Origin of the sequence: Anaerobutyricum soehngenii (assembly GCF_009697165.1) — a bacterium.
Taxonomy (GTDB): domain Bacteria; phylum Bacillota; class Clostridia; order Lachnospirales; family Lachnospiraceae; genus Anaerobutyricum; species Anaerobutyricum soehngenii.
In genome coordinates this window covers 1-45691 of the sequence record NZ_VULP01000024.1, presented here as the reverse complement: position 1 = coordinate 45691, position 45691 = coordinate 1, and the positions used below count along the sequence as shown (strand labels likewise).

The following is a 45691-nucleotide window of genomic DNA, read 5'->3' as shown; positions in this document are numbered from 1 at the left end:
GTACACGACTTTCCAGGGAAGGTGCTCTGAGACTTTTTTCTTTCTGTAAACTAATGACAGTATACAGAACAATCCAGAGACACGCAAGCTAATCATTATTACGCTATTTTAAGAGGTCAATAACAATTAATGCGAAAAGACTATATGACCTTATACGAAAAAAAGGTAAAAAAGGTACAGGAGAAGAAAAAGATCTGAGAACGATTTCTACAAAGTTTCGTCCTAAAGGCACAGATGATTCTATTGAAGTCCGTATCACTGCCTACCCGGAAAAAGGAAAGCTCCTTTTTAGCTATGATTACGTTCTAGATTCTCCATGGGATAGTTATCATACAGAATTAACCATGAATCTTCTGAAAAAGAAAAATGGTACGATTTCCAGCTCTTATAGAGACCTGTATGTCGATCCTGTATATACTCATTCTGTAAATGGTACGATCTCTACTTTATATGATGGGAAGTCACAGGGACTTTTCCTGACGGAATGTTATGATGGAAATGATCCAGATGAGCCTTATGATGGTGATGAAGAAATTTCTGTTCCTTATAAAGGCAAACCGCGGCCAGACGACATTCGCAAAGGAATCTACCGAATAAATGATGCTTTTTCCAATTATAACATTTTACTTAAAAAATATGGATACAGCATGAAAAAGATTGGTTTTACCAAATGGAAAAATACAAATAACTAATACAATACCGAAGCCTCTTTTCGATATTCCGTCATATATCATTATAATACAATAAATGAATAATTAATTCTTCATAAATGCAAAAATGAGAGCAGCCACGATCGCTGCTCTCTTTGGAGAAGGTATTCTTGTTACACTAAATGCAACAAAACTTATAATGTATTGGGGGGGGTTACGAGTATTATAATAGCATTTCCTACCACGAAAGTGTGCATAAACATGAAGAAATTTCAAAATATTTTTTATGCATTTTTCGCAATGAAATACCCCTATTTGCCAATATTAAACTCAATCTTTTGTTCATATATAACAACTTCCTACAGTATTCAACGAAAAACACCAATTTTGTACTTGTAAAAATACTTTTTATGAAAAGAAAAACACAAAAAAGATGACCAACGAACGGTCATCTTTTTGGAGAAGGTATTTTTGTTACTTATTGGGTGTAGCAAAACTATATAATGTATTGGGGGGGTTACGAGTATTATAATAGCATTGGGTCACCCGAAAGTGTGCATAAAGTTTTATTTAATTGAAAAAAATTTTTGTGCAGATTCATTCGAATTCTGACACCTTTTGTCAATTTGTCGAAAAGACTATAAATTCTCTTCGTCTGCTTCGTTATTTTTAAACAATGCCTCAAATTCTTCTCTGCTTATACGTTCTTTTTCAAGAAGAAGACTTGCACAGGAATGAAGAACGCCCATATTTTCTGTGAGGATTCTCTTTGCATCTGTATAACAGTCATCCACAATCTTCTTTACTTCTTTATCAATAATACTTGCAACTTCCTCGCTAAAGCTTCTGGAATGTCCAAGATCACGTCCAAGAAATACTTCGTCTGTATTCTCTTCATAGTTGATAAAGCCCAGCTTTTCGGACATACCAAACTTCGTGATCATACTTCGTGCGGTATCGGTTACCTGCTTGATATCCTGAGAAGCTCCTGTAGTTACATCATCAAAAATTAATTCTTCGGCAATACGTCCACCCATACCTACTTTGATTTCCTGGATCATACGGCCTCTTGTTTCAAATACGTTATCATTCTCCGGTACCGGCATCGTATAGCCTGCGGCTCCCATACCAGTAGGGATGATCGATACCGTATAAACAGGTCCTACGTCTGGAAGAAGGTGGAAAAGAATCGCATGACCTGCCTCATGATAGGCTGTGATCTTACGCTCTAATTCCGGTACAAGGCGGCTCTTCTTCTCTGTTCCGATTCCTACTTTAATGAAAGACTTTCTAATATCCTCCATACGGATAAAGCGTGCATTATTTCTTGCTGCATGAATCGCTGCTTCATTCATAAGGTTCTCAAGGTCTGCTCCAGAAAATCCCGGTGTTGTGCGGGCAATCTGATGTAAATCTACATCTTCTGCAAGCGGTTTGCCCTTCACGTGAACTTTAAGGATTTCTTCTCTTCCTTTTACATCTGGTCTGCCAACTGCTACTTTACGGTCAAAACGACCCGGTCTTAAAATAGCAGGGTCAAGAATATCTACGCGGTTTGTTGCTGCCATCACGATGATTCCTTCATTCACACCAAAACCATCCATCTCTACGAGAAGCTGGTTCAATGTCTGCTCTCTTTCATCATGACCACCGCCAAGACCAGTTCCTCTTCTTCTTGCGACTGCATCAATCTCATCAATAAAAACAATACATGGTGCGTTCTTCTTCGCATCTTCAAATAAATCTCTTACTCTAGAAGCTCCGACACCGACAAACATTTCTACAAAGTCAGAACCGGAAATACTGAAAAATGGTACTCCTGCCTCGCCGGAAACCGCTTTGGCAAGTAATGTTTTACCGGTTCCTGGAGGGCCTACTAAGATAACTCCTTTTGGAATTCTGGCTCCCACTTCAATATACTTTTGCGGACTCTTTAAGAAATCTACGATTTCTTTTAATTCTTCCTTTTCTTCCTGTAATCCGGCAACCTGATCAAAGCGGATATTCTGTGTTCCCGGATCCTGCATCTTTGCGCGGCTCTTTCCAAAATTCATCATCTTGTTTCCACCGCCACCTCCTCCGGATGCACGACTCATCATAGCAAACATAAACATAAGAATCACACCGATAACGATCCAGGGAAGTATCATAGAAAGCCAGCCTGCATCAGATGACTTTACATCATCTACATGGCAGGTTACTTTATACTGCTGTGCCAGTTCAATGACTTTATTCACATCTGTCACATGCACTACCTTTTTCTCTCCGTCACTTAGCTTTACAATTGCTGAACCGGTCGGTACCTGTGCATTCTGCACTACCTCCACTGATCTTACTTTATTCTTTGCAATATCGGACTCGAATCTCTCATAAGAATACGAGCTGCTTCTGCCTCCTGACATGAGGTTCTTCTCGGCAAAATAATTGCCAAACATATATACCGCTAAGAATACCACCAGTAAAATGGCGGTATTTCTCATATTTTTATTCAACGTTTTCTCCTTTCTCTTCCCCGGTAACATTCTCTGCTCCCTCTGCTTCTTCCGGAGCATCTTCTGCTGCATCCGGCTCTACAACTCCGATAAATGGAAGATTTCTATATTTCTGCGCATAATCAAGTCCGTATCCTACAACGAACTCATCTGGGATATCAAATCCAAGATAATCAATCTGAACTTCTACTTCACGACGGTCCGGCTTATTTAAAAGAGCACATAGACGAATACTTGCCGGATTTCTCTGTTTTAATACAGGAATAAGGTAATGAAGTGTTCTTCCAGAATCAATGATATCCTCCACGATAATTACTTCTTTATTCTCCATCGTATCATCAAGGTCCTTCTTAATACGTACGATTCCTGAACTTTCTGTTGCATTACCATAACTAGATACCTGCATAAAGTCAAGAGAAACTGGTACAGTGATTCTCTTTGCCAGTTCGCATGCAAAAAATACACCGCCCTTTAAAATACAAATCAAATGCACTTCTTTACCTGCATAATCTTTACTGATCTGTTCTCCGATTTGTTTAATCTTCGCATCCACTGTCTCTTCTGGAATTAAAACATTAATTTTATCTGCCATCTTTGTGTCCTCCATTTTAAAATTCTTTACTTTCTTATCTTTTTTGCACCGATACTTTAAGCACTCGCTTTGTATCGCTGCTTACCTTGTAAAACTCACTGATCCGTCCTCCCAAGATCCACATGATATGGGATCCATCTGCCAGCAAAACCTGCTTTTCTCTATCGGCAGAAGGAACTTTCGCATCAATAAAATAACGTGCCAGAGATTTATGGTGGCCTTCTTTATCCATAATAAAATAATCGCCGCTCTCTCTGGTTCTTAAACAGGGTTTATATTTCATTTTATCATAATCGAAGTATTTCACACAATCCCTTTTTGCAACTTTACCGCCATTCCATGGTAAAATAGAAAATTCTACTTCTAAGGAAGCTTCGAGCGGATTTTCTAAGGAATTTTCTAAGGGTTGCTCTGCGGATTTCACAGATTTCGATTTCTTTGTCAGAACCAATCCTTCTCCTGTCTTTCTTGCGAGAACATTATAAGGACAATCCTGCTGTTTTCCTTCCTGATTCCCCATGAGCGTAAGAAGCTGCTCAATATGTACAAGTGAAATATCTTTTTGATGTCCACATGTTTCAAAAAGCATTCGCCGCAAGATTTCCTTTTGTTCAAATAGATCCATCTCATAAAATACCTGTTCTTCCAGAAACAATTCTCCATTTTCCCTGTGAACTACCTTTTCCTTATATAATGCATCCATTTTGGGTGCAATATACGCCAATAATTCCTGCATCTGCATTCCAAGTTCACTGACATGTACCGTTGCTTTCTTATTGATATGTTCCATTTCCGGTAAAATGCGGTGCCTGATGTAATTCCGGCTATATTCCTCACATTTATTTGTACTGTCATCCACATAATCCTGCTTTAATTCTTTTAAAACATCTATGATTTCTTCTCTGGACAGACATAAAAACGGTCGAATAATCTCTCCGTTTACAGGTAAAATCCCCGCCATTCCCTGCACGCCTGTCCCACGTATCATCCGGAAAAGAATCGTTTCCGCCACATCATTTTGGTGATGGGCTACTGCTATCTTACTACACTGATGCTGCCTGGCATAGTTTGTAAAACACTCATATCGGGCAAGTCTCCCTGCCTCTTCCTCTGAACACTTTTTCTCACAACTTTCTTTTTTTATGTCACGATATTCTACATGCAGAGGAATGTTCCACTGCCGGCAAAATTCCCGGACAAACTCTTCATCTCTTTTTGCCTCATCGCCCCGAAGCATGTGATTTACATGTACTGCGTACAAATTTAGAGCCAGAGATTCCCTTTTTGCAAGGAAATATCTCGCCAGACAGACAGAATCTGCCCCACCGGAAATACCAAGCAAAATATGGTCTCCTCTTTCTATCAGCTTCCATTTTTTCAAAAAGCGGTCCACGCGCTCCCATTGTTTATTCCACATTTCTGTGTCCTTTCTCCCAGATTGATGCGACCAGTACTGTGCGGTCATCATCATAACCATCCTCAAGCACTGGAACAGCCTCTATCAGTTGATCTGCAAAGACCTGTGCGTTATCTGTCTTTATTTTTTCAATCAGGCTTTCCATGCGAAATGGAATTTCAGGCATACTTTCAAACTCCAACATTCCATCTGACACCATGATGACCATATCCCCATCATATAGCTTTTTATATTTCAAGTCAAACTGCTGGTTGATTCGGCAGCCCGGGGGAAGTGCCGCCGGCACGATACGTTCTACTGAATTTCGATGCCGGATAAATGTAGCCATCCCTCCCGCTTTTAAAAGTTTCAATATTCCTGTTTTTAACGAAATTACAGCCGCATCAATGGTAGAAAATGCTTTCCTGTCCTGAAAAAGCAAGGCGTCCTGTATCATTTCCAGCGCAAATTCTTCGGAAAGACCAGCCTCTAACAAGTCCTCTAATGTCTCGATCAGTCTCCGGCTATCCTCATATGCCTTTTTCCCTGTTCCCATTCCATCTGAAAGAAGCATCACTGCCCTCTTTCGTCCAAAATTCGTAAACGAAAACGTATCTCCGCATACATTCTCACCCTTTTTATTACAACACTTCTGTCCAAAAAGAATATGGAAACCATTTTCTTCTATAAAAGAAAGACGATTTTCTCCCGGATGAAGCCAGCTTCCTTCCATCCCTTTATAAAAGGCCTTTTCATAATATTTCTCAAGACATTCTTTTACAAGTACACTCTTCTTCGTTCCCAAAATCGGGCATACGAATACCGTAAGCTGTAACAGCCCACTTCCATCCACATATTCCCGTCCTCTTATAAAGCGAAGTCCATTCCTGAAAAAAAGATTCTTTAGAGCAATCTTCTTTCTCCCCTGTATTTCTTCTCCCTTTTTCATATGGCCTCTGCATTCTTTTATAAACAGACGCTGCTCATCTAATTGCCTGCACATCACCTGCTTCAACTCATCATATCGCTGTTCCCAGTAAATATTTTGATAAATGAGGCGGTACAGCCAGGAGATTTCCTCCATAAATGGCTGAAAAAAAACACAGGCTCTGCGAAACTTTGCTGAAGCCATACGTCCATCTACACCGGAACACTGGTAAGCCTGTTCTAATATAGATGCGATCTCTCCGATCGTCTCCTTTTGCTTTACTCCATAACATTCTCTATATTTGGGACATTTTCTGCATACATCCTGTGTAAGGGACTGACATAAAAAGTCCATATCATCTTTCGAAACATCCTTTTTTTCTTCTTTCATCAGACCAATAATTCCAGAAAGTCCTTCTTCAAAAAGGAGCAGGCGCTGTATGGCATCCTGCTCGGTATAATTTCTATTATGCATAATGCTCCCCTCCACATACAACCTAGGAAACATTATAATAAATCCCACCAGATAATAATGTCGAAAACAGCATTCTGCTTTATTAAAAAACAAAGAATGTGCCTTGGCACATTCTCGCGGAGCGTTTTTTACTTTACAGGAAAGCAATTTCCTGTAAAGTAAAAAAAGACCCATCCGGGTCTTAATCGTAGTAGCGGGAACTGGATTTGAACCAGCGACACCGCGGGTATGAACCGCGTGCTCTAGCCAACTGAGCTATCCCGCCGCACTCAACAGGCAATATCATACCATGTTTTTGCAAATGTGTCAAGCAATTCTTATGAATTATTTTAAATATTATTTTAAATATTTTCTATGGAGTATCCATTTCAGAATCTGCAGATTCTGTTGTCTGTGTCTCTTCTTTGCTGCTCTCCCCACTGCTTTCTTTACTACTCTCTTCACTGGTATCTTCTGATGAAGTACCGGTACTGGCTTCTTCACCTTCTTTTGCTTCCTGCAAAGAAATCTCACCTTCTTTGATCATTCCAAGACGTTCTCTGGCAATCCGCTCTTTAAACTCGTCCGTATCGATCCCCTTATTCTCCTTCTCAAGTGTTTTATTCGTCTGTTCTATATTCTTGACATCCGTTTTTAATTCATCTATCGTTTTCTGATATTTGGCTGCTTTCTTCTCAACCTTCTGATATCCTATACCAAATGCTCCGAGAATAACAACTGTGCAGATTATAATGATCGCAGACTTCTTCGTAAAAAACTTCTTTTTAAATTGTCTGTTAAACTGTTTACTATTCTTTTGTTTTTTCCGTTTTTTTATTTTTTTCATTTTCTCTGCTTTTCCTTTATTATTTATGGTTTCTTATTATTTTAATAGTTTTACGCATATTTTTCAATGTTTTACCCGTATTTTTCACAATTACTTTTCCGGGAAAACCAAAAATCCCTCTTGCAATTTTTATAATCCTGCAAAAAAATCCAACAAGATAAGAAAGAACTTTTCCAACCCATCTGCTCAATACAAAAAAATAAAGAAGCACACCACCTTCTACTCCAAAAAGGCAATAAAAACGTATCATTCCCTGGTTATATACCTGAAATAAAATAAACAGTCCGATTGCCGCCGTAAGGCAGAAAATGATGTCTTCCAAATGGACGATTCTATTTTTATGTACAAAAGTTTTTCGCAATATACGGAAGAATTCATACCAGATTCCAAGAAGAACACCATATACCCCGCTAAGAGAAAAAAGCTGCAGTTGTCTTATGATTTCCTCTGCTATTTTCCTGTTTTCCATCTAATGGAATAACCTCCTTAGCAAGCCCCCTTTTTCCCCTGTCATTCCTCCTTCATCCGAATAAACCATGCTGTATACAAGTCCCTCTATTTCTACTTCTCCTTTTTCCACCGTAAGTTTTGTTACATGTAGTTCCTCTCCCTGAATCATAAGCATCCCCTGTTCTGTATCTAAAATAATTTCATTGGGGTCAAACGAAATCACTTCTTTTACTCCGCTTATAATTCCGCTGCTCCGGTTAAAAATCGAAATCTTATGACTCTTCAAAATTCTTTCTTCCATAAGTTTTATCCTCATTTTTATTTCTTTTATTATATGTACTACAAATAAAATATATAACCCTGGAAAAATTACAGGAAACACCTTGACAAACATCGCTAAAACCGTTATAACTATTGAAGTACATGCGCTTTTGCGCGATATTTCAACGAGTCAATTGTAAGAATATCAGGAGGAATTTATCATGAATAAAACAGAATTAGTAGCAGCAATTGCAGAGAGAACAGAGTTAACAAAAAAAGATGCTGATCAGGCTTTAAAGGCATTCATTGATGTTGTTGGTGATGAACTCAGCAAAGGCGAGAAGATTCAGTTAGCTGGATTCGGTACTTTCGAAGTAACTGAAAGAGCAGCTCGTGACGGAATCAACCCTAGAACAAAAGAGACAATTCATATCCCAGCTTCCAAAGCTCCTAAGTTCAAAGCTATGAAGTCTTTAAAAGAGAAAGTAAACAACTAATCTCTAGTTTGCTGACACATTCATAGAAGGCATTAAAGGTCAGCGTCCGGGAGGACATTTATGAGACTGGATAAATTTTTAAAAGTTTCACGCTTGATCAAGCGCCGCACCGTAGCGAATGAAGCCTGCGATGCCGGTCGTGTTCTTGTGAATGGCAAGACTGCCAAGGCAAGCCTTAACGTAAAGAATGGCGATGTTCTTGAAATCCAATTTGGAAACAAGACCGTAAAAGCCGAGATCCTTGACGTAAAAGACACCGCTAAGAAGGACGAAGCAAAGGAACTTTTCCGTTATTTATAAAAAGATAAAAAAGTCATTATGTAATAACTGCGCCTTAGAGCAATGACGGATGTGGCTAAGCATTCATCCAACAGTGATACGAAGCAGTTTTACATAATGACTTTTTTAAGTTTTATCTATGACTAACTTACTGTTTTCATCGACATTCAAGTCGAGCAGTCACTCACCACCTAAAAGAGGTGGGAGTCTTCTTGACTGAGATAATTTAAATCGTAATTTGTTTGCCCAAAAACTCAGCAGCTACCATCGCAACCTTTTTCTCAAACTCTCCAACTTTATACTTTGGGTCTTTGGACTGTATAATAATAGAACCGATAATCTGTCCGTTACTGCGGATCATCTGACGGACCTGTTCTACTTTTTTCACTTCATCTGCACCATCCATGCCCTCTACAACTGGAATAAAGCGACTTCGTTCAGCTAATGGCAACGATTCGTCTCGGTCATCTAAAATACGTTCTAAGCTATGGCTGATTTCCTTACCAACAATACCTTTTAAGCCATCTCCGGCAGCAGCAATTACCTTTTCCCTGTCTGTAATAAACACGATCTTATCTGTCTGATGTGCCACACATTGAGCAAATTCTTCTGAAAGAACAGACATCTCCGAAAAGGGCATAAACTTTCGCAATACGATTCCGCCCTCTTTATCCGTATAAATTTCAAGCGGCATCCCTTCTTTTACCTTAAGAGTCTTTCTTATCTCTTTAGGGATAACAACTCTTCCAAGATCATCAATTCTTCTTACAATTCCTGTTGCCTTCATAATATATTTCCTCCTGCATACTCCTTCATAACTATTATGTACTCACAAAATCAAGCACAGGAAAGACTCCGGGAGTACATCAAATAAATCGCATAAATCACAACTTTATACTTTCATATCGAGTGTCTTATCGGTAGTATGTAGAAATTGGATAAAAATATACATTAGTATGATGGTTCTTCTTTCACTTAGCAGTTCAGAAATTCTTCGATTTCTTTCCATGCATTTCTGGATTCTTTCATCATTTTCATTCCAAGCTGAAAGACATGGAACATTTCATCGTAAACTGTAAGGTGAACTTCACATCCGGCAGCTTTTGCCTTTTTCGCTGCTCTTACACTATCGCTTAAAAGCATTTCCGCTCCTCCTACCTGAAAAAGCATTGGAGGAAGCCCTTCATAATCACCGTAAAGCGGGGAAATGTATGGCAATTTCGAATCGTTATCCCCATAATATGCATTATTGTAGATCATACTGTCCGTCGTGTTGCCAAACAGTGGATCTTTTTCAAAGTTTGTTTCATAGGAATCTCCGGTCGCTGCCAAATCTGTCCATGGAGACATTAAAACCAACTTCTTTGGTAATGGTTTCTTTTTATCTTTTAAATAAAGACAAAGCGCTAAGGCAAGTCCACCTCCGGCAGAATCTCCGGCAACAACAATCTTGTCACTCGCACATCCCATCTCAAGAAGCCATTCATATGCTGCACAGGCATCTTCTAATGCGGCCGGATACGGATTTTCCGGTGCAACACGATAATCCACAGAAAGAACTGCCCTCTTTCCAGGCATTTTCGCATATAATACTGCAAAGTCCCGATAAGCATTTCGAATCTTTCCAATATATCCACCACCATGAAGCTGTAAAACAACTTCTCGGTTCTCCATCAATAATCTCTCGGCCGTATCTACCTGTTCAGAATCCCCCGCATTGTCTCCTATCTGATGCAACAATAATTCCATTGAAAAATTCGACATCTCAATCGGCACCAGCGAAAACCCTCTTGGCGGATGCCATGCCGGTTCCATATCTGCCACTCTCTTTCGTAATGTTCCGTCCTGAATCAACGGACCGATTCCATGAAGAGAAGTCGCAAGCGCGATTACATTCTTTGACACTGCCGCCGCCAGACTAATTGACTTTTGCTTCCTGCGTTTCTTACGCATCGCCCGTTCCCGCCGAAGCATCTGTTCCATTGCCGACTTGTCCACAGTCTTTCCTCTTCTTCTGATACTTGTCCCCAAATCTCTTCTGCTCATTCACATCTCCTGTTCATTTACTATTTTATAATAAACTATAAATTCAAATTTCAAACATGCTATATATGCAGCTTTCTTTTTAATTCATTCTTTGCCTTACGGTCTCCGATGAGCATCGTTCCACTCCATAAAAGTACAGACAGCCCCAGTGCGATCCAGGCAAGTACAATATGATGAAAATACCCTTTAAAATGTAATACAACATCCACGATACTTAAAGCAATTGCCGCCAGCTGCATCAAAAGATAATTCTGCCAGCTTGAGGAATTAACACTCATACATATGATAATCGCAAGAACCAGACCGTAAATAATACATGGTAAGCCAAATTCAAGTGACCACCCTTTCCAGTCAAGGGAATAGTCAATCAGCACCAGCAATCCCAGTATAACAAAAATCTGTGTATAAATCTTTCGGATATGCCCCTGTCTTCTGCTGAAAATATCCCAAAGGGTCAGAATCAGATACGCAATGATTCCCCCTGTTACAACCGACCAGTACTTCGGAGCAGCATCAAAAGTCAGATAATTGATAAATGCAAGAAGCATCTCCACCGCCAGCGAAATAAATAAAAGAATTCTTCCTGCTTTTCGAAAGCGTCTTGTATTCTTCTTCACATCCGGATAACCCGGTCTCTGCACTCCCTGCATTTTATTTGCGTTATGATCCAAACTTTGTTCCATCGGTTTATTTTCTGTCAGAATCGTGTGGCAGAGCGGGCACACCATCGTATCATCTGCAACCCATACATTACATCTTTTACATTTATTCATGGGAAAACGCACCTCCCATCAAAAAATAGTTTTTATTAATCATAATACACCCCATTCGTTTCAATCTCCACTTCAATACCATCCTCCACAAGACTGCGGAAAAATACTTTCTGTACAGATGTATCTTTTAAGAGAGAACTAAATGTAAATGTCAGCTCATCCCCATAAGAACAGACCGTTGCTTTTGTATTCTGCCCGACAGAAGGCGATAATATGATCTGAAAACGCTTAATATATGGTTCATATGCTTTATCTACTACCATTCTTCCCATATTTGTAATCGTTGTTGTTGTTGCCTTTGCACTCGTTAAATATACAAACTTTATTGCCGGTTTTTTCAAAAAAAGAGGTACGACCCGCAATGCATAATTCTTCTGATTTGACACATTATAGGCAATCATCCTTTCCAGATTTTCCTGCGTTATCTGCTTTTTCAACTCTTTCTGCACAAGCTTCATGACTTCCTGCCGCTCATATTTTTCCTTTTCCGGTAAAAAGGCAGCACTCGCCATCGCAAAAAAGTTTCTCGTTGTCATCGACTCAAAAAACGGCCGCAAATTCACTGGAACACAAAGTACAATCGGCTTTTTTGAAGTATTTTCATGCAAATATCCCTTATAAATACTGTATACAAAAATGCCAGATAAATATTCATTAATACTCATTCCAAGCTCTTTTGCCTTCTCTTTAAGCTGCTTCACTGACATATACCCATGAATAGTCCCTAGTTCACCTCGAACAAGATGTTCTCCCTTCATATGCACTGCCGGAACAGACTTATAAGTCTTCTTCCCTGCCTTTTTATAATTCTTTAAATAACTGTCCTCCGTATCAAGCGACGTATCATCACAGAGCCGGTCACCCATCTCACCCGAAAGCTGCGGATAACAAATCCTCAAATACTGATATGTCAGCTCCCTTAAAAAATTCACTGCACCCATTCCATCTGCAAGCGCATGAAATACTTCCAAATTAATTCTATTTTTATAATAAGTAACACGAAAAAGATAATTTCTATTCTCATGACGTTCCACATAACGACAAGGGAAATCCTGTTCTTCCCGCACAACAGGCTTCCCTTTTGTATTTGTTTCAAAATAATACCAGAACATTCCTGTTCGCATCCGGACGTTCATCGTATTAAACCAGGGCAAAACCTGCTCTAACGCTTCCTGCAAACACTCCGGACGGATATCTTCAGAAAGAATCACCGCAATTCGATATACATTTGTCATCGTCTCATTCGCGATAACCGGAAAAAGATTCGCCGTATTATCAAGCTTCTCCCAACGCATTTCTTTTTTCTGAACCCTGCTTTTCATCTCTATCTTATACTCCTGTCTGTATGATACTCTTCACGCAGTTTTTTCAAGAATGCCCCGGCATTCTTGCTGCGAGATGCGCGTCATGCAATGCATGACATACTTCTTCTGCGCATCTCTGCAAGTCTACACTCCGTTTCGGTCGGCGCAAAACCATTGTCCACCGGACAATGTGCGCCCTGCCGGAGGCTATATCAGATGGGAGATTGACTCCCCCACTGATACTGATTTGTTGCTCGCCACCTACAGAGGTGGGAGTCATCTCACATCTGATATATATATTAACACAAAATGTTGCATTCTTCCCCAAATCTTTGAATTAATTTTGTCGGATTGGAATAAACAGAACACCGGCAATGTAAATAGATATAAATTGTGACTTGGAGCAAGCTCTTAATGCAGTTGAGCATTAAGAGTGCAGTGATACGGAACAATTTATATCTATTTACATTGCCGGTGTTCGTCTATTTTACGACCTTACAAAATTAATCTATAATCTCTTTCACCCTCTCCACACTGATTTCTGCTATCGCTGCTATCTGCTCTAAAGGGAACTCTGCCTCATGCATTTTAGTAACTACTCTAACTAATTTTTGTTTTTCTCCTTTTTCCTGTCCTTCTTCAAATGCTTCTTCCCTAATCCCCTGACTTAAATTACACATTTCCTTCACATCCTTTCTTATATCATTCTCCAATGAAAGATAATATCAAAACGTATCAGCTTTATGCAAGAGGAAGTTTAATTTGTAAGTCTATGAAAACGGCGAAATCAGTGATTATGAAGATGGAGCAGATAACATATTCCAGAGTTCTAATTTTTCCTGTCACCATCCCCAAATCTTTGAATTAATTTTGTCGGATTGGAATAAACAGAACACCGGCAATGTAAATAGATATAAATTGTGACTTGGAGCAAGCTCTTAATGCGGTTGAGCATTAAGAGTGCAGTGATACGGAACAATTTATATCTATTTACATTGCCGGTGTTCGTCTACTTTACAACCTTACAAAATTAACCTCTCTTATGTGCTTTTCCATAAAAGAGTTCGGCTAATTTCCCGGTTGTCATTTCTTCTCGTTCTTTTCCGGTCAAATCCATAACTATTTTTCCGGAATCAAGCATGATCGTCCTGCTGCCATATTCCAGAGCATATTCCATATCATGCGTAATCATCAACGTAGTAATTTTATTTTCCTCAACGATTTTTTTCGTTAATGCCATAACTTTTTCGGCTGCACCAGGGTCAAGCGCAGCGGTATGTTCATCAAGTAATAAAAGTTCCGGCTCCGCAATCGTTGCCATTAAAAGAGAGGCCGCCTGGCGCTGTCCTCCGGAAAGAAGTCCAATTTTCGTTTTCATCCTGTCTTCAAGCCCCATTCCAAGGGTGGAAAGAACTTCTCTGAAATAGGAGCTGTCTTTTTTATTTAAGGCAAAGAAAGATGGGGAAGCCTTTCTTGTGTAAGCAAGGGCAAGGTTTTCCTCAATGGTGAGGTTCGGAGCTGTTCCACGAAGTGGATTCTGGTAAAGGCATCCGATGTTTAAGGCACGTTTGTAGTCTTTTAATTTCGTAATGTCTTTATCCCCTAAATATACTTTTCCTTCGTCTGGAAAAAGGCTTCCGAGAATAACATTAAACATCGTTGATTTTCCGGAACCGTTTGAGCCTAAAACTGTGACAAACTGCCCCGGCTCTACTGTAAGATTCAAATGATCAAGGGCAACCTTTTCATTGACAGTATTCGCCTCAAACTTTTTTGTAATATCCACAAGTTTTAACTGACTACTCATTTGCGGCTGCCCCCTTTCTTTTTATAATTCTTCTGCAGCCATGGGATAACTAATGCGATCACAACGATAACTGCTGATAATAATTTGACTGCATAGCTTGGCATATCAACTTTGTAAGCAAGCTGAATGATAATGCGGTATAGCAATGATCCAAGAACAACACCAACTGCCTGCACTGTCACTGAATGGGTTCCAAAGAATGTAAGACCGATGATTACTGAGGCAAGCCCCATAACAAGCATACCATTTCCACAGTTTAAGTCTGCGTATTTCTGATACTGGCAAAGCAATGCTCCGGAAAATGCAACTAACGCATTGGATATCATTACGCCGCCAATCCTTGACACGTCTGCATTGATCGAGGAGGAACGAACCATCTCTTCATTATCTCCTGTCGCAATAATCGCCATACCATTTCTTGTACGAAAAAATGTAACAAGTACCGCACAGGTTATAACCACAATAATCATAGTAAGTAAAAATGCAACCATACTAGAAGACATATTTTGCCCAAATGCTCTCTGAAACATCTTGTATACAGTATCTGCCGGTTTATTTACTGTAACCCCAAGGCTGTTCTTTGTCTCATACTGTAAATAACGATTAGACTGTCCGCCTAAAATAGCATAATTTACTGTATACAAGCCGGTCATTGTAAGGATACCGGATAAGATCGGTTCTATTTTTAACTTTGTCTGTAAAAGTCCTGTGCAAAGCCCTGCCGCCGCACCGGCAAGTGTACCGGCAATAAGTCCTAAAATCGGATGACCTGCGATTGAAATGATAACACAAGAGGTCATTCCAAATACGAAACTCCCTTCCACAGTAAGGTCGGGAGTTTTTAAAATACTAAATGTCAGAAAAACGCCCAGGGCCATAGGGGCATAAATAAACCCCTGGCCGAGAGCGGAAACTAACATACCTGCTATTTCACTCATGTTTCTATCCTCAATTCTAATTATGTTTCATAATTTATCATCATATGCATTTAATTATTTATTAAAATGACTTGTTCCGTCCTCTTCTACAAGTACATCAAATCCTTCAAATGCCTTTTTATCAAAGTTTCCGCCAAACTGTTTTACAGCCTGCATATTTACGTATTTGGCGTAATCAGAAATTGTCTCATAAGGAATATCGAAAGGCTTCTCCCCATTTGCAATTTTTTCTACCATGTCAGCAACCTGTTTTCCAAGCTGTACATAATTTACACCAACTGTTGCAAATCCACCATCTGCAACCATGGAATCTGCACCACAGTAAATAGGAATCTTCTTTGCATAAGCAGCATCTGTATATGTTGCCATTGCGGAAGCGATTGTATTATCATTACCGGTATAAAGAGCATCTACTCCTTTGGAAATCAGAGATTCTACAGCTGTCTGAAGTTCAGAAACGTTAGCAATAGAGGACTCTTCATAAGCAATCTTGTTATCATCACAGTATTTCTTTGCTGCTGTAATCGTTGATACGGAGTTTGTTTCGCTGGATGTATACAGGAAGCCAATCTTCTTATAATCCGGCTGGAAGTTCGCGATCAGCTTAACGATTTCATCTGCTGGAATATTGTTAGAAACACCTGTGATGTTCGCACAATCTTCTCCTGTAAGACCTGCTGCTTCCGGATCAGAAACTGCTGCAAATACGATCGGGGTATCTTCTCCATCATAAACACTCTTTGCTGTCTGCGCGGTAGAAGTTGCGATAGGCACAACAATATCAACGCCATCTGATTTATAGTTTTCAATGATAGAGCTTAATGCAGTAGTATCCCCATTTGCATTATCCGTTACTACTTTAATATTCTCATCTTTTCCAAGTTCAGAAGTAATCGTATCACGAATCTGATCAAGGGAAGTGTGTGACATCGGCTGTACAACTGCCACCGTAACCTGCTTTCCTGACTTATTTCCTGTACTTCCTTCTGCACTCTTATCAGAGCCACATCCTGTTAAACAAAGCGTACCAACCATTGCTGCCATAATCACTGCACTTACAAATCTTTTCATCTTTCTCATTTTCTTTTCCTTTCTATATCTGTTGTCCGAAGTTCTAATCTTGACTTGCCGTTTCAATATGTTGCTTTATAATCTCGCAAGATCTATTAAGCATTTCCTGCTCTTCTTCTGTCAGTGGAAGTTCTATAATCTTCTCAATTCCATTCTTTCCGATGAGGCAAGGAACACCGCAGTGTACATCATATTGTCCGTATTCACCCTGAAGAAGAACGGAAGCAGGCATGATTTTTTTCTCATCGCGTAGGATACAGGCTGCCATTTCAGTTAAAGCTCTGCCGATACCGAATTCCGTTGACTTTTTGCCCTCGATGATCGTCATTCCAATCTGTCTTGTTGCTTCTAAAACTTTCTCCTTTGAAATGTTATACTCATCAAATGGAATTCCTCCGATTGTTACTGTTGAAAATGGAATCATAGAAGAATCTCCATGCTCTCCAAGTGAAAAAGCCTGGATGGAATGCCTTGACACACCAGATTCTTCACTGAGTGTCCGAATCAGTCTTGCTGTATCAAGTAAAGTTCCTGTGCCAAATACTTTGTTTCTCTCTAATCCAAGCCCCTTTCTTACAAAATCCGCTACAATATCCGCCGGATTTGTAATCGTCACAACAATTCCTGAAATCTTGTAAGGACTCAGCTGTGCAAGCAGCTCTTTTAGCATTTCCACCGAACGACCTAACATATCAAGTCTTGTCTGTCCCGGCTTTCTCGCCTCTCCGATTGCTATAACAACAATCGCTGCATCTTCACAATCCTTATAATCTCCGCTTCTGACCACTGTCTCTCTCTCACAGAAACTAACACTGTCTGCAATATCAAGCGCCTGTGCATATGCCTTATCTTTATCCACATCTACAAGAACAATCTCATCTGTTATCCCCGAATGTGCCAATGTATATCCACAGTGGGAACCGACATGACCAGCTCCGATAATCACAACTTTTCGCATTTTCATCCTCCTTATCCACAATTATCAAAACATACTCATACAGCCTTTTCATTCCTCACCATTATAGAAATAGGAATCTTTTTACAGAAACGTAATCTCCTGAAAGAGATGGGAGTCTTCTCGACTGAGATAAAAAAACGTCCCTGACAAATATTCTCTATCTGTCAAGGACGGGTAAAATTCTAAAACTTCTCCCGCGGTACCACCTTGCTTCATGAAACTCTTCATGCACTCACAGGATACGCATCATATCCCTGACAACTAACGTATGTCTTCACGTCGCTGCTAATAAGCAGGTATCCTGCCGTTCACACTGCCCTCCATGGCCCACTTGACAATCTGCGTTCTGTCCGGTTCTCAGCATCCCGGTCTCTCTGTAAGTGCATCAATCGCCCTAACTTCCACATCATCGGTTTAATTAAATGTCCGCTGTATTCATTTTTTAAGATGAGTTGATTATATACCCATATACTAGGGAAAGTCAACTATTGATTTGCTAATACTTTTAATCGTGCATCAATGTTTCTCTTGATATCTCTAAGAGATTCCGGATCGTCAATTTCCTTTAATAACTTTTTATAAATATTCATTTTCTCTTCCGGCTTCATATGTCCAAGAACCTTACGGGTCAGATACTGTTCTCTTGTCATTGTCGGTTTAAATGTGCGGGCATAATTCTTAGTTGTTTTCTTAAAGCCCACCACTTCAATAAACTTCTTCTCAAGTAATGCATTTACCAATAAATGTACCGAACTGTTCTTCCACTCCTTATCCCCGGATACTTTAATAATTTCTGTTGCGGTAAGAGCGTCCTCCTGATCCCACATTACTTCCATAATGGCTAATTCACTTTTTGTCAGATGTTCTACCATAATAAATATCTCTCCTTAAAATTTTTATATATGCACGTTATTACGTTTCATATAGTTTTCCTATCTGCCATTTTATTGATTCCCTTTTTGCTTCTTTTTCTTTGAAGCGACTGCTAATAGAATCCATATGATAATTCCTGCTGCAGATGCCATCATTCCAAGATGTAAGCCCGGTGAATTATAACGAAGTACCACTTTATGAGAACCTTTCGTTAAATTAATTCCCATATACATCGTATTCGCTCTGAAAACAGAAGTTTCTTTTCCATCCACGTATGCTTTCCAGCCAGAAGAATACGGAATAGAAAATACCATAACCTTATCAGAAGAAAGGGTTACATTTCCACTGACCTCATTATTCTTATCTGTCAAGACATTCTGAAGCGACTCTTCATTCCTCTCCTCAATCTGTGAAACATAATCATCCATTGGAACATAGCATACTTTTACATCGCTATAGTTAATCTTTGCCTTGATTGGAATCGTAAATGTCACATCTTCTGATTCTGAAGTATCGCTATACCCCAGATTAATAAGATAGCTGTCTCTTCCAAGCGCATAGGTCAGATTATTATTACGAATCACTATATTTTTTGCCATATCATCTGTGCTGATTTTCGCCTTAATACGCGCTTTCTTCGTTGTCATTCCATCAATCATCAGATAAGCTTCATATCCCTTTTTCTTTTCATAAGAAAGAGTCAGTGTACTTTCTTCTTTTTTGGAGCGAATCCGGTCTTCTTTCACAATAACACCATCTGTATCCTTTACCGTAACCGTTCCGTACTTAATCTTATCCGAAACGGATCTGGTATCCCCCTTCGCAAGACTCTTTACATTCTTTGTATCAAGAACTGCCGCCTCAAGCATCACCTGTTGTTTTTCGATAGCAGACAGCTTCTCATACTCTTCACTATCAATATATTTATCATACGTATATCCGATAGATAACGGATAATCATTCTTGTAAATTGTATATTCATGAGCTTTTGTACTATAATCTTTATACTTAGAAAATCCATATGGGAGATTCTGCGTAAATTCCTTTCGGATCATATAATATCGTACATTAGCAAGTGCTTCTAACGCCGTACGATTATCAAATGAATAAATACGGTGCACCGCACTGATTCCTATACTGTCCAAATCTTTATGATACTTTACCATTCCTTTATTGATAACACTATTATACATGGATACGCCGTTATAATCCAGTACCAGACCTGTATTTTCAAATTCATCATCTGCAGAAGAAGTATCTACACGATAAAAATTATCATCTGAAATATCTGTAAAGAACAGATACGGGGAACGCTCAAACTTTACGGAAATAGAACCATTATACATAAAGGTATCTACTACACCACCAAGGTCATAGAGCATTCTTCCATGTACTGCTAAAGATACTACTATAAATACCATCATCGCTGTATAATACTGCATCTTTGTTATCTTCTTCATACAGTTAATAAGTAAAATAAGCAGAACTGCCCCAACCAGCATTCGGAATGTTGTCTCTGATTCCATTACATTATCTTCAATCATATATTTACAGATCGGATAATATGCCACTGTTACAACACAAAGTATAATTACCTGTATTTTAGAAAGACTTCGCAGATCATCAAACACAAGAACCATCATATAAGATAACGTAAATGTCACAATATAAACCCAGCGATTACTGATCGTACTAAATCCAGACATGGCAAATGCACAAAATGGAACTAGTAATGCAATGTATTCTAATATAATAATTCCCTTCAATCCTCTTTCTTCCTTCTTCTTATTAAGGAAAAAGACAACCAGCGCCGGTACCATAAGCGCTACAAAACCAAGGCAGCTGTCATACTCCGGCACATACGAATTCGATATCAATCCTGCCAATATCTTTCCCGGTCTTTGGATATAATAAAACACCAGATTATCTGTAGCAATTTTAGCATTGCTCAAACCAACTCTGTCAGAATTTAACGTTCTTACAATCGTAGGCAGGAAAGAGACTGCTCCCATACAGCATCCCAGCAAATATGATAAAATAATTCGGACCATCATGGCAAAGAATTCTTTAACTTTGTCTTTTTTATAAGTCTGTGCAAAACGGATAAGCGCATATACTCCCATTGCTACGGTATTGATATATAAAAAGTAGTAGTTCGTAAACATGGAGATACCTACAAACAAACTGTACATCAATACTTTTCTATCTGTAATCAGTCGGTCTAATGCGATCAAAAGCATTGGCAGATAAATCAGCGGCGCTGTAAAAATAGGATGTCTGATTCCAAGACACATAATGTATCCACTAAATATGTATACATAAGAAACAATACAGGTAGGAATCCATGGTTTCTTTCTGTAACGGCAGTATGCGGTAAATGCAAGTCCTGCCAGATAATAACGTAATACCATAAGGAAATTATAAAAAACTTCCATATAACGGTCTGGTACGAATACCCCAAGGAAATTCGTTGGATATGTTCTTACAACAGAACGAAGGTCTTCTCCCATTCCTATCGTAAAATCATACATTTTCAAGTTAAAGTCCCCATGCAGCATACTTACTACAGATTCTCTCAAGAACTTTGCCATATATTTTAAATATGGGAAATACTGTGGCATCGCATCAATCTTCCACACCAATGCTTTATTCGATAAGATCATTGTAGAAAAAACGATGACAACTAAAACAAGAAAACCTCCGGTGTAACAGATCATATAACAAAGAAGTGGGTGTTTTTTCGCAAATGCTCCCACCTTCTGTTTCCATAAAGACTCCTCTTTCTTTAAGGAAACCGGCTGAACCTTTGCACGTTCCTGTGTTCTTTTATACACAAGATAAAAACCGGCATAATAAAAAATGCCAAACACCAAAATACCAAGAATCGTAAAATTCTTTCCGCCTATAACAAGTTCTGTAAGTGCTGCTCTTTTCCAGACAAATAAGATTACTGCACTGACCACAGATACTCCGGCACTAATCAGCATACTCTTCTGCTTTTCCATACCCTTTTTCAAAAGACCCGCCGCTGGAATCTCCAGTGCAAATATAACGGCTGCACATAAAAACAGACCTGCAATCGGCGCAATCTTCTGCATGGTAATCGTTTCTACCAGCGACAACGAAAACCCTTTATGACCGGTAATCATCTGTATGCAAAAACCACTTGCGAAATACATCATAAGAAATGTAAGAAAAATCCACATAAGCTTTTCTTCCCGCTGTTCCCTGTCTGGAAACTTTACAAAGAGTTTACCGGAAAAAGCACCTACACCAAAAAACGTAATTACAATTAGTAAACTGTACATTGCTAACTTAACCATTCTCTTCTCCCTCAAAGTTATTTTTATTTTCTTATAACAAAAAGATTTCTCCACTTTTTTCTTAAAAAAGCTACCTGTAACTATCAAAAAACAAAAAAATTATTTTTTGTGAACAGATACAACTGTTTTATTATATAATTAAATATATTTGCCGTCAAGAAATGGCAGAAATTCATTACTCCTTCTCTATACAATTATTGTTATTTTTGCTATAATGATGAGAAGGTATGCCGTTTTACTTCATACCGTAACTGCTAACCACTTATTTTAATTTAAAGAAGGAATTTTTATGATTAATTTTAATATTCCCCCATTTACGGGAAAGGAAACAGAATACATGGCAAAAGCAATCCAGAACCACAAGATCAGTGGAGATGGAGAATTCACTAAGAAGTGTAACAAGTGGATCGAAGACCATACCGGAACAGCAAAGGCTCTTCTGACAACTTCCTGTACACACGCTACAGAGATGGCTGCTCTCCTTGCAGATATCAAACCTGGGGATGAAGTCATCATGCCATCCTACACCTTTGTATCTACCGCAGATGCTTTTGTTCTTCGTGGTGCTACTGCCGTCTTTGTAGATATCCGTCCGGATACAATGAACATCGATGAGAAGTTAATCGAGGATGCTATCACAGAGAAGACTAGAGCAATCGTTCCTGTTCACTATGCCGGCGTTGCCTGCGAGATGGACACAATCATGGATATCGCAAAACGCCATAATCTTCTCGTAATCGAAGACGCTGCACAGGGGGTTATGTCCTCCTATAAAGGACAGGCTTTAGGCGCCATCGGTGATTACGGCTGTTTCAGTTTCCACGAAACAAAGAACTACAGCATGGGAGAGGGTGGCTGCCTTTTAATCCGCGATAAAGAGAATATTGACAATGCGGAAATCATTCGTGAAAAGGGTACAAACCGAAGTAAGTTCTTCCGCGGCCAGATTGATAAATATACATGGGTAGAAGCGGGTTCCTCCTACCTGCCAAGTGATATGAATGCCGCTTATCTCTACGCGCAGTTAGAAATGGCCGATGAGATTTACGATAACCGTATGCATACATGGAATACTTACTATGAGAACCTTACTTCTTTAAAAGAAGCCGGACACATTGAACTTCCATTTATTCCAGAAGGCTGTGTCCACAATGCGCATATGTTCTACATCAAGGCGAAAACTCTTGAAGAACGTACCGCTTTGATCCAGTACTTAAAAGAGAACGACATCTCTTCCGTATTCCACTACATTCCTCTTCACGGAGCACCTGCCGGACAGAAATACGGTCGTTTCCATGGAGAAGATAAGTACACAACAAAAGAAAGCGAACGTCTCCTTCGTCTTCCTCTTTATTATGGATTAGAAGAAGAAAAAGTTCTTACTGTATGTGAAAAGATTAAAGAATTTTATTCAAAATAAATGTACTTCAGGAATCTTTTGAGTACATAATAAATGTACTCCGGCAATCTTTTTGTGCTTGATTTTGTGAGAAGATTTTTTGTCAGTTGTGCCCAAATTTTTGAGGCGTACGCGGTGCGTACGTTGATGAAATTCGGGTGCGGCTGGCGGAAAATCAGCCACAAAAGCAAGTGCAAGAAAGACTCCGAGAGTACATAATAAACTACCAGGAGGCAAAACTCGTGTTACACTCGATTATCATACCCTGCTATAAATCTTCACAAACCATTCGTGAAGTAGTCGAACTGACCAGTGCGGAGCTAGATCGTTTGGGTCGTCCGGACTATGAATTTATTCTCGTAGACGACTATTCTCCAGACGATGGCGCAACACTGAAAGAACTTCGTTCTCTTGCTGCCGACTATCCTTTTGTAAAAGCAATTTCTTTAGCAAAGAATTCCGGACAGCATAATGCCGTTATGGCAGGGCTTAACTATGCACAGGGAGATCTGCTGATCGCGATGGATGATGATATGCAGACGCACCCTTCCCAGCTTCATTTTCTGCTGGAAGAGATTGAAAAAGGCTACGATATTGTTTATGGCTACTATCCCGATAAAAAGCATTCCACATTCCGCAACTTTGGAAGTTTTTTAAATTACATCACGGTTCGAATCCTTATCGGAAAACCCAAAGACATGAAGACATCCAGCTATTGGGTTATCCGTAAGTTCGTAAGAGACTACGTTATCCAGTACCAGAGTCCATACACACATTTACAGGGACTCTTCTTACGTACTACCCGAAACATAAGCTGCGTTCCAATCAAACATTTTGAGCGTGAAGTCGGTCAGTCCGGTTACACATTAAAGAAGCTCATCCAGCTATATTCTAACATTATGGGCTACTCTGTTGTTCCTTTACGACTGTCCACCTACTGCGGATACTTCTTTTCTATTTTAAGTATCCTTGGCGCACTTATTATCGTAATCCGTAAACTCGTCAATCCTATGATGGCTCTTGGATGGCCTTCCATGATGTGTGCCATCTGCTTCTTCTCCGGTCTTATCATGTTATTCATGGGAACAATCGGAGAATACCTTGGACGCATGTTCCTTGGAATGAACAAACAGCCACAGTTCGTTGTACGGGAAGTAATTTCACAAAACAGCACTGCTGCAGCAATCCAGGACACAGCGAATACTCCGGATACAGCAACATCTGTGGAACCTGTACTTCCAACAGAAACTATTTCTGCAAAGAATAGCTGCGAACCATCAGATAACGAATAGATAATGAATAAATAATGAATAGATAACGAAGAAATAACGAAAACTATATCATCATAAATGTACTCTCGGAATCTTTTTGTGCTTGATTTTGTGAGAAAGACTCCGAGAGTACATCATAATCAATCAGGAGGTCATCATGAAGAAAATTATGATTCTCGGAGCCGGTATCTATCAGGTTCCTTTAATTAAAACAGCAAAAAGAATGGGATTATATACGATTGTTGTCAGCATTCCCGGAAACTATCCAGGATTTGCTTTAGCTGATAAAGTATATTATGAAAATACCGTAGATGATGAAAAGATTCTTGAGATTGCAAGAGCAGAACAGATTGACGGAATCGTTACAACCGGTACCGATGTATGCGTTATCACTATTGGAAAAGTATGCGATGCCATGGGACTTGCCGGACTTTCCTATGAAGCAGCACAGATCGCCGTAGATAAGATGCTTATGAAAACCAAATACGAAGAATACGGTGTACGTACTGCCCGCTTCCGCCAGGTTCTCTTCACAGATCCAGATATTAAAAAGACAATCGAGGGACTGGAATTCCCACTGATCTTCAAGTCTGTAGACTCCTCAGGCAGCCGCGGAATCACTCGTGTAGATTCCTATGAAGAATTTGACTCTGCTATGCAGTATGTAAAAGAAAACACAAGAAAAGACTACTTCTTGATCGAAGAATTTGTAGAAGGCGAAGAATTCGGAGCACAGGCATTCGTATACAACGGAGAAGTACAGTTTATCCTCCCTCATGGAGATTACGTTTTCCACGGAGACACCGGCGTACCAATCGGACACTTTGCACCATATAACTTAAGCGAAGATGTCATCGAAGATGCCAAAGCACAGCTTCGCGGCGCAGTAAAAGCAATGCAGCTTGACAACTGTGCTATCAATGCCGATTTCATCTTAAAAGACAACAAAACCTACGTATTAGAACTCGGCGGACGCTGCGGCGCTACCTGCCTTGCTGAGCTAACATCTATTTACTACGGATTTGACTACTACGAAAAGATTTTAAAAACTGCTCTTGGCGAAGACCCTGCCTTTACATTTGACAAACCATTTGTACCAAATGCCAGCCATCTTCTCATGAGTGATAAAGACGGAATCATCAAGTCCCAAACAGACCATAATGAACCAAATGATAATATTTATGAAGTTGAATTCGATTATCAACCGGGCGATGAAGTACATAAGTTCCACGTAGGACCACATCGTATCGGACATATCATCACCAAAGGAGAAACCTTAGAAGATGCCCAGAAACTGCTCTTCGAAGCTATGGATAAAGTAGAGATCGTAGTAGAGTAGAAGATGATAAGCAAAAAAGAAGGAATGATTTTGTGTTTTCATTTTGTTCCGTTGCGCTAAACGCTTCTTTTTTGCTCTATCCGTAATACCTACCTCGATTTATCAAAGGTACATGGTAAAAATACCGGTAAAAATCATCCCTCCAATTTATCAAAGTCAGAAAATAAATACGAAAGTAAAAAACAATAGCATAGATCTGTAATGTCGGAGCAAGAGCAAATGCCAGACAGGCATTTGGCTCGCAGCGACTATCTTTACAGATCTATGCCATTGTTTTTTACTTTCGTATTTATTTTCGTCTTTACTTTCGTTTTTTAAACATTTTCAATACTGCTGCCATCTGTTTTCTTAACGCGATTGCAGCTGCTGCTACCACAAGAATCAATACAGCATATCGGAAATACCATGCTACTTTGTAAAGATTCATGGACAACAGGTTGATCGCACCGTATACCACTGCGATAAGAAGCGTTTTACGAAGTGGAACAATAACCATTCCTGTGATTTTATGCTCAAGAATTCCCTGCACGAGCAGAAGTATGATATAACTGAACGCTGTCGTATAGGCAGCCGCCATATAACCAAAATTCAGGATACATACATAATTTAAAATAACATTTAATACCATCGTTCCAATTGTTCCGGCTGCTACATACTGGGTTCTCTTGTAATAATTCTGGAGAGCAGAATAGCTGTAACTATAGAAACGGAACAAGGTTCCGGATACCATTGGAGCAATGAGCCATACTGCCGGCCTGTACTTTGCCGGGCCAAGAATAGCGATTGCTTCCGGTGCGAGCATAACAATCACCCAGGAAAGAATTCCAAACATATGCATAACCGATGTCCATGGTTTCGCAACTTCTTTTTCTTCCCCCTGTGATATTTTGGCATAAAGCCATGGAATCCATGCATTCCATACCGAATCCTCAAGAATCCATATGATAAAAGAAATCGTTGTCGCAAGTGCAAAGATTCCTGCCGCTTCATTGCTGATCATTTTCTGAATCATAATCTTGTCTGACTGATTCATAATCTGAATCGACAATGCTTCTGGTATAAGTGGAAGGCTGAATGCCAGTCCGTATTTCCAATATTTTAAATTAATAAACTTCTTACCCTGTGTCCAGATAACAATAGCAACGATCGCCCCTCCGATAATCTGTGGAACATAGTAGCCGATCACACGACGGTCAACAAGCTGATCAACGAGTCCCTGCACCCGACCTCGGTAAATAAGCCAGATTGAAAGGAAGGTTCCCGGCACGATCGTAAGCAAGGTTGCCATCGTACTAAACTTATATTTAAGAACCTGTTTATCTCTTCGCTGTACATAGAGCATACTTGTATAAGTAAATACATAGAGGAAACAGGAATAAAACATCAAATCATCCATCTGGCAGAAGTCCTGTACCTGCGTCTTAAAGATCATGCAGATTCCAAAGAAAAATGCGATCGCGATGTAAGATAATGTATGTACGCTTGATACATACCCATTATAATCCTCTTCAAAATCATTCTTTGCTACATCCACACTTCTCCAAAGACATAATGACATGACCGTATATGCAATCAGTAGCCAGGATTCGTACGTACGGACTATACCATATTGCGCCTGTGTCAATAACCTAGAATAGATCGGGGTTACAGCAAAGGTCAGTCCTCTTGCAAAAAGCTGTGCCAGGATAAAGAAAAATCCTGAGGTAAAGGCTCTTTTATTCAAAGAGGCATCTTTATTCTTTCCTGCCATAATCCGTCCTCCATCTAATAATTATCCTGTTAGTTTCTCTGTCAGATACCTGTTGTAATCCATTATCGCTATTAAATACTTCCATTAATCCTGTACCTTACATACGATCATACGAAGCTTACCATTCTTATCCGGTGGAATAGAATCCATCCAATCATACACAATCTCAAACGGATGCTTGAACTTCGCATTTAACTTTGCGGTCATATCTTTCTCGACTTCTTCCTTACTCAGCTTAGACTCCGCCTTATTATGTACACACTGAATATGAATCTTATGATACGTTTCCTGAATAAAACGCATCTGAAGTATATCTTCACAGTGGGCAATGATCGGGGCAATTTCAAAGAAAGTAGTCACTTCTCCTGTCTCATAACGGAAAAAGTCATTCATTCTTCCCTGTACACTTGTGATATAGCGGACACCATCCCGAACCTCGCAGGTTCCCCTGTCTCCAATCGCATAATTAATAAGTGGTAAATCTGTTTTATAAAGTGGTGTAACTACAATATTACCCTCTTTCGCCGGACGATTCTTTTCATCGTAAATATTTACCACAAAAGAATCATTATGGACCGTATATTCTTTATTATCAAAAAGCCGTACCATCGCCGCACCAGTCTCTGCAGTTCCATAAGAATCAATAATTCCCGGTCCAAGAATCTCCGCAAAGAGCTTTCTTGCTGTATCGTCTATCTTCTCTCCGGTAGGACAGTAAAACTTCGGCTTCTCAAGCTCCACATGATTCTGTTTACAGTACAGACAAATACGCATAAATTCACTCTTATTCATATATAAAAAGTCTGGCTTATAAGCATTAATCTGCTTCACAATCTCCGGCTCCGGCGCATACTGATCGACAAAGCCACGACGAAGAATCCCAAAATGCTGTAAAAATGTATCACTGCCTCCGGAAATACTATGGGCACTCTTACGACTCATTGTCTTGCCTTTAAATGGATTATAACCGGCACACATCATAACTCGGAACCAGTTCGCCATATTATATGCCTTCTCTTTCGGAGAAACAAGTAACATCAGAGGAATTCCTGAAGAACCACTCGTTGTATCATGAAACCAGCAATCATACTTCGGATCCTTCGCCTCCTCATTCATCCATGCACGAAGCTCATCCTTCGTAAGTAACGGAAGCTTAGACAGATCATCCCCTGTACGAATATCCTCCGGCTTCACTCCAGCCTCATCAAATCTCTTCCTGTAAAATGGAATCTCATATGCCCGTTTTACAAGCTTTCTTACACGCTTATCCTGTGTGCGCATAACCCCGTTAAAATCCTCTGGAATCTTTGTCTTCATCTTAAACAGATCAAAAAAAAGCAACACATTAACCAGCTTTCTCTCTAACTTTTCAAACATAACTTCTTCCTTTCCGGCTTCCCCTGACCAATACCAATTCTCACAGGCTACCTTCATAACTCTACTTTATCTTTAAGAATTGCTCCATAGCTCCATCAAAAAAGCCTTCACAATCCTGTAAATATCTTAAATATTGTATATAAGAAAAATTATTTTGTCAATCTTTGTTCTATAAAAAAGAAAGACATCCTTCGTGGCCAGGATGCCTTAAAACTAACTATTTTAATTTAATTATTTGATAACGATTTTAACTACTTTTTTACCAGCTTCAGTATTCTTAGTAGCTTTAACTTTGATTACAATTTTGTAAGTACCTTTCTTGATACCTTTTTTAACTGTAACTTTACCTTTTTTGCTTACTTTGATATACTTTTTAGCTTTTTTACCTTTTACTGTGTAAGTAGCACCAGCAACTTTTACGCTGAATTTCTTAGCTTTTTTCTTTAAAGAAGAAGCTTTGTAAGCTTTCTTAGCTGCAACTTTAGTTGTCTTTGTTGCAGCAGCAGCTTTGTTTACTGTGTATGTTACTGTAGCAGTTCCTTCGAAAGCTCCAATACCTTTGATTGATACTGTGTATGTTCCAGCATCAGTCTTTGCTGCAGCGTTTACATAAACGAAATCCTGACCAGCGATTAATGTCTTTCCATTAATTGTAACTGTAGCTGGTAACTGAGCTTTTCCTGTATATACTGTAGATACAGCTGCTTTCTGTCCTGCGATAGTTGCCTTAGTTGCTGATGGTGCTGCAGCGTTTACTGCTGCAGGTGCCATAAGCATAACTGCAAGAAGAACTGCTGCTACTTTTTTCATAGTTTTCATAATTTATTTGCCTCCTTTTGACAAAAACCTTTTTTTGCCACGACAGGTTTATGTCCTAAATTATAATAAATACTTATTAAATATACAATATATTTAATTAAGTATTATTAGCTTATCTAATTTTTTTCTCATCTGGTCCATAATAAGATCCATACTTCGTATACTTACCATAACGACCATAATACTTCTGGAATGCTCCACCTTTTACCTCTGCACGGTTCAATACCACACCAAGGAGAGGACATCCTACTCGGTCTATCTGCTGCAGGGACTGTTTAACAATATTTTTAGGAGTCTCTGCGCAACGCACTACTAAGACCGCTCCATCACTCATACTTGCAATTAACGCACCATCTGAAATATTATCCAGCGGTGGTGTATCAATAATCACATATCTATAATCTTCTGATAAACGATTCAAAAGTTCTTCTAACCTTGGATCTTCTAATAAAGCGGATGGATTCTCTAACAGTTCCGCAATCGGAACCCAATGTCCATTCGGAATATTTGTTTCATAAACAACATCCTCATATTCCGCCATTCCGGAGAGATAATGATTAATTCCCTCTTCAACACCTTGCATCTTCAAAATGGTATTATGCTCTGACTTACGTAAATCTACATCTACCAATACTGTAGGAAAACCAGCTTCTGCCAAAAGCTTCCACAAATGAACAGACACTGTACTTTTCCCTTCATTAGGAACACTACTTGTAATCAATATCTTTTTTGTATTCTTTCCACAAAACTTTATATTTACTCTTAAACGATTTAACGCTTCTTCTGCCGCATACGGCATATCCTCTATTGTTAAATTTAACTTCTTCATTATTTACTTTTCCTTTCCTGCTGCCTTTTTATATTCCTTTAATTCTTGTAATGCTTCAATATCAGGAATAACTGCTAAAGGTACGATATCAAAATATTTTTCCATATCTTCTGCTGTGTGAATCGTATCATCCATCAAATATTTGATAACGATATATAAACAGTAAAGGAATGCTCCAAGGAATGCTCCAATTAAAGTAAACTTCATATAACTTGGACCATCCTGTGTGTCAGGAAGCTTTGCCTTCTGCGCCATATTCGGTGCATTCGTACTCATTGTCTTCGGCAAATAATCTACCGATATTTCCATTAATGTATTGGCAATATCTCTTGCCTCTTTCGGATCTGTACTTATGACATCAATATTCAAAATTCGAGTATCCTGTGGATTATCCAGAGTAATCATCTTAGCCAACTCATCAGAATCCATATCTAAATTCAGTTTATTAATTACCTGTTCAAGAACCGGATAACTTAACATCAACTGCTCATAATCCGCTGTAAGAGATGTACCAATATTTAAAGCGTCTAAATCTACCACTGAATTCTTAGACGCAGATACAACATACATCTTCGCTGTAGACTTATATGTAGGCTCGATACAAAAATAAGAAATCGCATTAAACAATACCGCCCCGATAAGAAAGCTCAATACGATATAATGTAACTTATCTAATAAGGTCCAGCCAATCTCTACTAAATCAATTTCTGCTTCATCATCCATTCCTTCCGAAAAATTCATCGGTGAAATAGTTCTTCCGCCTTTAATCACTTCAAATTCCGGACTGTTTTCTTCTTGTTTATTAATCAGACTCATTTTTCCCCTCGTTCCTCTTATTTATTCTGCTTTTTTAAAAAATAACTTCATTGCAACATCACCCAGACTAGTTTTATCCACAGTAAATGCATTAAACCCAAGCCTGTCTAGCGCATTGGTTCCATCTATAGATAACTCACCTTTATCTTCACTCATAATAATGGTATTCGCAAGATTACCCATCTCTCCAACACTCATATCTGTTACCATATAGTCACTTAGATCATTATAAAAAGTATTGATAAACCCACTATCACTTTTCAACTTATTCTTAAAAATCGGATAAAGTGCGTCGATATATTCCTTCTGTCTTCGCATACGACAAACATTCGTCCCATCACCTACATTCATACGATCATGAACATAATGTAATGCCTGGTCATCCGTAAGAGTAACCGTCTCTCCCATCTTCAGTGAAGAATCAGATTGAGAAAAATCATCCTCTATTGTAACAGGCACTCCGCCCGCAAGATGATTAATAACCTTAATCGCATCAATATTCATCGCAATATATCCATCTATCTTAATTCCATAAAGCATATTAGATACTGCATCAACTGTATTCTCACAACTAGATTCCATTCCATCCCCATTTGCATGAGCAAAAGCGATCTGTACCTTTGTCGTTGCCAAATAAGAGCCATCTTCATCAAGAGACTTCACATCGGTTATCGAATCACGATTAATCGGAAGCTTATAATAGGTATTCTCCTTTGTATTTAAAACAATCAACTCCAAAACATCACTCTGTCCAGTTCCGTTTGTCTCGGAATTCCTTTTCTTAATACCTCTGCTGTCTTCTCCAATATAAAGATACGTCTTTACATCCCAATTCGGCTTACACTTCACACCGTTAATTGTCACAATATCTTTATCCAACTCTGCTGTACTCTGTTCTTGATCCACTTTTTTCTTACTATTATTATGTTCAGGCAAAACCGTTGCAACACCAACTATCGCAATACAGATTACCGCAAATACCAGCACTACTAAAGAAAACTTTTTGTAAAGCTTTACTTTTTCTCCCTTTGCGTAATGCTTTCTTTTCATTTAAAACACCCCTATCATTAAAAAATGCTATGAATTAATGCGGTCCCAGCCTCCGGATTCATCTTCTCACACACAATAAGTACCATGAGTATTATAAACAAAATAACACTTATAACAATCGAAATCTTCTTTGACATTTACCTTTCCTCCCTATTTAGTAAATAAAGGGCCTGTGCATCCATCTCATCCATAAAAGCCTTTCCCATCTTCTTTTCCAAAGCATTACGACCTTTTATGAGATTCGGTGCCCTATGATGAACACCGTGACAATCACTTCCTAAAAAAATCATACCCTTCTTCTTAAGCATTTTAAAAATCTGTCTTCGTTCCCCCCACTGTTCAAAACTCTCTGCATTAATCTGAACATAAACAGGAAGTTCCAACAATTCATATATCTTCTTTTTATTCCCCGGGATTGTTAAAAATCTCTCTAAATGAGCCAGCAAAACTTTCATTCTGCGTCGTTCTAATATATATTTAATCTCATCTATATCCGCCTTCGTCCATGGAGAAAACGGCATCTCTAAAAGAAGCAAATCAGTACCCTGATATGTTAAATCTTCTAGACGCTCTGCTCGACTTATGCCCGAAAAAAAAGCCACTTCCGCCCCTACCACAATCTCAGGATATTCGTCTTTTTCTGTCAAACACTGCTTTAATTGTTCAAAAGCATTCTGCCTTCTGTCCAGAAATGAAGAAATTCTATCCTCTGTGGCATAAAAATGAGACGTAGCCGCTATAATATCTACACCTTGTGAAGCCGAGATTTGCAGCATCCCCAATGATTTTTCAACATTACGACTCCCATCATCTATCCCCGGCAAAATATGAGAGTGAAAATCTATTACTGGCATTCTCTTTTCCCTCCTATGTAATTTATCTGTAACCTATCTGTAATTTATCCTTAATCACAAAACTAAGAGGTATTCTCTCCATATAATTACAAGAAGAAAATAACCCCTCTCTTTCTTTTTACTATTCTATACTAAGATATAAAAAATTGCAATGTATTATATCACAATAATATTCAAAAAAATAAGATTTTCTTTACAAAATATACAATTTTTGATTTACATATTTGATATAGACGAAAAAAAGAAAGCAATCTATCCGAGAAATTAAATCTCAAGTGACTGACATTCAAATTGCTATATATACTTGAAATTTAGTTACATCAGATACACCAGATGTGGAATGATTACTGCAGGATTACAGAGATGCACAATAGAATTTTATGCTGAATTGTAAGAAGACTGAGTACAATTCAGCATAAAGATACTCACTTCTGGACAATCCCCATTCTTATCAATTGTAGGTTTCAGATAGTCAGAAAAAAGAATGGTTATAAGTATTGCATTTTGTGACTTTGTGCTATGGAATTCTGACCATAGGAACTTGGGACTCGTTTTTTCCAAGTTCCTGTTTTTCTGAGCAGAATGGAATGCTTAGCACAACGGAACAAAATCAAACTTATAACCATTCTTTTTTCGTCTACACCAAATCTACAATCAAACTTTCATTAATATCAGGCTCCATATTGGAGTTGTGATCAGTGAAGCTGCTGTGGAAAACACAACGAGTTTTACGGAAAATTCTTCTTCACAGTCATATTTAGAAGCAAGGATCGTTGTAGTTGCTCCAGCCGGCATTGCTGCAAGAAGTACACTGACACCTTTAACAAGACTGTCCATCTGCAGCATCCAGCATGGAAGGAATACACAAAACGGAATAAAGATCAAACGAACCACACTGTAGAAAAGCACATCTTTATCCACCAGAGTTCTTGGATCCGCATCGGCAAGTATCATTCCAATTACAAGCATGGACATTGCCGTATTACAGTTACTTATCGAAGTAATCGTTTCCTGTAAGAAATGTGGCGGCCGCCATCCGGTCAACATTAAAACTACTCCGATCTCGCAGGCAATGATACATGGATGACTAAATATCTTTTTTAACATTTCCTTTTTCGTCGGTGCTTCCGTAAATACAGAAACACCTTCTGACCACATCATGATTCTTTGTGGAATCAGATAGATAGAAGCCAGTGTAAGACCCATCATTCCATATACACCCTGTGCGATTGGGTTGCCAAGAAAACCTGCATTCGAGCAAATGGTTGCATAACGCAGACATTTCTTTCTTTTTACAGAACATTTATTATATAATACACTGCCTAAGATAACACAAAACACCTGAATTAATATAGAAATGATCAGAATTACCATAAAGTCCTGCGCAATTTTCGATGAAAACTTTATCATAAAAGAAAAGATAATATTACATGGCAAAATAAGGTCAATAACAAGATTCGTCATGCTTTTCTGTCCTTCCTTGCCAATCACTTTGGTCTTTTTCAAAATCAACCCAATAATAATCAGGGCAAACATCATCAACTGTAAATTTACTAATTCTTTCACTCTTGTGTATCTCCGTTTCTCTGTTTAGAAAAAATACTTTCTACGCTAATAGCGCTTTATCACTGCTAAATTCTTCTCCGGCAACTACTTCAAATTTACGAAGTAAATCTTCTACGGTAAGTTTTTTCTTTTCCTCGCCAGCAATATTTAAAACAATTTTTCCTTCATGCATCATGATCAGGCGGTTACCATGTGCGATCGCATCCTTCATGTTATGGGTAACCATCATCGCTGTTAGATTATTTTCTTTAATAATACGGTCAGAAATCTCTAATACCTTCTGCGCTGTCTTGGGGTCAAGGGCAGCTGTATGCTCATCAAGAAGTAATAGCTTCGGCTTTTGTAATGTCGCCATCAACAGTGTTAACGCCTGTCTCTGTCCGCCTGAGAGAAGTCCTACCTTTGCTTCCATACGATCTTCTAATCCCAGATCAAGCATCTTTAAAAGTTCTCTGTACTTCTCTTTTTCTGCCTTAGTAATACCCCAGCAAAGTCCACGACCCTTTCCACGACGCGCCGCAAGTGCAAGATTCTCCTGAATCTCCATTGTTGCCGCTGTACCTGTCATCGGATCCTGAAAGACACGCCCAAGATACTTTGCTCTCTTAAATTCTGGAATACCTGTAACGTTAATCCCATCAATTGTAATACTTCCGTTATCTACTGGCCACACACCGGCAATCGCATTCAATGTTGTGGACTTTCCTGCACCATTTCCACCAATAATTGTAACAAAATCACCATCATCAAGATGAAGATTAACTCCATTTAACGCCTTCTTTTCATGAATTGTTCCCGGATTAAATGTCTTTTTAATATTTACAAGGTCTAACATACTATTCGGCTCCTTTCTTTGCGGCTTTAGCAAAAGAATTCCTTGATTTTGCTCGAAGATATGGCACAGCAAGGAAAATAGCTACGATAATCGCAGTAAATAACTTCAGATCATTTGTCGGCATCTTAAGCCAAAGTACAATACCAACAACAATGTAATAGATGATTCCACCGATTACTACAAAAATAAGTCTTCCCATAAAGTTCAGGTGCTTAGCCAATAATGCTTCTCCAAGAACTTCTCCGATTATTACAGCCGCAAGACCAATAACGATGGCGCCACGACCCATGTTGATATCCGCAAATCCCTGGTATTGTGCAATAAGCCCACCTGCAAGAGCAACCAGTCCATTAGAAAGAGCAAGGGCAAGAATCTTCATAAAATCTACATTAATTCCCTGTGCCTTTGCCATATTCGGATTACATCCTGTCGCACGAAGTGCACAACCCTGCTCTGTTCCAAAATACCAATATAAAATACAGATAATAACAAATGCAAATATTACGCTGACAAGAATGGATTTCTGTACCTCCCGTAAAGAAACAAGAAGATTATACTTATCTACACTCAATGCCTGATTTGCCATACCCATAATATTTAAGTTAATAGAATACAGGGCAATCTGACTTAAAATGCCTGCCAAAATATCTGGAATTCCAAGTACCGTATGTAAAAATCCTGTTACAAAACCAGCCACAAGCCCTGCTGCAAAAGCTATAAGAAGTGCAGTTGGCACTGACCAGCCGTTAATGACGAGCATAACCGTAACCGCTCCACCAGTAGCAAAAGAGCCATCCACTGTCAGATCTGCAAAATTCAGTACACGAAATGTCAAATACACTCCTAAAGCCATAATTCCCCAAATAACACCCTGCGCGATATTTCCCGGCAAAGCACCGATCAGTGTCGGTACACTCAAAGAAGCAAAATACGCTGTCATATTCCTAATTCCTCCTAACTTCTAACAGCAACTTAGGGTGTCGCAAAATATCACGACACCCTTCTGTTACTATTGATTAAAATACTTTATAAAGTAAAATACATTAGACCCTACTGTGCAATTGCTGTATATCCATCTGGAACCTTGATTCCCAGCTCGTTACAGATGTCTTTGTTGTATTCCTTTGTTACCTTTGGTGCAGATTGTACTTCCATAGTAGAAACATCCGTACCCTTTGTAAGAATCTCTGCAGCCATCTTACCTGTTTCATATCCAAGATCATAGTAGCTGATAGATAAAGTAGCTACACCACAACCAGAACAAATTCCCTCTTCACCTGCAATAATAGGTTTCTTTGCTGGCACCGCAATATTTTTAATAATCTCTGTACAAGATGCCGCTGTATTATCTGTAGGAACATAAAGAACATCACTTCCAGAACATGCAGAAGTTGTTACAGAAGCAACATCATTAGAATCTGCAAAACTGTACTCTGTACATTTATATCCGTATTTATTAAGGGACTCTTCAATCTTTTTAGCCTGATATACTGAGTTAGGCTCCGCAGAACAGTAGAGAATACCAACATTCTTCGCATCCGGGAACATCTCATGAAGTAAATCCGCCTGCTGATCTAATGGTGCAAGATCAGAAGTACCAGAAATATTTCTTCCTGTTGTTCCAGACCAGTCACTAAGATCCAACGCTGTCGCATAATCTGTTACAGCAGTTCCGAGAATCGGAATCGTATCTGTAGCTGCTGCCGCTGCCTGAAGAGAAGCTGTCGCATTCGCAAGAATTAAATCATCTCCATCAGATACAAACTGATTCGTAATAGTTGTACACATTGCAGAATCACCCGCTGCATTCTGCTCATCAAATTTAACTTTATCCTTACCAAGTTCATCAATCAAGGCTTCCTTAAATCCCTTTGTTGCAGCATCAAGCGCTTTATGCTGCACTAACTGGCAAATACCAATCTTATATACCTTATCTCCAGAAGCCTGAGACTGTGTAGCCTGTGCCTCACTTCCCGCTTCACTTCCACTATTGCTGCTTCCGCAGCCACATAATCCGAGTGCCATAACACCTGCAAGCATAACTGCAAGTATCTTATTCATATGTTTTCTCATCTTTCATTCCTCCCGAAAATTCAAATTAGAACTGTGTATTCAAGCCCGATCTGCCAAATCTTCTATACTTATACTGTATCTTATACTGCTTATACAAACCACATCCAGTACAAACTACATCCAGGAATACCTCAATATTCTTATTACAAGATGCGCATCATACAACACATAACCTAACATAACAAGGCACTTTCTCATTCACAGTTCTGCACTTTTAACATTAAAAGTGTTAAATTTATTATCTATTCTATTCCTTTTCCTTCCAAAATGCAAGTAAAAAATGAATTTTTTTTATTTTTTCTTGCATTTTAAGTGACCTACAAGCAAACTTATGTTATGATAGTTTTTGGGATTATTACTATAAATTTTTCAGTTATTTTACATGTATTCTCAGAATCTTTTTATGCTTGATTTTGTGAGAAAGACTCCGAGAGTACATTTACATCGAATGGAGGTTATTTTTTTGGATAATGTACATTGGAGGAACATTATGACAGAAAAACTGGAGAAACTGAAGCAGGGTTACACAAACTTAAGCGAATGGTTAGAACACATCATGGCCGTGATCGTTCTCATCGCCATCGTAATCGCTATTGCTTCCTTATGGGAACCATTTAAAGAATTCCTACATACCCGTACGGAATCCGGTTCCTTCCTTGAATACATGGCAAGCGTATTCGATATCGTTATCGGCATCGAATTTTTCAAACTCTTATGCAAACCACGAAAAGATACAATGTTAGAAGTTCTCATGTTCGTAATCGCACGACATATGATCATCGAACATACTACTGCAGTTGAGAACCTTCTCTCCATCATTGCCATCTCTATTCTGATCATCGTAGACCGCTACTTTCTAAAATCAAAAATATTGAATTAAATACTAATTTGATGGACTAAAGAGACGAAAAGCAGAAATTTCATATATAATACAATGTGAAGATAGTCGCGGCGTAGAAAATGCCTGTTCGGCATTTTTACTGGCTCCGACATCACATTGTATTATATATGAAATTTCTGCTTTTCTGCTGTTTGGATCCAGAAGGAAATTAGCATTTAGATTTGAGGAAGAATAAGGGGATTGTCCAGAAGTCTATGGTTTTCATTGGGATGAAAATCTCCAGATGGAAATATCTTCTCACTGAATAATTATGAATAATTGTAGGCGGTCTTTTTTCTTTATCGTAGTCTTCTTACAATCCAGCATAAAATTTTGTTTCAGCGGCTGTCTGGTTTTGATAACAAATAACAAATTAGTAATTTATGTTGGAAATATAACAATTTGAGTGTCAATCCTTTAGAATTTAATTTTCCGGAAGACCATAGCCTTCGGGCACATTCCATGTTGTTAAACCATAGATTTAGATAGTCAGAAAAAAGAAATAATACCATATCCCAGATGCGGCTTCGGAGCGTGTTTAAGATGCGAACGAGCATTTTAAACACAGCGACTACAGAGCAGATGGGATATGGTATTATTTCTTTTTTCGTCTACACGAAATCTACAAATTAGTATTTATTTATAGCCTTGAGGATTATTCTTCTGCCAGTTCCATGTATCACGACACATATCCTCTAATGTTCTCTTTGTCTTCCATCCAAGAACCTTCTCTGCCTTCTCTGAATTCGCCCAGAATTCCGGAAGGTCACCTGCTCTTCTCTCACCGATTTCATACTTAATCTTAATATCGTTAGCAGATTCAAACGCATGGATAATCTCCAATACACTATAAGGTGTACCTGTTCCTAAGTTAAATACTTCTACACCTTTATGATCTGCAGCATATTCTACTGCCTTTAAATGACCATTCGCCAAATCCATTACATGAATATAATCACGACGGCATGTTCCATCTTTTGTAGGATAATCTCCTCCGTAAACAGTAAGATGATCTCTTCTTCCTACTGCTACCTGTGCGATATATGGCATCAGGTTGTTAGGAATACCCTGTGGATCTTCACCCATTCTTCCGGACTCATGTGCTCCAATTGGGTTAAAGTAACGAAGTAGAACAACTGTCAGATCTTCATCTGCTTTTGCCGCATCTTCGAGAATCTCTTCCATCATAACCTTTGTCCAGCCATATGGATTAGAACAGCTTCCTCTCTTCATCGTCTCAATGTAAGGAATATCATTCTCCTCACCATAAACTGTAGCAGAAGAAGAGAATACAAACTTCTTCACTCCAGCTTCTCTCATACACTCTAATAATGTAAGAGTGGTATCGATATTATTTCTATAATATTCAATTGGTTTCTGAACAGACTCACCAACTGCCTTAAGACCTGCAAAATGAATGACACAATCAATCTTATTCTCTTTAAAAATCGTAGTCATAGCTGCTTTATCTTTAACATCTGCCTCATAAGAAACTACCTTTTTGCCGGAAACTTCCTCTACACGATTCACTGCTTCCGCACAGCTATTACAATAATCATCTACAATAACTACATCATGGCCTGCTGCCAATAATTCCACTGCCGTATGGGAACCAATATAACCAGCTCCCCCTGCTAATAAAATATTCATCCCAAAAACTCCTCTTAAAAACTTTGTAAATAAACGGTTTCTAGTAAAAGTTTACCGCAATTTTTAGTAAAAATCAAGATGTATATAATTTTAAGCTAAAAAAATCTCAAGAAAATAAATTCTCACTCTTTTCCTTCAAGATTAAACCAAATTAAATCAAAAACAAAAAAACCAGAAACTTTATAATAAAATTTCTGGTTTTTCTCTCTTTTATCCCATTTATCCCATCAATTACTACTTAGCAGCTGTTGTCTCTTCTGCCTTTTCTGTAGATGTGGAATCCGCACTCTTTAAAGATAACTGTGCCCAAAGTTTCTGGTCTACATCCTTGTTGTAATCCCACTTCTTCTCAAGCTTCTTCGTCCAGTTGTCATACTTTTTCTGGAAAGCTTCAGACTGTTTCTGCTCTTTTAAAGACTTTTTATTACTTTCAGTCTCTTTTTTATCTGTATAAGCGACAAGCTTAGCGATAACATAACCATTATTACATTCTAAAACTTTATCTGCGATGTCGCCGTCTTTCATGCCTTTCATGACACCTTCAAATGCTTCACCTTCTTCAGATTCTCCTGCTGCATAAGACTCATCTGTATTAGAATAATTCTGCTCTTTGGCAACTTTTTTAATCGTCTTCTTACCACTCTGAATCTCTTTAAGTGCTGCTTCTGCCTTAGCCTTTACAGCTTTCTTTTCTTTCGCACTCATCTGTGTTGTCTTGCCCTCTTTATCTGTCTTCGTTGTGGCAAATACAACTCTGTAGATTGTAGACTTTCTCGCCTCATCTTCTGTTACAGTAACTTTTTCTTTACTTTCAACCTTTTCCTGAACTTTCGATGCTAATGTACTGTCTCTGTAAATCTTCTCAACATCCTCACGAGTAGCTCCACATTCCTTCATTGCCTTCTTACCAGCCTTATCCTGATAATAGGAAAGAGCAGAATCACTACACTGCTGCTTCTCCTCATGTGTTAACTTGCAGTCGTATTTATCCGCTTTCTTATTAAGAATGATATTCTGTTTCATCTGGGAAATAACCTGTTTCTTTACATACGCTTCAAATGTCTGGTCCTTCCCGTCATCATCCTGACCCATAGACATACTCCAGAAGTCACTTCCGTAATAGCTGCTGTAAGTCTTCTCATACTGTGCTCCAAGCATCTTAGCATACAGCCACGCTTCCTTCAATGTTACATCTGTACCGTCATAACTGAATAAAACTTTATTTCCATCCTGTGTTTTTGTTCCCTTTCCGCTGCTTGATGTAGAACAGCCTGTCATAAGACCCATAGCCATGATCACTACAAGAACAAGGGAAAGAACCTTTGTTAACTTCGCCTTCATTATTAACCTCCTATAATCTTAATGTACTCTCGAAATCTTTTTCATTAAAACTCCGAGAGCACATTTTACACTACATTTTTTTATTATAGTACAAATCGAAGAATACAACAAGTGAATTCTGGATTGTAGATTTCGTGTAGACGAAAAAAGAAATACTGCCCTATCCCATCTGCTCTGTAGTCGCTGTATTTAAGATGCTCGTCCGCATCTTAAACACGCTCCGAAGCCGCATCTGGGATAGGGCAGTATTTCTTTTTTCTGACTATCTAAATCTATAATTGGTGAGAATAAGGGGATTGCCCAGAAGGCTATGATTTTTAATCAAATAACTGTTCCGACATAAGAAAATATTCTCCTCTGGAGATTTTTATTCTAGTGAAAACCATAGACTTCTGAACAATCCCCTCTTCCTCAAATCCAAATACTAATTTCCTTCTGGAACCAAAAAACAGAAAAGCAAAAATTTGATATAAAAGAAAATGTGATGTCGGAGCTAGTAAAAATGCCGGTCAGGCATTTTCTACGAAGCGACTATCTTCACATTTTCTTTTATATCAAATTTCTGCTTTTCGTCTCTTTAGTCCAGTAAATTAGTAGTTGTTTAAATGTTCTTTGATATAAGGTTCTACTACTTTTTCGAATTCTTCGTCTCTTAACCACCACTGATCATGTGTTGTTTCTTCGATTAATTTTCCTTCGGTTGTGTATACCGTTACCTTTTTATCTAAATCACCTACAAATGCAACAAGTTCTTCGAATTTAACTTTCACAACATTATCTGCTCCGGCAAAGTCTTTTTCTGCATGGTCTGTTACGTAGAGATAACTTTGTACAAATGCATTATCAAAGTATGTACCTTTTTTAATCTGCTGATGGATATGTCCGATATATGTAAGCTGTTCTTTCTGGAGAGAAACTCCTAACTGTTCTTTGATCTGATGAACCATTGCTTCTTCGTGTGTTTCTTCTGGGTCAATGTGACCGGATGTAAGGATGTCGTATGCTCCTTTGTATACAATGTCATTATCGGCTCTTTTTTGTAAGTAAAACCAGAGCTGATCCTCCTTTTTTTCTGCTAACCAGAAGTGTACTACCTGATGTAAAAGTCCTTTTGTATGTACCTCTTCGTATGGCGCTACACCAATTACGTTATATAAACTGTCATAAATCTTATAATTTTTTTCTTCCATAATTTAATATCCTCCTTGCATATATGCAATCGTTCTAGTGTGCCGCAAGTCGGTACGCTAGGTGTTTTCCCTACATTATTGTATCTCATTTCTGGAAAAATACCAGAGTTTTTTTACATAAAATTAGAGATATTGCTTTATCACGTTGTTTCCTATTTAAGACAAAAATTATCTGTTTGATTTTCGGAGATTATCGCATATAATAACAGTTGATATGTTCTGTGCATTTGAACGTGATGAACAGAATGATTAGACTTGAATGAAAATGCATGATGAATGAAAGCACATAATAAATGAAAGGATTTTTTATGAAAGAGACTATCTTACTTTATAATTTTGATTCCGCTGCTATCCGCAATAAAATCAAGTTTTTATGTATTCAATCCGGTATTCATATCCGCGTTGTGGAAAAGCAGCAGTATGATGTTCCGATTGGAATACTTGCCTGTGGAAAAAAGGAAGAGATGGCATCTTTTCTTCGTTCAGAGGAATCCGAAAGCAATGCTTCTTTTGATGATCCAATGCTTGTATTTGCCGGTTTTACTGGGACAAAACTTAATCAGTTTTTAAATGCCATGTATAAGCAGAAGATTCCAAGGGTCAATCTAAAGGCAATGCTTACAGAGCACAATGTGAATTGGGATTCTGTCACATTACATGATGAACTTGCTAAAGAGCATGAGGCAATGAACGGGAATTCGCAGAAGTAAAAATATAAAAATATGCAGCGTCAAAACTTGCCGCTGCATTCATCTGCATTTCATCACATTTATGAAATTAAATCTGCAAATAAGTTCTTTAACCGTATCGTCAACACTTTTTACCTGCGAGTCGGAGTCATTGATAATCAGTCCTTCTCGTATTTTTCAATTAAACACTGATGCTCTTTGGTACCTTTATCATAGTTGATTCCCACAAGCAAGATGTCACCAGTGTAGTTCAGTATCGACTCCGGATACCGCTTATCCTTTATCTGCTGCAAAGCTGTTGTTACATCTTTGTTCCATTTCAATTCGACAACCAACACAGGATAAAACGAGCTATATTCGGGTTTTGGTATGAAAACAAAATCTGCAAAACCATTTCCAGCAGGCATTTCACGAATTGGCTTAAAATAATACTGCATTGCACTCAAATAGGCAATCGAGAGAACACTCTATTTGTATATTTAATGATTCCAGTTTTATCTACATAGATTTCAGAATTCAAAGCAACTTGGAACGCAGAATTGTCCGGATTAACAAACATTCCCATGCGTATCACGCTCCTTTCTTGGACAGCATGTTACACCATGCCTATTATACTTTGATTTTACCATCTAGCAGCCCAAACAGCAATCATAACAGTTGATTATTCATGGATTTCTAATGGAAGATTATCTGGATCATGGAAAAATGTCATTTTCTTTCCAGTGTAATCATCTAAGCGTACCGGTTCTGTTGCTATTCCTTTTGCATTAAGCTCTTTAACCGTATCGTCAACACTTTTTACCTCAAATGCCAGATGGCGTAATCCCAATGCTTCCGGATAATTTACACGAGCTGGAGCATTTTTTATGATAAAAAGTTCTATTTCCTGCGACCCACACGCCAGATCAATCTTGTAATCATCGCGTTCTTTTCGATAATTTTCTCTGATCACCTTAAATCCAAGCAGATCCACATAAAAATGTTTTGATTTTTCATAATCGCTTCCAATGATTGCAATATGATGAATGGTATCGAACATAACCCTCACCTCCGTTTTTCATAATGGTATACTTCCTCTCATATTTTGAGAAGATTGTATCAGAAAATTAATTGCAGTAACAGGTACGGATGATTACCTGCTTACCCGTATATGAATAAAAAGATGCAGTTTCTTCATAAATGAAATTATATTCTACAAGAGAACAGTCTACTTTCAAGTTATAATAAAAAATCTTCCAAATCTGGATAATCTGTAATGTGTTTTCTTACATAATTCCTCTTAAATGCTGCAAAAATACTCCTCCTACTTAAAGAACTCCTTAAGCTTTTAATATATCGTTGTGATTCTGGATTTTTTCTATGGTTTTCTAATGTTTTATATAAAACATTCATAGATTCTGCTAATCGGTCTACTCTATATTGACAAGCAGCCTGCCGAATCCCTGTATTCCGTTTTTCAAAAGATGCCTGTATAAGTTCTGCTGTCATGACTGCACATTCTTCGTCAACTAAACTATGTACACTTACCTTCCCCTCTTCATAGCTTTGTTCCAATTTTTTCTCTGGGTCCTCAGCACAGCAATCTATAATTTTATCATCATATCTTGCTTCTTTTTTCAAATTATTGCAATGTGGGCACGCATAAAACAAATTATTCCAATCAAAAACTCTTTCTCGTATTTTTCTACCATGATGTGGTCTTAAATGTTCTACTTCTGGATCAGAAAGTCCGCCTAACTCACAAATGTAGCATTTATCATTGGAATCTTCTTTTAATTGCTGTATAACATCTGGCTCATTATAACTTCCATGTGCTTTTTGTTTTTCAATAGCTAATGATATCGGAGGAATCGGATTTCTGTGTATCTTTATCATATTCCTACCCCCTGTTTTCAAATGGTAGTGTCAAAAACTACCCTTTTTTATTGTTCTAAAACGTTTAAAAACCTTGATTTATCGGAGGTTTGCAAATAAAAAGAGCATTACCCCCTTAAATGAAGTATAATGAGTTCACCACAAACACCA

At 38.5% G+C, this 45691-nt stretch carries 42 protein-coding genes, 1 tRNA gene and 1 pseudogene; 8 read left to right on the top strand and 36 right to left on the bottom strand.

From position 1 onward, the window contains the following. Positions 1-344: 344 nt before the first annotated feature. Positions 345-692, top strand: coding sequence for a hypothetical protein (locus FYJ25_RS10840; protein WP_154581303.1), 348 nt, complete (start codon positions 345-347; stop codon positions 690-692). A 596-nt stretch (positions 693-1288) separates the two neighbouring features. Here FYJ25_RS10840 and ftsH read toward each other — a convergent pair. The 8 genes from ftsH to yabP all read right to left on the bottom strand — a co-directional run bounded on the left by ftsH (position 1289) and on the right by yabP (position 8109). After that, the gene (gene ftsH / locus FYJ25_RS10835) at positions 1289-3130 is read right to left on the bottom strand and encodes an ATP-dependent zinc metalloprotease FtsH (RefSeq protein ID WP_154581305.1); all 1842 of its coding nucleotides are present in this window, start codon (positions 3128-3130) and stop codon (positions 1289-1291) included. A gap of 4 nt (positions 3131-3134) precedes the next feature. Next, positions 3135-3734: a hypoxanthine phosphoribosyltransferase gene (gene hpt / locus FYJ25_RS10830; RefSeq protein ID WP_243145735.1), complete on the bottom strand. Its 600-nt coding sequence runs from the start codon at positions 3732-3734 to the stop codon at positions 3135-3137. A 34-nt stretch (positions 3735-3768) separates the two neighbouring features. Continuing rightward, positions 3769-5151 carry a tRNA lysidine(34) synthetase TilS gene (tilS, locus tag FYJ25_RS10825; RefSeq protein ID WP_167513820.1) on the bottom strand — a complete coding sequence of 461 codons (1383 nt, stop codon included), beginning with the start codon at positions 5149-5151 and terminating at the stop codon, positions 3769-3771. After that, entirely contained in the window at positions 5141-6532 is a 1392-nt protein-coding gene (locus tag FYJ25_RS10820; protein WP_021906366.1) for a SpoIIE family protein phosphatase, read from the bottom strand. The genes tilS and FYJ25_RS10820 overlap by 11 nt, the downstream gene beginning before the upstream one ends. A gap of 191 nt (positions 6533-6723) precedes the next feature. Next, positions 6724-6797, bottom strand: a tRNA-Met gene (locus FYJ25_RS10815). A gap of 87 nt (positions 6798-6884) precedes the next feature. Beyond that, positions 6885-7358, bottom strand: coding sequence for an FtsB family cell division protein (locus tag FYJ25_RS10810; protein WP_154581299.1), 474 nt, complete (start codon positions 7356-7358; stop codon positions 6885-6887). A gap of 19 nt (positions 7359-7377) precedes the next feature. Beyond that, positions 7378-7827: a spore cortex biosynthesis protein YabQ gene (yabQ, locus tag FYJ25_RS10805; RefSeq protein WP_147608177.1), complete on the bottom strand. Its 450-nt coding sequence runs from the start codon at positions 7825-7827 to the stop codon at positions 7378-7380. Beyond that, positions 7828-8109 carry a sporulation protein YabP gene (yabP, locus tag FYJ25_RS10800; RefSeq protein ID WP_021906369.1) on the bottom strand — a complete coding sequence of 94 codons (282 nt, stop codon included), beginning with the start codon at positions 8107-8109 and terminating at the stop codon, positions 7828-7830. A gap of 181 nt (positions 8110-8290) precedes the next feature. On the opposite strand from yabP, the gene FYJ25_RS10795 reads away from it, so the two are divergent. After that, positions 8291-8566: a non-specific DNA-binding protein Hbs gene (locus FYJ25_RS10795; RefSeq protein ID WP_005348434.1), complete on the top strand. Its 276-nt coding sequence runs from the start codon at positions 8291-8293 to the stop codon at positions 8564-8566. A 60-nt stretch (positions 8567-8626) separates the two neighbouring features. Next, complete coding sequence (locus tag FYJ25_RS10790) at positions 8627-8866, top strand: RNA-binding S4 domain-containing protein (RefSeq protein WP_005348435.1); 240 nt, start codon at positions 8627-8629, stop codon at positions 8864-8866. Positions 8867-9071: 205 nt separating this feature from the next. On the opposite strand, the gene FYJ25_RS10785 is transcribed toward FYJ25_RS10790, so the two are convergent. The 11 genes from FYJ25_RS10785 to FYJ25_RS10735 all read right to left on the bottom strand — a co-directional run bounded on the left by FYJ25_RS10785 (position 9072) and on the right by FYJ25_RS10735 (position 21938). After that, entirely contained in the window at positions 9072-9632 is a 561-nt protein-coding gene (locus FYJ25_RS10785; protein ID WP_021906370.1) for a stage V sporulation T C-terminal domain-containing protein, read from the bottom strand. A gap of 188 nt (positions 9633-9820) precedes the next feature. Further along, positions 9821-10891, bottom strand: coding sequence for an alpha/beta hydrolase (locus tag FYJ25_RS10780; protein ID WP_242970737.1), 1071 nt, complete (start codon positions 10889-10891; stop codon positions 9821-9823). Between the two features lie 59 nt (positions 10892-10950). Next, positions 10951-11664 (bottom strand): DUF6320 domain-containing protein, encoded by a 714-nt coding sequence (locus tag FYJ25_RS10775; RefSeq protein ID WP_154581298.1) that lies wholly within the window; start codon positions 11662-11664, stop codon positions 10951-10953. A gap of 35 nt (positions 11665-11699) precedes the next feature. Beyond that, the gene (locus FYJ25_RS10770; protein ID WP_154581297.1) at positions 11700-12986 is read right to left on the bottom strand and encodes a hypothetical protein; all 1287 of its coding nucleotides are present in this window, start codon (positions 12984-12986) and stop codon (positions 11700-11702) included. A 485-nt stretch (positions 12987-13471) separates the two neighbouring features. Next, entirely contained in the window at positions 13472-13648 is a 177-nt protein-coding gene (locus FYJ25_RS10765) for a hypothetical protein (protein WP_154581296.1), read from the bottom strand. A gap of 350 nt (positions 13649-13998) precedes the next feature. Beyond that, a complete protein-coding gene (locus tag FYJ25_RS10760; protein WP_096241323.1) occupies positions 13999-14775 on the bottom strand; it encodes an ABC transporter ATP-binding protein in 777 nt (258 codons plus the stop codon). Continuing rightward, on the bottom strand, positions 14772-15713 hold the full coding sequence (locus tag FYJ25_RS10755; protein WP_021907663.1) for an ABC transporter permease: 942 nt from the start codon (positions 15711-15713) through the stop codon (positions 14772-14774). Before FYJ25_RS10755 ends, FYJ25_RS10760 begins: the two co-directional genes overlap by 4 nt. Positions 15714-15767: 54 nt before the next feature. Continuing rightward, positions 15768-16793, bottom strand: a complete 1026-nt coding sequence (locus FYJ25_RS10750; RefSeq protein ID WP_096241324.1) for an ABC transporter substrate-binding protein — start codon at positions 16791-16793, stop codon at positions 15768-15770. A gap of 34 nt (positions 16794-16827) precedes the next feature. Next, entirely contained in the window at positions 16828-17742 is a 915-nt protein-coding gene (locus FYJ25_RS10745) for an L-lactate dehydrogenase (RefSeq protein WP_243145734.1), read from the bottom strand. Between the two features lie 485 nt (positions 17743-18227). Next, a complete protein-coding gene (locus FYJ25_RS10740) occupies positions 18228-18614 on the bottom strand; it encodes a BlaI/MecI/CopY family transcriptional regulator (protein WP_096241326.1) in 387 nt (128 codons plus the stop codon). A gap of 72 nt (positions 18615-18686) precedes the next feature. Further along, positions 18687-21938: a YfhO family protein gene (locus FYJ25_RS10735; RefSeq protein WP_154581294.1), complete on the bottom strand. Its 3252-nt coding sequence runs from the start codon at positions 21936-21938 to the stop codon at positions 18687-18689. A gap of 289 nt (positions 21939-22227) precedes the next feature. Between FYJ25_RS10735 and rffA the strand changes: the two genes are divergently transcribed. The 3 genes from rffA to FYJ25_RS10720 all read left to right on the top strand — a co-directional run bounded on the left by rffA (position 22228) and on the right by FYJ25_RS10720 (position 25947). Continuing rightward, entirely contained in the window at positions 22228-23358 is a 1131-nt protein-coding gene (rffA, locus tag FYJ25_RS10730; RefSeq protein WP_021907658.1) for a dTDP-4-amino-4,6-dideoxygalactose transaminase, read from the top strand. Positions 23359-23579: 221 nt separating this feature from the next. Then, a complete protein-coding gene (locus FYJ25_RS10725; protein ID WP_242970739.1) occupies positions 23580-24629 on the top strand; it encodes a glycosyltransferase family 2 protein in 1050 nt (349 codons plus the stop codon). A 136-nt stretch (positions 24630-24765) separates the two neighbouring features. Further along, entirely contained in the window at positions 24766-25947 is a 1182-nt protein-coding gene (locus FYJ25_RS10720) for an ATP-grasp domain-containing protein (protein ID WP_096241328.1), read from the top strand. Between the two features lie 301 nt (positions 25948-26248). Here FYJ25_RS10720 and FYJ25_RS10715 read toward each other — a convergent pair whose 3' ends face one another. The 11 genes from FYJ25_RS10715 to FYJ25_RS10665 all read right to left on the bottom strand — a co-directional run bounded on the left by FYJ25_RS10715 (position 26249) and on the right by FYJ25_RS10665 (position 37916). Beyond that, the gene (locus FYJ25_RS10715; RefSeq protein ID WP_096241329.1) at positions 26249-27697 is read right to left on the bottom strand and encodes a lipopolysaccharide biosynthesis protein; all 1449 of its coding nucleotides are present in this window, start codon (positions 27695-27697) and stop codon (positions 26249-26251) included. 84 nt (positions 27698-27781) lie between these two features. Continuing rightward, positions 27782-29131, bottom strand: coding sequence for a phenylacetate--CoA ligase family protein (locus FYJ25_RS10710; protein ID WP_096241330.1), 1350 nt, complete (start codon positions 29129-29131; stop codon positions 27782-27784). Between the two features lie 174 nt (positions 29132-29305). Further along, on the bottom strand, positions 29306-29893 hold the full coding sequence (locus tag FYJ25_RS10705) for a hypothetical protein (RefSeq protein WP_154581293.1): 588 nt from the start codon (positions 29891-29893) through the stop codon (positions 29306-29308). A gap of 112 nt (positions 29894-30005) precedes the next feature. Beyond that, a complete protein-coding gene (locus FYJ25_RS10700; RefSeq protein WP_154581292.1) occupies positions 30006-30722 on the bottom strand; it encodes a CpsD/CapB family tyrosine-protein kinase in 717 nt (238 codons plus the stop codon). 3 nt (positions 30723-30725) lie between these two features. Then, positions 30726-31538 carry a YveK family protein gene (locus tag FYJ25_RS10695; protein ID WP_096241333.1) on the bottom strand — a complete coding sequence of 271 codons (813 nt, stop codon included), beginning with the start codon at positions 31536-31538 and terminating at the stop codon, positions 30726-30728. Between the two features lie 21 nt (positions 31539-31559). Then, positions 31560-32588 (bottom strand): LCP family protein, encoded by a 1029-nt coding sequence (locus FYJ25_RS10690; protein WP_154581291.1) that lies wholly within the window; start codon positions 32586-32588, stop codon positions 31560-31562. 137 nt (positions 32589-32725) lie between these two features. Then, positions 32726-33442 carry a CpsB/CapC family capsule biosynthesis tyrosine phosphatase gene (locus FYJ25_RS10685; protein WP_154581290.1) on the bottom strand — a complete coding sequence of 239 codons (717 nt, stop codon included), beginning with the start codon at positions 33440-33442 and terminating at the stop codon, positions 32726-32728. Positions 33443-34096: 654 nt separating this feature from the next. Then, positions 34097-35008, bottom strand: coding sequence for an AEC family transporter (locus FYJ25_RS10680; RefSeq protein ID WP_330578340.1), 912 nt, complete (start codon positions 35006-35008; stop codon positions 34097-34099). Between the two features lie 40 nt (positions 35009-35048). Continuing rightward, positions 35049-35843 carry an ABC transporter ATP-binding protein gene (locus tag FYJ25_RS10675; RefSeq protein WP_096241337.1) on the bottom strand — a complete coding sequence of 265 codons (795 nt, stop codon included), beginning with the start codon at positions 35841-35843 and terminating at the stop codon, positions 35049-35051. 1 nt (position 35844) lies between these two features. Beyond that, positions 35845-36783, bottom strand: coding sequence for an ABC transporter permease (locus FYJ25_RS10670; RefSeq protein ID WP_096241338.1), 939 nt, complete (start codon positions 36781-36783; stop codon positions 35845-35847). Between the two features lie 110 nt (positions 36784-36893). Beyond that, positions 36894-37916: an ABC transporter substrate-binding protein gene (locus tag FYJ25_RS10665; RefSeq protein ID WP_154581289.1), complete on the bottom strand. Its 1023-nt coding sequence runs from the start codon at positions 37914-37916 to the stop codon at positions 36894-36896. Between the two features lie 490 nt (positions 37917-38406). Here FYJ25_RS10665 and FYJ25_RS10660 point away from each other — a divergent pair, with 490 nt between their 5' ends. After that, on the top strand, positions 38407-38796 hold the full coding sequence (locus tag FYJ25_RS10660) for a hypothetical protein (RefSeq protein ID WP_154581288.1): 390 nt from the start codon (positions 38407-38409) through the stop codon (positions 38794-38796). Between the two features lie 636 nt (positions 38797-39432). Here FYJ25_RS10660 and galE read toward each other — a convergent pair. The 3 genes from galE to FYJ25_RS10645 form a co-directional block, all read right to left on the bottom strand. Further along, positions 39433-40446 (bottom strand): UDP-glucose 4-epimerase GalE, encoded by a 1014-nt coding sequence (gene galE / locus FYJ25_RS10655; RefSeq protein ID WP_096241341.1) that lies wholly within the window; start codon positions 40444-40446, stop codon positions 39433-39435. Positions 40447-40680: 234 nt separating this feature from the next. Beyond that, a complete protein-coding gene (locus tag FYJ25_RS10650) occupies positions 40681-41787 on the bottom strand; it encodes a peptidylprolyl isomerase (protein WP_154581287.1) in 1107 nt (368 codons plus the stop codon). 590 nt (positions 41788-42377) lie between these two features. Beyond that, complete coding sequence (locus tag FYJ25_RS10645; RefSeq protein WP_096241343.1) at positions 42378-42977, bottom strand: NUDIX hydrolase; 600 nt, start codon at positions 42975-42977, stop codon at positions 42378-42380. 308 nt (positions 42978-43285) lie between these two features. Between FYJ25_RS10645 and FYJ25_RS10640 the strand changes: the two genes are divergently transcribed. Next, the gene (locus FYJ25_RS10640) at positions 43286-43687 is read left to right on the top strand and encodes a DUF3783 domain-containing protein (protein WP_157908611.1); all 402 of its coding nucleotides are present in this window, start codon (positions 43286-43288) and stop codon (positions 43685-43687) included. Between the two features lie 137 nt (positions 43688-43824). Here FYJ25_RS10640 and FYJ25_RS10635 read toward each other — a convergent pair. From FYJ25_RS10635 to FYJ25_RS14470, 3 genes and pseudogenes are all read right to left on the bottom strand, one after another. After that, positions 43825-44133 (bottom strand): annotated as a pseudogene (locus FYJ25_RS10635) (PD-(D/E)XK nuclease domain-containing protein); the annotation flags it as partial. A gap of 194 nt (positions 44134-44327) precedes the next feature. Continuing rightward, positions 44328-44705 carry an SMU1112c/YaeR family gloxylase I-like metalloprotein gene (gene gloA2 / locus FYJ25_RS10630; protein WP_096241345.1) on the bottom strand — a complete coding sequence of 126 codons (378 nt, stop codon included), beginning with the start codon at positions 44703-44705 and terminating at the stop codon, positions 44328-44330. 179 nt (positions 44706-44884) lie between these two features. Continuing rightward, positions 44885-45541: an HNH endonuclease family protein gene (locus FYJ25_RS14470; protein ID WP_197702354.1), complete on the bottom strand. Its 657-nt coding sequence runs from the start codon at positions 45539-45541 to the stop codon at positions 44885-44887. Positions 45542-45691 lie beyond the last annotated feature (150 nt).

What these genes read in the sequence shown, in the direction of transcription:
- FYJ25_RS10840 (WP_154581303.1), top strand. Translation starts at nt 345, where the DNA reads ATGAATCTTCTGAAAAAGAAAAATGGTACGATTTCCAGCTCTTATAGA.
- ftsH (WP_154581305.1), bottom strand. Translation starts at nt 3,130, where the DNA reads ATGAGAAATACCGCCATTTTACTGGTGGTATTCTTAGCGGTATATATG.
- hpt (WP_243145735.1), bottom strand. Translation starts at nt 3,734, where the DNA reads ATGGCAGATAAAATTAATGTTTTAATTCCAGAAGAGACAGTGGATGCG.
- tilS (WP_167513820.1), bottom strand. Translation starts at nt 5,151, where the DNA reads ATGTGGAATAAACAATGGGAGCGCGTGGACCGCTTTTTGAAAAAATGG.
- FYJ25_RS10820 (WP_021906366.1), bottom strand. Translation starts at nt 6,532, where the DNA reads ATGCATAATAGAAATTATACCGAGCAGGATGCCATACAGCGCCTGCTC.
- FYJ25_RS10810 (WP_154581299.1), bottom strand. Translation starts at nt 7,358, where the DNA reads ATGAAAAAAATAAAAAAACGGAAAAAACAAAAGAATAGTAAACAGTTT.
- yabQ (WP_147608177.1), bottom strand. Translation starts at nt 7,827, where the DNA reads ATGGAAAACAGGAAAATAGCAGAGGAAATCATAAGACAACTGCAGCTT.
- yabP (WP_021906369.1), bottom strand. Translation starts at nt 8,109, where the DNA reads ATGGAAGAAAGAATTTTGAAGAGTCATAAGATTTCGATTTTTAACCGG.
- FYJ25_RS10795 (WP_005348434.1), top strand. Translation starts at nt 8,291, where the DNA reads ATGAATAAAACAGAATTAGTAGCAGCAATTGCAGAGAGAACAGAGTTA.
- FYJ25_RS10790 (WP_005348435.1), top strand. Translation starts at nt 8,627, where the DNA reads ATGAGACTGGATAAATTTTTAAAAGTTTCACGCTTGATCAAGCGCCGC.
- FYJ25_RS10785 (WP_021906370.1), bottom strand. Translation starts at nt 9,632, where the DNA reads ATGAAGGCAACAGGAATTGTAAGAAGAATTGATGATCTTGGAAGAGTT.
- FYJ25_RS10780 (WP_242970737.1), bottom strand. Translation starts at nt 10,891, where the DNA reads ATGAGCAGAAGAGATTTGGGGACAAGTATCAGAAGAAGAGGAAAGACT.
- FYJ25_RS10775 (WP_154581298.1), bottom strand. Translation starts at nt 11,664, where the DNA reads ATGAATAAATGTAAAAGATGTAATGTATGGGTTGCAGATGATACGATG.
- FYJ25_RS10770 (WP_154581297.1), bottom strand. Translation starts at nt 12,986, where the DNA reads ATGAAAAGCAGGGTTCAGAAAAAAGAAATGCGTTGGGAGAAGCTTGAT.
- FYJ25_RS10765 (WP_154581296.1), bottom strand. Translation starts at nt 13,648, where the DNA reads ATGTGTAATTTAAGTCAGGGGATTAGGGAAGAAGCATTTGAAGAAGGA.
- FYJ25_RS10760 (WP_096241323.1), bottom strand. Translation starts at nt 14,775, where the DNA reads ATGAGTAGTCAGTTAAAACTTGTGGATATTACAAAAAAGTTTGAGGCG.
- FYJ25_RS10755 (WP_021907663.1), bottom strand. Translation starts at nt 15,713, where the DNA reads ATGAGTGAAATAGCAGGTATGTTAGTTTCCGCTCTCGGCCAGGGGTTT.
- FYJ25_RS10750 (WP_096241324.1), bottom strand. Translation starts at nt 16,793, where the DNA reads ATGAGAAAGATGAAAAGATTTGTAAGTGCAGTGATTATGGCAGCAATG.
- FYJ25_RS10745 (WP_243145734.1), bottom strand. Translation starts at nt 17,742, where the DNA reads ATGCGAAAAGTTGTGATTATCGGAGCTGGTCATGTCGGTTCCCACTGT.
- FYJ25_RS10740 (WP_096241326.1), bottom strand. Translation starts at nt 18,614, where the DNA reads ATGGTAGAACATCTGACAAAAAGTGAATTAGCCATTATGGAAGTAATG.
- FYJ25_RS10735 (WP_154581294.1), bottom strand. Translation starts at nt 21,938, where the DNA reads ATGGTTAAGTTAGCAATGTACAGTTTACTAATTGTAATTACGTTTTTT.
- rffA (WP_021907658.1), top strand. Translation starts at nt 22,228, where the DNA reads ATGATTAATTTTAATATTCCCCCATTTACGGGAAAGGAAACAGAATAC.
- FYJ25_RS10720 (WP_096241328.1), top strand. Translation starts at nt 24,766, where the DNA reads ATGAAGAAAATTATGATTCTCGGAGCCGGTATCTATCAGGTTCCTTTA.
- FYJ25_RS10715 (WP_096241329.1), bottom strand. Translation starts at nt 27,697, where the DNA reads ATGGCAGGAAAGAATAAAGATGCCTCTTTGAATAAAAGAGCCTTTACC.
- FYJ25_RS10710 (WP_096241330.1), bottom strand. Translation starts at nt 29,131, where the DNA reads ATGAAGGTAGCCTGTGAGAATTGGTATTGGTCAGGGGAAGCCGGAAAG.
- FYJ25_RS10705 (WP_154581293.1), bottom strand. Translation starts at nt 29,893, where the DNA reads ATGAAAACTATGAAAAAAGTAGCAGCAGTTCTTCTTGCAGTTATGCTT.
- FYJ25_RS10700 (WP_154581292.1), bottom strand. Translation starts at nt 30,722, where the DNA reads ATGAAGAAGTTAAATTTAACAATAGAGGATATGCCGTATGCGGCAGAA.
- FYJ25_RS10695 (WP_096241333.1), bottom strand. Translation starts at nt 31,538, where the DNA reads ATGAGTCTGATTAATAAACAAGAAGAAAACAGTCCGGAATTTGAAGTG.
- FYJ25_RS10690 (WP_154581291.1), bottom strand. Translation starts at nt 32,588, where the DNA reads ATGAAAAGAAAGCATTACGCAAAGGGAGAAAAAGTAAAGCTTTACAAA.
- FYJ25_RS10685 (WP_154581290.1), bottom strand. Translation starts at nt 33,442, where the DNA reads ATGCCAGTAATAGATTTTCACTCTCATATTTTGCCGGGGATAGATGAT.
- FYJ25_RS10675 (WP_096241337.1), bottom strand. Translation starts at nt 35,843, where the DNA reads ATGTTAGACCTTGTAAATATTAAAAAGACATTTAATCCGGGAACAATT.
- FYJ25_RS10670 (WP_096241338.1), bottom strand. Translation starts at nt 36,783, where the DNA reads ATGACAGCGTATTTTGCTTCTTTGAGTGTACCGACACTGATCGGTGCT.
- FYJ25_RS10665 (WP_154581289.1), bottom strand. Translation starts at nt 37,916, where the DNA reads ATGAGAAAACATATGAATAAGATACTTGCAGTTATGCTTGCAGGTGTT.
- FYJ25_RS10660 (WP_154581288.1), top strand. Translation starts at nt 38,407, where the DNA reads ATGACAGAAAAACTGGAGAAACTGAAGCAGGGTTACACAAACTTAAGC.
- galE (WP_096241341.1), bottom strand. Translation starts at nt 40,446, where the DNA reads ATGAATATTTTATTAGCAGGGGGAGCTGGTTATATTGGTTCCCATACG.
- FYJ25_RS10650 (WP_154581287.1), bottom strand. Translation starts at nt 41,787, where the DNA reads ATGAAGGCGAAGTTAACAAAGGTTCTTTCCCTTGTTCTTGTAGTGATC.
- FYJ25_RS10645 (WP_096241343.1), bottom strand. Translation starts at nt 42,977, where the DNA reads ATGGAAGAAAAAAATTATAAGATTTATGACAGTTTATATAACGTAATT.
- FYJ25_RS10640 (WP_157908611.1), top strand. Translation starts at nt 43,286, where the DNA reads ATGAAAGAGACTATCTTACTTTATAATTTTGATTCCGCTGCTATCCGC.
- gloA2 (WP_096241345.1), bottom strand. Translation starts at nt 44,705, where the DNA reads ATGTTCGATACCATTCATCATATTGCAATCATTGGAAGCGATTATGAA.
- FYJ25_RS14470 (WP_197702354.1), bottom strand. Translation starts at nt 45,541, where the DNA reads ATGATAAAGATACACAGAAATCCGATTCCTCCGATATCATTAGCTATT.